Raw genomic sequence first — 56,730 nt, forward strand, 5'->3', positions numbered from 1 at the left:
ACGACGGTACACCGCGATGCTACTAAGCGGTAGCTTTCTTTCGTTACGGCTCCTCGGCCACCGCCGAGCGGCGGTTCCAGGCCAGCGGGGCGCGCCAGTGGTAGCGCATGGCGAGCAGCCGCAGCACGAAGGTGACCACGATGGCCAGGGCGGTGGTCAGGGCGTTGAGGGAGTCCAGCCCGATGGAGACGGCGACGATCGAGGCGCCGACCACGGCGGGGACGGCGTACATCTCGCGGTCGCGCAGCAGCGAGGGCACCTCGTTGACGAGCACGTCGCGCAGGACGCCGCCGCCGACGGCGGTGGCCAGGCCCAGGGCGGCGGACGCGGTGAGGCCGAGGCCGTACTCGTAGGCCTTGGTGGTGCCCGTCACGCAGAACAGCGCGAGGCCGGCCGCGTCGAAGACGTTGATGGCGCGGTTGATCCGCTGGACCTCGGGGTGCAGGAAGAAGACGAGGGCGGCGGCGATCAGCGGGGTGACGAAGAAGCTGAGCTCGCCGAATGCGGCCGGCGGGACGGCGCCGATGACCAGGTCGCGGAAGAGTCCGCCGCCCAGCGCGGTGACGAGGGCGAGCACGGCGATGCCGAAGACGTCGAAGTTCTTGCGGACGGCGAGCAGGGCGCCCGCGGTGGCGAAGACGAAGATGCCGGCGAGGTCCAGGGCATGCTGGATCCCGGGCGGGAAGAGATCGTGGAGCACCGGCCCATTGTCACCTGCGCCGCGCCCCCGGGCGCCGCCGACCGGCCCTGCCGGCCGGCCCCGCAGCGGGGCACCCGGCGGGACCGGGGGTCCGGTCCCGCCGGGGAGCTCAGTCCGTGACCACCGCCACCGCCTCCGCAGCGCCCGGCAGGGGCTGGTCGCCCGGGGCCTGGTCGGGGGCGTTCTCCGGGTGGTGGCAGGCCACCTGGTGCCCGGTCTTCAGCGCCAGCATCGGCGGTTCCTGCGTGGTGCAGATCTGCGTCGCCTTCCAGCACCGCGTGTGGAAGCGGCAGCCGCTCGGCGGGGAGATCGGCGACGGCACGTCGCCCTTGAGCAGGATGCGCCCGCTCTTCGCGCCCCGCCGCCGGGGGTCCGGCACCGGCACGGCCGACAGCAGGGCCCGGGTGTAGGGGTGCATCGGGCTCTCGTACAGCGACTTGCGGTCCGTCAGCTCCACGATCTTGCCGAGGTACATGACCGCGATGCGGTCGGAGACGTGCCGGATGACCGAGAGGTCGTGCGCAATGATCACGTAGGTCAGGCCCAGCTCGTCCTGGAGGTCGTCCAGCAGGTTGACCACCTGGGCCTGGATCGAGACGTCCAGCGCGGAGACGGGCTCGTCCGCCACCACGAGCTTCGGGTTCAGCGCCAGGGCCCGCGCGATGCCGATGCGCTGGCGCTGGCCGCCCGAGAACTCGTGCGGGTAGCGGTTGTAGTGCTCGGGGTTGAGGCCGACCAGCGACAGCAGCCGCTGCACCTCCGCCTTGAGGCCGCCCTCGGGCGAGACGTTCTGCAGTTTGAACGGCGCGCTGACGATGGTGCCCACCGTGTGGCGCGGGTTCAGCGAGCCGTACGGGTCCTGGAAGATCATCTGCACGTCGCGGCGCAGCGGGCGCATGCCCGCCACCCCCAGGTGCGTGATGTCCCTGCCCTCGAACTCGACCGTTCCGCCGGTCGGCTCCAGCAGCCGGGTGATGAGCCGGCCCATGGTGGACTTGCCGCAGCCGGACTCCCCCACCACGCCGAGCGTCTCACCGCGCCGGACGTCGAAGTCGATCCCGTCCACGGCCTTGACGGCGCCCACCTGCCGCCGCAGCAGCCCCTTGGTGATGGGGAAGTGCTTGGTCAGGCCGGAGACCCTGAGCAGCACCTCGGGCGAGCCCGTGGCCTGCTGCGGGACGGTGGCCGCAGCCGTCTTCTTCATGTCGGGCGTCTCGGTCACAGCTTCGGCGCAATCTCTTCGGTCCAGATCCGGGTCCGCTCGTCCTGCGACATGTGGCAGGCGGACCAGTGGCGGTTGTCGTCCTCCGTGAGCTCGGGCCGGACCGTGCGCGTCACGTTGCCCTTGGGCACGTCGGCGTACGGGCAGCGCGGGTTGAAGGCGCAGCCGCTCGGGATGTTGATGAGGCTGGGCGGCGAGCCCTTGACCGGGATGAGGCGCTCGGTCTGGTCGCGGTCGATGCGGGGCATCGAGCCCAGCAGGCCCCAGGTGTAGGGGTGGCGGGGCTCGTAGAACACCTTCTCCGCGGTGCCCCGCTCGATGCACCGGCCGCCGTACATCACGAGGATCTCGTCGGCCATCTCCGCGACCACGCCCAGGTCGTGCGTGATCATGATGACGGCCGACCCGAACTCCTTCTGCAGGTCGCGGATCAGGTCGAGAATCTGCGCCTGCACGGTGACGTCCAGGGCGGTGGTCGGCTCGTCCGCGATGAGCAGCTCGGGGTTGTTGACCAGCGCCATGGCGATCATCGCGCGCTGGCGCATGCCGCCCGAGAACTCGTGGGGGTAGCTGTCGACCCGCTTGTGCGGCTCGGGGATCCCGACGCGGTCCAGCAGCTCGACGGCCCGGCTCCGCGCGGTCTTCTTGTCGACCTTGTTGTGGACCCGGTAGGCCTCGGCTATCTGCTTGCCGACGGTGAAGTACGGGTGCATGGCGGAGAGCGGGTCCTGGAAGATCATCGCGATCTCGCGCCCGCGCAGCTTGCGCACCTCGTCCTCGTCGGCGGAGAGCAGTTCCTGGCCGTTCAGCCAGATCTCTCCGGAGATCCGGGCCCGCTGGCGGCCGTACTGGCCGACGCGGTGCAGGCCCATGATGCCGAGCGAGGTGACCGACTTGCCGGAGCCGGACTCGCCGACGATGCCGAGGGTCTTGCCCTTCTCCAGCGTGAAGGAGAGGCCGTCGACCGACTTGACCAGACCGTCCTCGGTCGGGAAGTGCACCTTGAGGTCGCGGACCTCCAGGAACGCCGTGGAGGGCGCCGTGGTCCCGTCGACGGGCTGGTTGAGTGCTGCAGCCCGGCTCAGATCGGTCATGACAGCCTCACTCGGGGGTCGATCACCGCGTACATGAGGTCAACGATGAGGTTCGCCGCGACGACGAAGAAGGCGGAGATCAAGGTGATGCCCAGGATGACCGGCAAGTCGTGCTCACTGATCGCGCGGACCGCGTTGTAGCCGAGGCCGTGCAGGGAGAACGTGTACTCGGTGAGCACCGCGCCGCCCATCAGGGCGCCGAGGTCGAGGCCCAGGACGGTCAGGATGGGCGTCATCGTCGAGCGCATCGCGTGCTTGCCGATGACGACGGGCTCCGTCAGGCCCTTGGCGCGGGCGGTGCGGATGTAGTCCTCGTTCAGGACTTCCAGCATGGTGGCGCGGGTGAGCCGTGCGTACATCGCCGCGTAGAGGAAGGCCAGCGAGATCCACGGCAGGATCATGCCGTTGAACCACTTGGCCGGATCGTCCGCGAAGGTCGCCTCGGGGCGGCCGAACCAGCCGAGCTGGTCGGAGAAGAGGGCGATGGCGAGCATGCCCGTGAAGTAGATCGGCAGGGAGACGCCGGCGAGGGCGATGCCCATGGCCGAACGGTCCAGGACCGTACCGCGCTTGAGGGCGGAGATGATGCCCGTGGCGACACCGCCGATGACCCAGAGCACGACGGCGCCGGCGGCGAGCGAGAGGGTGACCGGCAGCCAGTCGGTCAGCAGCGGCCAGACCTCCTGCTCGGTCTTGAAGGAGTAGCCGAAGCAGGGAGCGGCGCAGTGCGTGACGTCGGAGCCGTTGGCGTACGTGCGACCCGCCACCAGCCCGACGACGAACTTGCCGAACTGCACGAGGATCGGGTCGTCGAGACCCATCTTCTGCCGGATGCCCTCGATGGCGGCGGGGTCGGACTGCTTGCCGACGAAGTACAGCGCCGGATCCGTCCCGATCATCTTCGGGAAGAGGAAGAAGATTCCGAAGGTCACCAGCGTGATGACCAACAGCATGACGATGACGGCGAAGAACCGCCGGAGGAGATATGCAAGCACTGCGCTCGGCCTGGCTGCGGCCCGGGGGCGCCCTCTTCTGGAGAGCGCCCCCGAGCCGTAACCGCGGCCATCACCTGCCCTTCGTGCCTAGCGGGTGTGGCACTGGAACACTGGAACGGACGGACGGTTACTTCATGACACCGAGGGACGCGTAGTCGTAGCGGCCGTTGTAGGCGTCGGAGGTGTACGCGTTCGTCAGCCGGCTGCTGCGCCAGGTGATCGTCTTGTCGTAGACGAAGGGCAGGTAGACGGCGGCCTCGGAGACCTTCTGGTTCATCTGCTTGTAGAGGTCGCCGGCCTTGACCGGGTCGGTCTCCGCGATGGCGTCGTCGAACAGCTTGTTGATCGCCGGGTCGTTCAGCTCGGAGAAGTTGTTGTTGCCGCTCTGCAGGATGAAGCGGCCGTCGACCAGCGGCTGGGAGAAGCCCTGCCCGGTCGGGAAGTCGGCGCCCCAGCCCATAATGATGATGCCGTAGCCCTTCTCCTTGACGACCTTCGGCGAACCGATGATGCCGGAGGTCTGGGCGCCGTCGAACTGGTCGACGTCGGCCTCGATGCCGACCTGCTTGAGGGCGTTCTGCAGCGAGACGGCCGTGGCGACCTCGACGGGCTTGTTGTTGCGGACCGCGATGGTGGTCTTGAAGCCGTCGGGCTTGCCACAGGCCTGCAGGGCTGCCTTGGCCTTCTCGACGTTGGGCTTGCCGTCGTTCTTCAGGACCTCGTACGGGTCGTACTTGCCGTCGGAGCCCTTGATGCCCAGGGGCAGCATGTTGGGGGCGATGTCACCGCCGGCCTGCGGGCCGCCGCGGGCCGTCTGCAGGGACTTCTTGTCGGCCGCGTAGATGACGGCCTTGCGGCACTCGACGTTGTCGAACGGCGCGACGGTCTGCGGGAAGACGGCGTACCGGATGAAGCCGGTCTGGCCGTTGTCCAGGTTGTCCTTGTGGTCCTTCAGCGCGGTGGAACGGGCCGCCTGGCCGATGCCGGTCGCGTTGATGTCGACGTCGAACTCGCCGTTCATCAGGCGCTTGTCCATGTCGTCCGCGTTCGCCATGAACGTGACCGAGATGCTGTCCGGGAGCGCCTTGCGGATGGTGTCCGACTCGGGCTTCCAGTTCGTGTTGCGCGAGAGCTTCATGCTCTTGTTGGGCTCGTACGAGTCGATCTTGTACGGGCCGTTGGAGAAGGGCTTGAGGCCGTACTTGGCCGCGGTGTCCTTGTCCTGCTTGACCGGGCTCGCCGCCGGCATGGCCAGCATCTGCTCGAAGTCGCCGTTGGGCGCCGGGAGCCTGAAGATGATGGTCTTCGCGTCCGGGGTCTCGATCGCCTTGAGGCCGAGCTTGTCCGGGCTGGTGTCCTTGTACGGACCCGGGTACTCGGTCTTCGGGTCGAGGACCTGCATCAGGTAGACCGGGCCGCCGGAGATGACGTCCTGGGCCCAGGTGCGCTCGATGCCGTACTTCACGTCCTGGGCGGTGACGGGGGTGCCGTCCTCCCAGGTCACGTTGTCCTTGAGGGTGTACTTGTACGTCTTGCCGCCGTCGCTGATCTCGGCCTTGGCGGTGGCGAGGTCGGGCTCCAGCTCGGTGCTCTGCTCGCCGGGGGCCGCCTTGTAGCTGATCAGCTGGCGGGCGTAGTAGCGGGAGAAGTCCCACATGAAGCCGTAGTAGCCGCGCTGCGGGTCCCACGAGTCGGCTTCCTGGGTGCCGACGAACTTGAGTTCGCCGCCCTTCTTGTCCGACGCGTTGGCGATCTTGCCTATGCCCGCGTTGAAACCGGCGCCGCCGGACGCGGACTTGCCGTCCTTGTCGTCGCCTCCGCCACAGGCGGTCGCAGTCAGCATGACCGCGAGCACGGCGGCCGTGCCAGCGGCAAGCCTGCGCTTCGACGTGCGATGGGTAGTCACGATGCTCGCAACCCTCCGTTGTAGTTCGGTGTACGTACGGCCGGGGGCCGGTTCCTGGTGTGCCCTGCGGTGGCTAGCGGGAGCCCTTCGGGTCGAGGGCGTCGCGGACGCCGTCGCCGAAGAGGTTGAAGGCCAGCACGGTGATGAAGATCGCCACGCCGGGGAAGATCATGAAGAGCGGATCGTCCTCGTAGGTCCGTACGGCCGTGGAGAGGGTCTCTCCCCAGGACGGCGTGGGGGGCTTGACGCCGACTCCGAGGAAGCTGAGGGCGGCCTCGGTCAGCACGTTGGTGGGGATCATCAGCGTCGAGTAGACGGTGATGGGCGCCACCAGGTTCGGGAGCAGTTCGCGGAAGAGGATGTACATCTGCCCGGCACCGAGGCTGCGGGCGGCCTCCACGTACTCGCGTTCGCGCAGCGAGAGGGTCTGGCCGCGGACGATGCGGCCGATGTACGGCCATCCGAAGAAGCCGATGACCAGCACCAGTACGGCGATGCGCAGGCCCGACCCCTCGAAGCCCCACAGCTTGCTGGGGATGACCGAGATCAGCGCGATGATGAACAGCAGCTGCGGGAAGGCCAGCAGCAGGTCCATGACCCGGCTGACGGCCGCGTCGACCCAGCCGCCGAAGTAGCCGGCGACGATGCCGAAGAAGGTGCCCAGCCCGACCGCCACGAAGGCGGACAGGAAGGCCACCAGCAGCGAGATCCTGGCGCCGTAGACGATCCGGCTGAAGACGTCGCGGCCGTTGACGGGCTCGATGCCCAGCAGGAAGTCGCCGTTCATGCCGCCCCAGTCGCCGGCCGGCAGGCCGAGCAGCGGGTCCAGCAGGTCCTCGTGCAGCTCCTCCGGCGGATGGCCGAACGCCTTGACGATCAGCGGCGCGAAGAGTGCGACGAGGATCAACAGGAGCACGATGACACCGCCGGCCAGGGCGACCTTGTCCCGCTTGAGGCGCAGCCAGGCGATCCGCCACGGCGAGCGCCCCTCGATCGCCTTCGGAGGGAGGTCGGGGGCGGCCACAACCGCGGGCCCGGCCGCGCTGGTGTCGTGCAGTGGTGCCGTCATCGTGGTGGGGACCCCTCTCGGCCGACGGTGGCCGGCCCATGCCCGCCGCTGTGGCGGCTTGGTTCTATCGGCGTCACTGGTGGTGCGATCGGCACGAAATGCGCCTGAAGTGCACGTGAAGAGCAGGTGCTTGCTGGATTGACCGGCCTTCGGTGGGGGGAGTCTTCAACGGCGTCTGATCCGGCCGCCAGACCTGCCGGGGATGTGATGCGCAACCGTGATCTGTACCGACACCTTCCGTTATCCGAACCGCCAGGCCTGGTGAGCGGTGAAACTCCGCCCGTTCGGCCCGGAACGGACATCCGGCCCAACTGCCATATCGTGCATGCTTCTTGGGCGCAGTCCCGGATATGCCGAAGGCCGCACCGATGAGGTCCGGTGCGGCCTTCGAGACGGATGTCCCGGTATACGGTCGCGGCGTAGAGCGGCCGCGTGCTCCGTCAGTACGGCGGGGCCTGGCCTTCGCGGTCGTAGAAGGGGCGGGTCTGCGCGCGCAGCCACATCGCGACGGGGTCGTGCTCGTCGGCCAGCGCCACCGTGCACACCGGGACGCCCTCGGGGACCACGCCGACGGACTGGCGCATCATCTCGCGCACGGACTCCAGCGCGGGCGCGGAGGCGTCGTACAGGTCGAGTCCGACCGCGAGGTACGCGGACCCGAGCGCGGGCTGCACCCAGGCCCGGCGCAGCGACCGGACGGCCGGGGTGCGGTGCGCGTGCTGGGTCAGCAGCCCGTAGAACTGGGGGAGTTCGATGGCGGGCTCGGACAGCCGCAGCGGCCCGGCCGGCATCCGGTCCAGGCCCGTCGCGATCCGGCGCAGGTCGGCCCAGGGGATGCCGAGGCCGCCGCCCTGGGCGTGCGGGTTCAGCCACAGTCCCCAGCGGTCCGGGTACAGGGCGCGGGCGATGTCGCGGCCGGTGACCACCTCGTACCCGCGGTTCCAGCCGCTGGCGGCCAGCTCCTGCGGCGAGGTGACGCAGGGCGCGTATCCGAGGCCCTCGACCTCCATGCCGCCGTACTGGGCCTCCGGGGATCCCGGCCGCCCCTGCCAGAGCAGCATCCACAGCCGGCCCTCGCCGAGGGCGTGCAGCAGCGACTCGTAGCTCTCGTAGCGCCCGGGAGTCACCTGGCGCAGCATGTGCTCGACCTGCCCGGCCGCGGCCGTGCCTGACGCACTCACCCGGTACCCCTCTTCGTCTCTTCTTCCGCCCGTCGTCAACGCGTGAACAGCTTAAGCGGCCCTACGGAACGTAGAAGGGGCGTACGCGCTCACGAATCCAGTCCGTGACCGGGTCCTGGACGGCGTCCAGGAGGATCAACTGCACGGGCCAGGGAGCCGGGACGCGGGCCAGGGCCCGCCCGAGGGCCTCCATCGGGCCGTTCTGCTCCGCGGTGTCCCATCCCACCAGGCGGACACCGATGAACAGCTGCGGCTCCCCGCCCTCGACGCTGGCGAGGCAGCGGTGGGCGGCGGCCACGGAGCCGAGGGCGCGGAACTCCTCGGCGGCGGCCGCCAGGAAGTCCACCGGGTCCTCCTGCCAGTCCGGCTCGTACAGCCGGACCCGGCCGCCGGTGGCCGGGCCGTCGAGCGGGGTGCGCCCGCAGCGGCAGAGCTCGGCCACGGCGGGCGGGGGCAGCGGCACGCCGACGGCGCCCTCCGGGTTGAGGGCGATGCCGAGCTGCGGGGGCAGGCCGCGGGCGAACTCGACGGCGGGGGCCACGGCGAAGTCCATGCCGGGGCCGACGCAGACCCGGAACTGGCTCTCGGAGCTGTAGACGGGGACGTACGCGGCCCCGCCGATGTCCATGGTGGGCAGGGTCAGGCCGGGGGCGTCGGGCCCGCCGCCGGCGGGCAGCGGCACCCACACACGGCTGCGCCCGAGCACCTCGAGGATCCGCCCGCCGGCGTCCGGCTGCCCCAGCGCCGCCCCGAGCACCTGCTCCAGCTCATTCTCCGGCCAGCCGCTGCCCTGCATGTGCCCCTGCCTCTGCGCGTGTGTCCCGCCCGATGTCGAGCCGAGGCTATCGCTCCCCCGGGCCCGGCCCCGCCGCCGGGGCGCGGCCCGGCGGCGCCGTCTCAGCCGTGGAAGGCGATCCGGGTCACCGCGGCGGCGGAGCGGCGGTCCAGCAGGGTCGCGGAGGCGCAGCCGGGCGGGGGGTGGCCGGCTTCCGCGGAGCGCAGCAGGCGGCCCACGGCACCGCGGTGGCGGCCGAAGGCGTACGCCGACACGCGCCGGCCCCGGGCGGCCTGTCCGGCCAGGGCCTCCTCGGCGCTGCTGTCCAGCAGGAGCAGGTGCAGGGAGCGGCCCCGGCGGCGCGCCGCCGCCGCGAGCAGGCCCCGTACCCAGCTCTGGGTGCCGCAGTCGTGGACGACGACGGAGGCGCCGGAGCGCAGGGCCCGCCACAGCCCCCAGTAGTGGGCGGCGCGGACCACCGGCCGGTACACGGCATAGGGGAGGGCGGCGGGCATCCGGTGCTCCCAGCGCTCGCGGGTGTCCTGGGAGTCGATGGAGCGGTTCTCACCGGCCGCCCGCTTGATCAGCGTGCTCTTGCCGCCGCCCGGCAGGCCGGAGACCACGACGATGTCCCCGTCCGCGAAGGCGAGCCGCCGGGGGCCGCCGGCCGCCGGGCCGCGCAGGTCCCGGACCCGGCCGGGGCCGTCCTCGGCCGGTGCGGTGCGGTGGCGGCGCGGGCCGCGCTGCGCCGGGACCCCGTCCACGGTCCCGGTCGCCGTCTGCAGTCCGAATCTCCGCACAGTGATCGCCTCCCCCGAATCGGGCCGCCGGGCCCTTGCCCACTGAGTGTAAAGAGACGGTCATCCGGGGGTCCCGGTTCCGGCCGCCGCGCCCGGGGGGCGGACGGACTTGCCCACCCGCACGCCCGATCACGACCGTGGCGTGCAATGATGTGCGCCATCTGGACCAACTGCATACCGGCCGCTTGAATCCGCGCGGGAGAGTCCCGGCACGCCGCAAGGCCGTGCGCGGGCGCCGAAGGAGCAAGAACCTCCCTTGAATCTCTCAGGCCCCGTACCGCGTGGATGAGGCAGATCTGAAAAGCGAGCTGCCCGGCAGCTCCACCCAAGGTGCAAGTCGAAACGTCCCGGCGTTCGGGGACTCTCGGCGAACCTCTCAGGTTCCGATGACAGATGGGGAGGAACGTCCTCGTCATGTCATGTCGATGCCCTGGGACCCGGGAGCCACACCCATGAGCACTGCCCCCCGCCTGACCGCCCTCGATGCGCTGCACCGTTCCCTCGGTGCGACCATGACCGACTTCGCGGGCTGGGACATGCCGCTGCGGTACGCCAGCGAGCGCGACGAGCACAACGCCGTGCGCACCAAGGCCGGCCTCTTCGACCTCTCGCACATGGGAGAGATCACGCTGACCGGTCCGGAGGCCGTCAAGGCCCTGGACTACGCGCTGGTCGGCAACATCTCGACCGTGGGCGTCGGCCGGGCCCGCTACACGCACATCTGCCAGGAGGACGGCGGGATCCTCGACGACCTGATCGTCTACCGCCTGGGCGAGACCGAGTACATGGTCGTCGCGAACGCCTCCAACGCCCAGGTGGTCCTGGACGCCCTCACCGAGCGCGCCGCCGGCTTCGACACCGAGGTCCGGGACGACCGCGACGCCTACGCGCTGATCGCGGTGCAGGGCCCGGAGTCCCCCGGCATCCTCGCCTCGCTGACCGACGCCGACCTGGACGGCCTCAAGTACTACGCCGGCCTGCCGGGCACGGTGGCCGGGGTGCCCGCGCTGATCGCGCGTACGGGCTACACGGGCGAGGACGGCTTCGAGCTGTTCGTCTCGCCGCAGCATGCGGTGGAGCTGTGGCAGGCGCTGACCAAGGCGGGCGAGGGCGTCGGCCTGGTGCCGGCCGGCCTGTCCTGCCGCGACACCCTGCGCCTGGAGGCGGGCATGCCGCTGTACGGGCACGAGCTGGCCACCTCCCTCACCCCCTTCGACGCAGGTCTGGGCCGGGTCGTGAAGTTCGAGAAGGAGGGCGACTTCGTGGGCCGCGCCGCCCTGGAGGCGGCCGCGGAGCGCGCCGCCGCGAACGCCCCGCGCAAGCTCGTCGGCCTGGTCGCCGAGGGCCGCCGGGTCCCGCGCGCCGGGTTCCCGGTCGTGGCCGGCGGAGAGGTCGTCGGCGAGGTCACCTCCGGCGCTCCGTCCCCGACGCTGGGCAAGCCGATCGCGATGGCGTACATCGACGCGGCGCACGCCGCGCCCGGCACCTCCGGCGTCGGCGTCGACATCCGCGGTACGCATGAGCCGTACGAGGTCGTGGCCCTGCCGTTCTACAAGCGGCAGAAGTAGTTCCGCGACGATCTCCGCCGCCCGGGCCGCTCCGGCGCGCCCGTGGGGCCGCGTCTCGCTTCCCGAGACCACCGTTCGTATCCACTCCCCCGCATCCAGGAGAATCAGGTCATGAGCAACCCCGAGAAGCTGCGTTACACCAAGGAGCACGAGTGGCTGTCGGACGCCGTGGACGGCGTCGCGACGGTCGGCATCACGGAGTTCGCGGCCAACGCGCTCGGTGACGTCGTCTACGCCCAGCTCCCCGAGGTCGGCGACACCGTCACCGAGGGCGAGACCTGCGGCGAGCTGGAGTCGACCAAGTCGGTCAGCGACCTGTACTCCCCCGTCTCCGGTGAGATCGTCGAGTCCAACCAGGACGTGGTGGACGACCCCTCGCTGGTGAACTCCGCTCCCTTCGAGGGTGGCTGGCTCTTCAAGGTGCGCCTCTCGGAGGAGCCGAAGGACGCGCTCTCCGCCGAGGAGTACGCCGCACTCACCGCCGGTAACTGACCCCAGGGGACCCTGATGTCTGTACTGAACACCCCTCTCCACGAGCTCGACCCGGACGTCGCCGCCGCCGTCGACGCGGAGCTCGTGCGCCAGCAGTCCACCCTGGAAATGATCGCGTCGGAGAACTTCGCTCCGGTCGCCGTCATGGAGGCCCAGGGCTCGGTGCTGACCAACAAGTACGCCGAGGGCTACCCCGGCCGCCGCTACTACGGCGGCTGCGAGCACGTCGACGTGGTCGAGCAGATCGCGATCGACCGCATCAAGGCGCTGTTCGGCGCCGAGGCCGCGAACGTCCAGCCGCACTCGGGTGCGCAGGCGAACGCCGCCGCGATGTTCGCGCTGCTCAAGCCGGGCGACACGATCATGGGTCTGAACCTGGCCCACGGCGGTCACCTGACCCACGGCATGAAGATCAACTTCTCCGGCAAGCTCTACAACGTGGTCCCGTACCACGTCGACGAGACCGGCCAGGTCGACATGGCCGAGGTCGAGCGCCTCGCCAAGGAGTCCAAGCCCCAGCTGATCGTCGCGGGCTGGTCCGCCTACCCGCGCCAGCTGGACTTCGCCGCCTTCCGCCGTATCGCGGACGAGGTCGGCGCGTACCTGATGGTCGACATGGCGCACTTCGCCGGCCTGGTCGCCGCGGGCCTGCACCCGAACCCGGTGCCGCACGCCCACGTCGTCACCACCACCACGCACAAGACCCTCGGCGGTCCGCGCGGCGGCGTGATCCTGTCGACGCAGGAGCTGGCCAAGAAGATCAACTCCGCGGTCTTCCCCGGTCAGCAAGGGGGCCCGCTGGAGCACGTGATCGCGGCCAAGGCCGTCTCCTTCAAGGTCGCGGCCTCGGAGGACTTCAAGGAGCGCCAGGTGCGCACCCTGGAGGGCGCGAAGATCATCGCCGAGCGCCTGGTGCAGCCCGACGTCACCGAGGTGGGCGTCTCCGTCCTGTCCGGCGGCACGGACGTCCACCTGGTCCTGGTCGACCTGCGCAACTCCGAGCTCGACGGCCAGCAGGCCGAGGACCGGCTCCACGAGATCGGCATCACGGTCAACCGCAACGCCATCCCGAACGACCCGCGGCCGCCGATGGTCACCTCGGGCCTGCGGATCGGCACCCCGGCGCTCGCCACCCGCGGTTTCGGTGCCGAGGACTTCACCGAGGTCGCGGAGATCATCGCGGCTGCGCTGAAGCCCGCGTACGACGCCGAGGACCTCAAGGCGCGCGTCTCCGCGCTCGCCGCGAAGTTCCCGCTGTACCCGACGCTCTAGCCGGCGCGGTGGGGCCCGGCCTTGCTTGTGCACAGGCCGGGCCCTTCGCATGACCGCAGCCCCGGGCGGGTGCGCCCCGTGGCCACGAGCCGGGCAGAGAACGGCACAGGGGCTCCGGACGGAGAAGCCGTCACCCGCCCCCGCAATCCCCTGGCCCTGCCGGCCGCGCGGGCTCCCCGCCCCTGCTTCCGGGCCGTGCGGGCAGGGCGGGCGGGGCGGGCCGGCGGAGCGGGCCCGGCCCCGCCGGCGGGGACCGCTCGGTGCCCCGGCACCGGTCCGACCCGTCCGGTACGCCGCGGCGCCGCCGTCCGGCCGGGGAGCCGTTCACCTCACCGCGTTAAGCTCGTCTGTCGGACAAAATCCGAACAATCCACCGCTCCTGCCCCCTCCCACCCCACGAGCAGACAAGGGAGTCCGCCACCGTGGCCATCTCGGTCTTCGATCTCTTCTCCATCGGCATCGGTCCCTCCTCCTCCCACACGGTCGGTCCGATGCGGGCGGCCCGCATGTTCGTGACCCGGCTCAAGAAGGACGGCCTCCTCGCCCAGACCGAGTCCGTCCGCGCGGAGCTGTACGGCTCGCTCGGCGCCACCGGCCACGGCCACGGCACTCCCAAGGCGGTGCTGCTCGGCCTGGAGGGCCACTCCCCGCGGACCGTGGACGTGGAGGGCGCCGACGACGAGGTCGAGCGGATTCGCACGAGCGGCCGGCTGCGCCTGCTGGGCACGGAGATAGGCGATGGCCACGAGATCGCCTTCGACGAACCGAACCAGCTGATCCTGCACCGCCGGCGGTCGCTGCCCTACCACGCGAACGGCATGACCCTCTTCGCCTACGACGCCGCCGGCGCCCCGCTGCTGGAGAAGACCTACTACTCGGTCGGCGGCGGTTTCGTCGTCGACGAGGACGCGGTCGGCGAAGACCGGATCAAGCTCGACGACACGGTGCTGAAGTACCCCTTCCGCAGCGGTGACGAGATGCTGCGCCTCGCGAAGGAGACCGGCCTGTCGATCTCCTCGCTGATGCTGGAGAACGAGAAGGCCTGGCGCACCGAGGACGAGATCCGCCAGGGCCTCCTGGAGATCTGGCGCGTGATGCAGGCCTGCGTCGCGCGCGGCATGTCCCGCGAGGGCATCCTCCCCGGCGGCCTGCGCGTACGCCGCCGGGCCGCGTCCACGGCGCGCCAGCTGCGCACCGAGGGCGATCCGATGATGCACCGCAGCGAGTGGACGACCATCTACGCGATGGCGGTCAACGAGGAGAACGCGGCGGGCGGGCGCGTGGTGACCGCCCCGACGAACGGCGCGGCGGGCGTCCTGCCGGCGGTCCTGCACTACTACACGAACTTCGTGCCGGGTGCGGACGAGGACGGCGTGGTGCGCTTCCTCCTCGCGGCCGGGGCGATCGGCATGCTCTTCAAGGAGAACGCCTCCATCTCCGGCGCCGAGGTCGGCTGCCAGGGCGAGGTGGGCTCGGCCTGCTCCATGGCGGCGGGCGCCCTCGCCGAGGTCCTCGGCGGCACCCCCGAGCAGGTGGAGAACGCGGCCGAGATCGGCATGGAGCACAACCTGGGCCTCACCTGCGACCCGGTCGGCGGCCTGGTGCAGATCCCGTGCATCGAGCGCAACGGCATGGCGGCGGTCAAGGCCGTCACCGCGGCGAAGATGGCGATGCGCGGCGACGGCACCCACAAGGTCTCCCTGGACAAGGTCATCAAGACCATGAAGGAGACCGGCGCGGACATGAAGGTGAAGTACAAGGAGACGGCCCGCGGCGGCCTCGCGGTCAACGTCATCGAGTGCTGACCCGCACCCCGTGAGGAAGGGGCCCGGCGCATCCGCGCCGGGCCCCGCCGCTTCCCCGGGGCCGGCCGCGCGCGGCTACCTGCGCAGGGCCTTCAGGACCCCGCGGGCGAAGTCGTCCACCGAGGTGTCGAGGGCCGCCAGGCTCTCGGGGGTCGGGGTCGTGCGGGCCTCGGCCGTCACGGTGATGCCGAGCATCAGGTTGCTGTCCCGCACGTGCAGGTCCCGGACCTGGCGCCGTTCGGTCGGGCCGTTGTAGAGGACCCGGTAGGCCTCCTTGCCGACGCCCTCCACCTCGGTGAAGCCCCCGTCCGGCCGGTCGCTGCCGGGCTTGTCGCGCGCCGTGGCGAAGACCTCGGCGGCGAAGTCCACGCTCTCCGCGTAGGCGAGGTCCAGCTCGACCTTCACGTTCCCGTACGCCGCCGGGCCGGATTCCACGAGGGGCTGGACGCACCCGACGCCCGGCGCTCCCCCGCCCGACCTCTTGGTCCGGTCCGCGGCCTCCTCCCGGGCCCCCAGCGGGTCGGCGAGCTCCCCGTACGGCAGGGCGTTGCAGATCTCGTCGGTGGCCTTCCAGGCGTAGCCGCCCTTGCCCTCCTGCGAGACCTCGCCGCCGCCGTCGCCTCCGCAGGCGGTGGCCGCCAGGACGAGGGCTGCGGCGACCAGTGCACGGCAGGGGAATCGGTGTGATCGCATCCGGTTCTCTCCAGTCCCACGGGGCCGTTGTCGGGCATCGGGCAACCAGCCTGCCAGGAACGCCGGTTGCGCACCCGGCGGTTCGCCGGTTCCGCCGTGCAACCAACGGCGGCCGTCCGGTGTCTTCCACAGGGACAGCACCGCCCCGTCTCTGGAGAATCGGGGGACGCCATGAACCGCCTGCGTTCTCGTCTGCACCGTCGACAGCTCACGGCACTGGCCGCGGGCACCCTGCTCACCGCCGGGGTCGCGTTCGCGGCCCCGGCCTCGGCCGCCGCCGCGACGGCCACCGCCACCCGGGCCACCCAGACCCCGCTCGTCGTGAACGCCCGCTGGGGCGGGCACTGCACGTACGACCGGCTCGTCATCGACCTGCAGGGGTACGTCCCCCAGGTCACCGTCACGCCCGTTTCCCAGCTGGTCTACGACGGGTCCGGCAAACCCGTCCCGCTCGCCGGGAAGTTCTTCCTGGAGGTGGGCCTCAGCCCCGCCGCCGGACACGACGACGCGGGACGGAACGTCTACCAGGGCCCGCGCCTGCAGAAGATCTACCTGAGCAAGCTCAAGGGCATCGCCCTGACCGGCGACTACGAGGGGCACGTGACCTTCGGCGCCGCCTTCGACACCCCGCCCGTCCACTCCACCACCGTCCTGCACGCGCCCGAGCGCCTGGTGCTGGACATCGCGCACCCCAACGTGTGCTGAGGCGGGTGCCCGGGGCGGTCTCCGCCCCGGGCGCCCCCGCCCGTCCGTGCCGCGGGAGAGCCGTCGGCGGCGCTCGGGGCAGGGGCGCCGACGCTGCGCGTTCCGCGGGAAAGGAGCCGGCGCAGAGCCGCTCGGCGAGCACGGCACGGGGGGTCCGGTACGGGGCGGGGTTGGTGCGGGTCGGGATGGCCGACTAAGGTCAGCGGGCCTTGGTGTTCGGGAAACCGGTGGAAAACCGGTGCGGCCCTCGCCACTGTGATCGGGAAGTCCGGCTCCACTCCTACGGGAAGCCACTGGGCCCGTGCGGGAGACCGCCCGGCCCCGGGAAGGCGGAGACCCGGGCATCAGCACCCGTGAGCCAGGAGACCGGCCGGGGCGCGTTGTCCATCCACGAGGTGCTGGAGAGGTCTCCCCACTCATGCATATAGCCGAGGGGTTTTTGCCCCCGTTGCACGCGGTCGCCTGGGGCGCCGCGTCCGCTCCCTTCGTCGCGCACGGTGTGCGCGCCCTCACCCGCGAGGTGAAGGCCAACCCGGAGAGCACCCTGCTCCTGGGTGCGGCCGGAGCATTCACCTTCGTCCTGTCCGCCCTGAAGATCCCCTCCGTCACGGGCAGTTGTTCGCACCCCACCGGCACCGGGCTCGGGGCCATCCTGTTCCGGCCGCCGATCATGGCGGTGCTCGGCACGATCACCCTGCTGTTCCAGGCGCTGCTGCTGGCGCACGGCGGCCTCACCACCCTCGGGGCCAACGTCTTCTCGATGGCGGTCGCCGGTCCCTGGGCGGGGTACGGCGTCTACCGGCTGATGCGGAGGTTGGGCCTGCCGCTGATGGCGAGCGTCTTCCTCGGCGCCTTCTTCGCCGACCTGGTCACCTACTGCGTGACCTCCGTCCAGCTGGCGCTGGCCTTCCCGGACGCGGGCAGCGGCTTCATCGGCTCGCTGGAGAAGTTCGCCGGCATCTTCGCGGTGACGCAGATCCCGCTCGCGGTCAGCGAGGGCCTGCTGACGGTCCTCGTGATGCGGCTGCTGATGCAGTCCAGCAAGTCGGACCTGGTGCGGCTCGGCGTCGCGAAGCTCACCGGACCGAAGGCCTCCGGCGACCCGAAGGACGCGCAGCAGGAGGCGGTGGCCCGATGACCAGGAACGCGAAGATCAACACCCTGCTGCTGCTCCTGGTGGCGGCGCTGGCCGTCCTGCCCCTCGCGCTGGGACTCGGCGAGGGCAAGGAGGAGCCGTTCACGGGCGCCGACGCGCAGGCGGAGGCAGCCATCACCGAACTGCGGCCGGACTACGAGCCGTGGTTCTCCCCGCTGTACGAACCCCCGTCCGGCGAGGTCGAGTCGGCGCTGTTCGCCCTCCAGGCGGCGCTCGGCGCGGGCGTGCTCGCGTACTACTTCGGCGTCCGCAGGGGGCGCCGCCAGGGAGCGGCCGCCGCGTCCGCCACCGCGGAGTCGTAGGCGGTGCTGCCGATCGACGTGGCGGCGCACAGCAGCCGCTGGCGGTACCGCCACCCCTTGGAGAAGGCCCTGCTGGGAGTGGGGCTGACGGTCACGGCGGTGGGACTGCCGCCGTGGCCGGGCGGGCCGCTGGTCGCCGCCGCGACCCTGGCGGTCCTGCTCGGACCCGCGGGGGTGTCGCGGCGGCAGCTGTGGCGGGCCTTCCGGGTCCCGCTGGGCTTCTGCGTCACCGGGGCGCTGCCGCTGCTGGTCTCGGTGGGGGGGCCGGACGGGTTCCTGGCGCCGGCCCCCGACGGCCCCCGGCACGCCGGGGAACTGCTGCTGCGCACCTCGGCGGCCTCCCTCGGGGTGCTGCTGTTCGCCTTCACCACCCCGGTCTCGGACGTGCTCCCGCGGCTGGTGCGCGCCGGGGTGCCGGCTCCCGTGGTGGACGTGGCCCTGGTGATGTACCGGATCGGCTTCCTGCTGCTGGACTCGATGGCGCAGGTCCGCCGTGCGCAGGCGGCCCGCCTCGGGCAGCGGAGCCGCGCGGCGGTGTGGCGCTCCCTGGCGGGGCTGGCCGCGACCTCCTTCGTGCGGGCATTCGACCGTGCGGGGCGGCTCCAGGAGGGGCTCGCGGGGCGCGGCTACGACGGCGCCCTGCGGGTCCTGGTCCCGGAGGCCACCGTGTCCTGGCGGTTCCTGACGGCCACCGCCGCCCTGCTGACCGTCCTGGTCGGCACGACCCTCGCCGTGAAGGAGCTGTATCTGTGACCCGCCTGGTGGAACTCGTCGGGGCGGGCTACGCCTACGAGGACGGGCCGGCCGTGCTGACCGGTGTGGACTTCGCCGTCACACAGGGCCGCGCGCTGGTCCTGCTGGGCCGCAACGGCAGCGGCAAGACCACCCTGATGCGGCTGCTCAGCGGGGGCCTGCGGCCGGGCCGGGGCGAGCTGCGGCTCGACGGCGCGGCCGTCACCCACGACCGCGCGGGGCTGACCCGGCTGCGGACCGGGGTGCAGCTGGTGGTGCAGGACCCGGACGACCAGCTGTTCGCGGCCTCGGTCGAGCAGGACGTGTCCTTCGGCCCGATGAATCTGGGGCTGCCCGCCGCGGAGGTCCGCGCGCGGGTCGACGCCGCGCTGGCCGCGCTGGACATCACCGCGCTGCGGGACCGCCCGACGCACCTGCTCTCGTACGGCCAGCGCAAGCGCGCGGCGATCGCGGGGGCCGTGGCGATGGCCCCGCGGGTGCTGATCCTGGACGAGCCGACGGCCGGGCTGGACCCGGACGGGCAGGAACGGCTGCTGGACGTCCTGGCGCGGCTGCGGGCCGAGGGCACCACGGTGGTGATGGCCACCCACGACGTGGACCTGGCGGTGCGCTGGGCCGACGACGCCGCCGTCCTGACCCCCTCGGGCATCCGCGTCGGGCCGGCCCTGGAGCTCCTGTCGGACCCGGAGCTGCTGCTCTCCGCGGGCCTGCGCCAGGCCTGGTCGCCGGCGGTCACCGCGCTGCTGCGCGCCCACGGCCTCCTCGGCCCGGACGCCCCCGGCCCGCGCGCCCCGGAGGCCCTGGCCGGCTGGGCGCGGGGACGGGACGGAAGGAGCCTGCCGGACACTCCCTAGGATGGCCGCATGTCGCTCCCGCACGCCATCCTCACCGCCCTCCTGGAGAAGCCCTCGTCGGGGCTGGAGCTGACCCGGCGGTTCGACAAGTCGATCGGGTACTTCTGGTCCTCCACGCACCAGCAGATCTACCGCGAGCTGGGGAGGCTGGAGGAGGCCGGGCTGATCCGGGCGCTGCCCAGCGAGGTGCCCGTACGGGGGCAGAAGAAGGAGTACGAGGTGCTGCCGGACGGCAGCGCGGAGCTGGCCCGGTGGGTCGATGAGAGCCAGGACCCCAAACCGCTGCGCGATGCGCTGCTGCTGCGGATCCGCGCGGCGGCGGTGGTCGGGCCGCAGCGGCTCGCTCCCGAGCTGCGGCGCCATCTGGGGCTGCACCGGGAGCAGCTGGCGAAGTACGAGGCCATCGAGGCCAAGGACTTCCCGCCGGAGCGCGACGCCGGGCAGGACCGGCTGCGCCGGCTCGTCCTGCACGGCGGGATCGCCCTGGAGACGTTCTGGCTGAGCTGGCTGGAGGAGGCCCTCGCGGAGGTCGAGGACCTGACGCCCCCGGACGGCCCCCGGGCAGCCTGACGCGCCCCCGCCCCGGGCAGGGGGACGGAGGCGCGTACGGGGCCGGAGCGGCCCTACTTGTTCAGGGAGGCCCAGAACTCGTCGAAGCTCAACAGGCCGTCGCTGTTCGTGTCCTTGGCGGCGACCACGGCGTCCGCGACCGAACCGGTGACGTACGCGTCGCCCATCGCCTTCATGGCCGCGCTGTACTCGTCGGCCGTGATGAAGCCGTCACCGTTCACGTCGAACTTGCTGAACGTCGCCCGCGCGCTCTCGATGTCCGCCACTGGGTCCACCCCTTCTTGGTGCTTGTTGACCGGCTCAGGGTAGCGGCCCGCGCGGGGCACCCCCTGCGCGGGTCCCGTTCGAGCGGCAGATAGAAATTCACTTACCCTTCCGTAACGCGGAAGCGATAATTCCAGCCAACAAATCCGGCCCGGACTTGTCACGCTCCGGGATCACGGCATAACGTAACGGCATTGCCGCCACACCAGGAGCGCAGGGCTCCCAGGGACAAGCGGCAATGAGGGCGATCACACAGGTGACGATCACAGCCGACGCATCATTCGAAGTTCTGCCCTTCACCCGCACCTGCCGCCATATCTGGGAAGACGGCGACCATGTGCTCATCGGAGTGAGTCCCGGGAACAGCTACTTCAGCTCCGAGCGCATCACCGGTCTCGCCCGGTGGGCCACGACCCGCTTCGCGCAGGTCGACTTCGTGTACGCAGACCTCCACGTGGACCGGATGTTCGCCGCCTTCGGCTACACCCGGGAGCACGCGGAGAAGCGTGCCGCGAAAGAGATCAAGGCGGTCCGGCGAAGGATTCTCAAGGGTGTGGAGGAATCAGGGGCCCCACACGCCGAGATTCGCGTCAGGGCACTGTCCGAATTCCAGGGCAATCCCGTGTACCAACTGCTGCACCGGCGGGTGCTGCATTTCCTGGAGACCGACGCGGAATTCCGTAAGGGCTGCGAGAAAATGGCCCTCCACTTTGTCGGGTCGAAGTTGCCGGAAGGTGAATCGATCACGGCTGCGCAGTTGCAGGTGTGTTTCGACTACATGGCAGCCGAGCTCCCGTTCTTCGTCGATACCCCGAGCATTCTCGACGTGCCGTCCTCGGTGGCGGCCTACCACGTCAGGATGCCGCTGACCGACGTCCTCTTCGCCCGCGGCGGAGGCCTGCGCGCGACCAGGAACCAGGCGTACGCCGTCGTACGCCCCGAGGCCGCCGCCCCCGTGCGCGAGATGCCCGACCATGCGGCGCCCGAGGGGCCGAGCCGCCCCGGCGACGTGGACCACGTACCGACCGAAAGGATCACCGATGAGCGTCGAGCAGCTTGAGGGCCGGGAGACCGCGGAGCAGCCGCTCCTCGACTTCCCGCTCTCGCGGCGCGGTGACGTGCTCCCGCAGGAGTGCACCCGGCTGCGCGAACAGGCCCCGGTCGCCAGGGTCCGCACCCTCACCGGGGACCCGGCCTGGCTGGTGAGCAGCTACGCGCTGGCCCGACAGGTGCTGGAGGACGACCGGTTCAGCCTCAAGGACACGGCGAACGCCGGGGTCCCCCGGCAGTACGCGCTGACGATCCCGCCCGAGGTCGTCAACAACATGGGCAACATCAACAGCGCCGGCCTGCGCACCGCGGTGATGAAGGCCCTCAACCCGCGCCAGAAGGGGCTGCAGGACTGGTTGCGCGCCACGGCCGGCGAGCTCGTCGACCAGATCCTCGCCGAGGGCGCTCCGGCGGACCTGCGGGCGGGGTTCGCCGACCCGTTCTCGGCGGCGCTGCACTGCCGGATCCTCGGGGTCCCCTACGAGGACCGGCGCCGGCTGATGTCGGGGCTGGACGTGGCCTTCATGACGGCGCGCGAGCCGTTCGCCGACTCGGCGCTCAACTGGTACAAGGACGTCGGCTACTTCGCCGACCGGCTGCGCGACCAGCTCGCGCTGCCCGCCGAGGAGCGTACGGGGCTCCTCGGCAGATTCGCCGACCTCAAGGAGGCGGACCCGGAGTCGGCGCACCTGACCGACGAGATGTTCGCGACCGTGGCCGTCTCCCTCTTCGGGGCGGGTGCGGTCTCCACCTCCGCCTTCCTCGTCCTCGCGGTCCTCGCGCTGCTCCAGCGGCCGGAGCTGGTCGGGTACCTGCGCAGGCACCCGGAGCGCACGGGCCGGGCGGTGGAGGAGCTGCTGCGCTGGAACCTGTCCGTCGGCGACGGCCTGCCGCGCATCGCCCTGGCGGACGTCCGGGTCGGTGACGTCCTGGTGAAGGAGGGCGAGCTGGTCCTGGTCCTGCTGGAGGGGGCCAACTTCGACCCGGCGGCCTTCGCGGACCCCGACGTACTGGACCTGGAGCGCGACAGCCCCAACGCGCATCTGGCCTTCGGCGCCGGCCGGCACTTCTGCCCGGCCTCCGCGCTGGGCCGCACCCACGCCGAGATCGCGCTGGAGGTGCTGGTCGATCGGCTGCCCGGACTGCGTCTCGCGGTGCCCGCGGAGAACCTGGTCTGGCGCACGGGCTTCATCAAGCGGCTTCCGGAGCGGCTCCCCGTCGCCTGGTAGCGCGGCGCCGCGGGAGCGCGGAGCGGTGTCCCGGGAGCTGTGCGAGCTCCCGGGGCACCGCCGGTTCCGCGCGGACCGGCCGGCCCCGGCGGACGGTCACCGCACTAGCGGAAGATGCCGGTGTGGCCCAGGGAGTAGCGGCCGGGCTGCGGATAGACGGCGAGGCCGTGCGGGCCGCCGCCGACCGGGACCCGGGCGAGCTGCTTGCCCGTCACCGTGTCGATCGCGTACACCTCGTCGTTGTAGCGGCCCGACAGCCACAGCACCTTGCCGTCGGCGGAGACGCCGCCCATGTCGGGGCTGCCGCCGTCCGGCAGTTCCCACTTCTTGGTCAGCTTGTTCTGCGGGAAGTTGAAGACGGAGACCGTGCCCTCGCCGCGGTTGGAGACGTACATCTCCTTGGAGTCCCGGCTCACGTACAGGCCGTGGCAGCCCTTCCCGGTGGGCAGCAGCTTGGGCGTCTCGAAGGTGTCCCCGCTGAGCACCCACATGCCGTGCGCCATCATGTCCGCGACGTAGAAGGTCTTCCCGTCGGGCGAGACCTTGACGTCCTGCGGCATCGCGCCCTCGAACGGCAGCTTCTGCTGTCCGACGACCTCCATCCGCTCGGTGTCGACCTTGAGCAGCTCGCCGGAGAACTCGCAGCTCACGATGAAGTACCGGCCGTCGGCGGAGAAGTCGGCGTGGTTGACGCCGAAGCAGCTCACCGGGACCGTCTTGACCCGGTCCATGGTGTGCGGGTCGCGGAAGACCAGCTCCTTGTCCAGCGAGGCCATGACGACGGCGTACTTGCCGTTCGGCGTGAAGTACAGGTTGTACGGGTCGTGCACCTCGACCGGCTGTCCGGCCTCGCCGGTGGCCGGGTTGATGGGGGTGAGCGTGTGGCCGCGGTTGTTGTTGACCCACAGGGTCTTCATGTCCCAGGACGGCACCACGTGCTGGGGCTGGACGCCGACCGGGATGGTGTCGATGACCTGGTACGTCGCCGGGTCGATGACGGACACCGTGTTGGAGTTGGTGTTCGGCACGTAGATCCGGGACGGGAAGTCCTTGACCACCGGGGAGAGCTTGTTCGGCCGGTCCGCCGCGTAGACGTCGTGGGGGTCGAGGAGCGGGGGCATGCCGGGCAGGCCCGGCGGGGCCGCCGGAACCTTGGCGGGCTGGGCCGCACCCTTGGTGCCGAGCGCCTCGGCGGGCCCTTTGTCGGCTGATCCGCAGCCGGCCAGGGCGGCGAGGACCAGACCGGCAAGCAGCACGGTGGCCTTCCGGGGAAGGCGGATGGTCGTCATGGGGTCAGCAGCTCCGTGGTGGTCACCGCGCGCAGTTGGCGGCGCGCGAGTTCTTCGAGGAGGGGTGGCATCGCGTCGACCGTGTCCGCGTAGCCGAAGTGCAGGCTCACCACCGATCCGTTGAGGATCGTCCCGGTGACGTTGCGGATGACGGCCGCGGCGCCGGGCGAGGTGAAGTCGAGGGAGTCCACGTCGTAGGACAGGACGTGCGGATAGCCCGCCCGCTGCGCCAGTTTCCGGACGAGCGGGGTCGCGTACCGGGTCTGCGAGGGCCGGAACCAGGTGCCGATGGAGCCGGTGAGCCGTTTGAGCCGCTGGGCGCATCCGGTGATCTCGGCGTAGGCCTCCGCCTCGGACATGTCGTTGATCGCCAGGTGGCGCTGGGTGTGGTTGCCGAGTTCGTGGCCGCCGTCGAGAATCCGGCGGGCCAGCTCCGGGTGGGCGTCGAGCCAGCTGCCGATGGCCAGTACGGTGACCCGCGCACCCGCCTTCTCCGCCTCGGCCAGGACCGCCCGGGCGGTGGCGGGGTCCCCGTTGCCGTGGAAGGTCAGCGCGACCGCGGGCCGGTTGCGGGGACCGTGGCCGATCTCCACGGGCTGCCCGGGGAAGCGGCGGGGCGCCGCCGCCGCGGCGGGCCGGTCCGGGGCCGCCCGGGCGGGGGTGGAGCGGGCGGGGGTGGGCGCGGCGCCGCGGCCGCCCGTGCCGCAGGCGGCGGTGAGGGCACCGGCGGCGACCGCCGCTGCGGCGCGCAGGGCCGTACGGCGGTCTGGGTAACAGAGCACCTGCCCATTTAAGGGGTGGATGACGGTAAAGGTAATGATTGACCCAATTCGGGACGTCGGTCCGGGGCCGTCGTCCCGAGGGTCGTCCGCTATGCGATCAACGAATCACACAGAGCGGTCGATACTTATGCAGTGATTGTGAGGTGAGTGGCCCACCTCACCTAAGATTTAGGTGGAAACTCTTAGGATATGCACACTTCTGTCCAAGTTGGGACTTTTGGCGTTCGGGGTTCCCGTCTGCCATAGTCGGAAGCACGGCTTCCCATTGACCCGAGCGAAGTCGACCACGCCGAGGATCACACACCCCACCGATCCTCGGCGCACCCATGGAACCCCCGCAGCGCCCACCACGGCGACAGGGGGTTCCTGGCTTTCCGGGGGCAGTCCGGCAGGCATCGGCCGGCAGGGTTGCGCAGGCCCACGGCCGGTGGCAGCCGGTGGGAACTAGCGGTCGGCGACCCGCATCTCGAACCAGGTGATCTTCCCGCGCGGCAGCAGGTCCGCCCCCCACCGGTCGGAGAGCTTGTCGACGAGGAAGAGCCCCCGGCCGGTGGTGTCCAGCTCGTGGACCGGCATCAGGCAGGGCAGCCCGCGCGAGGGGTCACGGACCTCGACGCGGATCCAGCCGCGCCGCCGCAGCATCCGCAGGCCGAAGGAGCGGGCCCCGGTGTGTCGGACCGCGTTGCCGACGAGTTCCGAGACCAGCAGGACGGCGTGCTCGGCGATCTGCGGCGAGAGCCCCCACATCCGCACCACCACGCACTGCGTGAGGCGGCGCGCGGTACCGGCCGACTCGGGCTCGGACGGCAGCGTCACTTCCGCCTCAGCCGGGTTCCCGTACAACTCCAGCGCCTTGAGGCCCTGTTCGTCCTCAAGTGCCGCCGTGAGCCGTACGGCCGACGCGCTGCTGCGCTGCCGCGGCTGCTCCACACCCTCCAGGCCCGCCATGCACCCATCATGGACGGCCGGGCTGCCCGTCCGGGCCGTTCCGCGGGAAAACCCCCCTCGGATCCAGGGGTTCCGAGGGGGCGTCATGTCATATGCACGAGGCAAGCGGAGGCCCGAAAAACGCGGGATGACCTGCGGTGACCCACCGCATCCCGACGATCACCGCGAGTGGATCACCCCGCCGCCTTAAGGCCCCCTTAAGGCCTGGCTAATCCACCCACAGGGAGGACCGTCAGACGAACGTGGCCTTGCCCGGGCCCTCTTCGACGAAGCTGCGCATGCCGCGCTCGCGGTCCTCGGTGGCGAACAGGCCCGCGAACCAGGTGCGTTCGATGGTCAGGCCGGTGTCGATGTCGGTCTCCAGACCGGCGTCCACGCACTCCTTGGCGGCGCGCAGCGCGAGGGCCGGGCCCTGGGCCAGCTTCGCGGCCCAGGCGTGCGCCTGCCCGTACACGTCCGCGGCCGGCACCACCCGGTCCACCAGGCCCAGGGACAGCGCCTCGTCGGCCTTCACGATGCGGCCGGTGAAGATGAGGTCCTTCGCCTTGGACGGGCCGACCAGCCGGGACAGCCGCTGGGTACCGCCGGCCCCCGGGATCAGGCCCAGCAGGATCTCGGGCTGGCCGAGCTTCGCGTTGTCCGCGGCGATCCGGAAGTCGGCGCACAGCGCCAGTTCGCAACCGCCGCCCAGCGCATAGCCGGTGACGGCCGCGACGACGGGCTTGGGGATCCGGGCCACCGCGGTGAAGGCGTCCTGCAAACCGCGGGACCGGGCGACCATGGCCGCGTGGTCCATGGTCTGCATCTCCTTGATGTCCGCCCCGGCCGCGAACAGCTTCTGGCCGCCGTAGAGGACGACCGCGCGGACGTCGGACCGGTCGGCGGCCTCCACCGCGAGCTCGCGCAGCCGGTCCTGGGTGGCGATGTCCAGGGCGTTCATGGGCGGCCGGTCCAGACGGAGGGTGCCGACGCCTTCGGAGACTTCGAGAGAGAGGGTCATACGGGCCAGGTTAGCGGCGGTTAACGCAGAGCGGCCCGGTGCTGTGTGTCACAGCACCGGGCCGGCTTCACCGCGGGGCGCGGGGGACTACTTGATCCACTCCGCCCAGGCCATGTTCCAGCCGTTGAGGCCGTTGTCCGGGGCGATCTGCTTGTCCTTGGAGTTCTTCACGACGACCACGTCGCCGATCAGCGACTCGTTGAAGAACCAGGCGGCGGGCTGGTCGGCGTCGCCGGCGCCGCGGACGTCCTTCAGCCCGACGCAGCCGTGGCTGACGTTCTCGGAGCCGAACGTGCTCGCGGCCGCCCAGTAGTTGCCGTGCACGAAGGTGCCCGAGTTCGACAGGCGCATGGCGTGCGGGACGTCGGAGATGTCGTACTCGCCGCCGAAGCCCACGGTCGCGCCGTTCATCCGGGTCACCTTGTACTTCTCGGTGATGACCATCTGCCCGTTGTACGTGGTGGTGGACGGGGCGCCCGCGGTGATGGGGAGGTTCTTGAGGACCTGGCCGTCGCGGACGACCTCCATGGTGTGCGCGCTCGCGTCCACGGTGGAGACCTGCGAGCGGCCGACGGTGAAGGTGACCGTACGGGTCTGCTTGCCGTAGACGCCCGGGCGGCCCTCGACCCCGTCCAGGGCGATCTTCACGGTGACCTTGGTGCCCGCGGCCCAGTAGTTCTCCGGGCGGAAGTCGAGGCGGTCGTTGCCGAACCAGTGGCCCTCGACGGGGACGGACGGCTCGGCGGTGACCGTGATGGCCTTCTCGACGGCCTCCGGGTTGGTGATCCCCCGGGTGAAGTTGATCGACACCGGCATGCCCACGCCCACGGTCGCCCCGTCCTCGGGCGTGTAGTGGCCGACGAAGGTGTTCGTCGGGGTCAGGGTGGTGAAGGTGGTGTCCTTGGCGGACTCCCGGCCGGCCTCGTCCTTGGCGACCGCGTGCACCTTGTACTCGGTGGCGGAGGCCAGGTGGCGGGCGGGCTCCCAGCTCGCGCCGTCCTCGGCGACCTTGCCCTCGACCTGGTTGCCCTTGGTGTCGGCGACCGTCACGGTGGTGAGCTTGCCGCCCGTGCTGGTGATCTTCAGGACGCCGCTGGTCGCGACCTCCTTCGCGCCGTCGTCCGGCTTGACGGCGACCACGGCCTTGGACGCCTCGTTGCCGGTGTTCGCGCTGCCGCCCCCGGCGTCGTCACCGCTTGCGCTTCCCCCGGTGCCGCCGCCGCCGCAGGCGGTGGTGAACAGCAGGGCCGCCCCCAGAAGGAGGGCCGGCAGGCCGGTGCGGACGCGGCCGCGTATCGGCTGCAGGTTCACTCGTGTTCTCCCCATGTCCCCCGCGCGCGGACAGTCGCACGCTTCCGGACAGGTAATCACATGGTGAGAGCACGAAAAGGCACGGTCTTGTCACCGTTCCGTCCCAAGTGCCGGGCCCCTCGGGGAAGGTCCGCAAGGGGCCCGCCGGTCAGTCCTCGGTACCGGGTTTGGCGCCCCAGACGTAGACCGCGTCGCCCTCCTCCAACAGGTCCCACAGCCGTGCGGCGTCCGGGACGGAGAGGTTGACGCACCCGGCCGAGCCGCCGTGCGCGTACAGGTCGCCGGGCCGGCCGTGCAGGGCCTGGCCGCCGTCGAAGAACTGGGCGTACGGCATGGGGGCGTCGTCGTAGAGCGTCGACGTGTGGTCGATGCTGCGCCAGTACACCTCGTGCCAACCGGTGCGGGTCTCCTGCTCGTCGCGGCCGGTGCGGACGGGCACGGGCGCGAAGACCACCCTGCTGCCGCTCTGCACCCACAGCAGCTGGCGCTCCAGATCCACGCAGGTCACCCGGTCGGGGCGGACCGGGCAGCCGCCCGCCGCGTTGGGGTCGGTGCGCGCCTGGACGGCCACCATCCTGCGGTAGGAGGCCAGCCCCGGGTACCCGTCGGCGGGCTCGATGCCGTGGGCCTGCTGGAACCGCCGGACCGCGGCGCAGTCGGCGGGGCTCTGCACCCCGTCCACCGGGCGGCCCAGATGGGCCTCCAACTCGCGCTGGTAGGGGCCCGTGCCGGCGGTGCAGGGCTCCTCGGCGGCGCGGGCGCCGGACGCGGGGGTGCAGAGCCCGAGGCCGAGGAGCACGGTCAGGGCGAGGAGTACGGGCCTGCGGCACGGTCCGGCCGCCGGACCGCCCCTGGTGCCCCGTTCGTCACGTGCCGCCATGCGCGCCTCCTCCTGCCCGCGGGCCGGGCCGTCACGGCCAGCCCACCACGCGCCGGCCCGGGGCGGCCCGCGCGGGTGCGCCGGTGGAGTGAGGACCTCACTCCACCGGCGCACCCCGCCGGGTCCGGTGCGGCCCGGTCAGGCCCGGGAGCCCGTGCCGCCCTTGCCGCCGCCCTTGCCGTGGTCGTCGCGCGCGTTCTCCACCGTCACCACGAGCCGGTGCTCCGGGGTGTCCGCGTCCAGCCGCAGCGGCCCGGTCACCCGCTCGGCCGGCAGGACGTACCCCTCGGGGACGGCCGTCTCCAGGAGGTAGTACGCACCCTGCTCCAGGCCGGTGAACTCGCAGGCCCCGGACCGGTCGGTGGCGCAGCCCGGGCCGGCGGACCGGTCGGCGTTGATGCCGCGGGTCTGCAGGCCGGCGGTGCCGTTGGTCTCCTTCCACACCTCGAAGACGGCGCCGCGCAGCGGACGGCCGGTCTTGGCGTCCTTCTTCAGGACGCGGATCGAGCCCTCGGCGTCCTCGCCCTCGGGCTCGTTGGCGACGTCCACCACCAGGGCGCCGGCCGCGTCCGCCTCGTCGACGTCGAACGGCGTGACCGGGTCGGCCGGGAGGGCGTAACCGTCCGGGGCGGACGTCTCGCGCCAGTAGTACGAGCCTCCCGCGGGCAGTTCCACCGTGCAGGTGCCCGCGTCACCGGTCAGGCAGCTCCCTTCGAGCCGGGTGTCGGGGCGGCCGCCGTCCGTCTGCAGGCCCGGGCGGCCGTTGCTCTCACGCCAGAGCTCGAACCGCGCCCCCGGCAGCGGCGCGCCGGCCCGGCCGGTCTTGCGCAGGGTCACCTCGACGGTGGCCGGGTCCGGGCGCCGGGAGTTGACCGCTTCGGCGCGGGCGCCGGCCGGGGCGTTCTGCTCGGTCAGCCGCACCGGGAAGACCGGGTCGGCCGGCAGCTCGTATCCGGCCGGGGCGGCGGTCTCGCGCCAGTAGTAGAGGCCCGGTGCGAGCCCGTCCTGCGTGCAGAGGCCGTCGTCGCCGGTGGTGCACTCGGCGAGGCGGGTGTCCTGGTCCGGTCCGGTGAACTGCGCACCGGCGCGGCCGTTGCTCTCACGCCACAGTTCGAACCGGGCGCCGGAGAGCACGCCCCCCGCCTCGTCGTGCTTGAGGACGGAGACCGCCCCGGTCACCGGCTGCGGGCCGGGGCCGCAGTCGGGGAGGTCGCCGTTGAAGGGGTAGGCGTGGAATTCCTGGCCGCCGCCCCCGCGCGGGTCACTGGTGTGGGTGAGCGAGCCGGTGGTGAAGAAGCGTCCGTTGATGCCGGGCAGCCGGACGGCGGTCTGCGAGTCCTGCCGGCCCATCAGGAAGCTGCCCTGGAACTGGCCGGTGCCGTTCAGGTCGATCCGCGTGGCGTCGGGGAAGTTCCACAGCAGCCGCTCGCGGTGGGCGTTGAGGGGATCGGTGTCCTGGATGCCGCCGCTGTAGGTGCTGACGGTGCGTGCGTCGCCCAGGACGTTGACCAGGATGGTGGCGCCCGCCGGGATCCGCTCGAAGACGATGCCCTGCTGGGCGCCGCGGGGGCCGGCGAGGTCCGCGTCCACGGTGAAGACCTGGAGGCGGGAGGCGCCGTCGCCCCGCAGGACGGTCCGGTGGCCCTCGTTGACGGCCGTGCCGGTGGCGGGGCGGGGCTGTCCGCCGACCCGGGCGTAGCACTGGCTGGCCTCGCTGAGCCGGTCGCGCAGTCCTGCGTACGGGGCGACGGCGGCGGGGTCGGGCCGCAGGGTGCCGGTCACCGTGCCGGTGAGGGTGCCCGCGTACCGGACCGCGCCGGTGTCGGCCAGCAGCCGCTGGCCCGGGGCGACGGTGATGTCGCCGCCGGTGGTGAGGAAGTCCGCTCCGGGGGGCGGGGGCACCAGCGATCCCGCGCCGACGATCCCGACGTTGTAGCGCCGGTCGGGCCCGGACTTGTCCTGGTCGAAGTCGCCGAGGACGACGATCCGGCCCTCGGCTTCGGAGACGCGCTCCCGGACCCGGAAGTCCCCGCCGACGAAGATGTTGACGCCGTTGTCCCGGCCCTTGGGGACTGCGTCGGTGCCGATGGGCGGGTACGGGTCGGGGCACGGGTAGGGGGGCGCGGGGGCGCAGGGACCCAGCCCGCCGGGCAGCGGGGCCCGGAGGGACGCCGCCGCCGGCCGCTCGGCGCCGGGGGGCGCTGCGAGGGCGGAGGGCGCTGCGAGGGCCGTGGGCGCGGCGGCCGCCAGTACGGCTCCCACCGCGAGCCCGAGGGTCCAGTTCCTTGCTGACATGGTGCTCCGTCCGTCGCCTGCGCTGCGTGCCCTGACAGGCTGGGGTCGGGCACCGGTGCGGCGGCGTCAGGACACCGGCCGCTACGGCGTTCTGATCACACGATTCACCCGGACGGGAGAGCCGGACCGGTCAGGCGAGGGCGGAGCCGGCCACCCAGTCCGTCCAGGACATGTTCCAGCCGCCCAGGCCGTTGTTCGCGGCGACCGTCTTGTCCTGCGAGTTGACGACCTCCACCACGTCCCCGACCAGCGTGCGGTCGAAGAACCAGCCGGCCGGGGTGTCCGAGCCGCCGCCCTTGTCGTCGCGCAGGCCCACGCAGCCGTGGCTGACGTTGGTGGAGCCGAAGGTCTCGGGGCTGGCCCAGTAGTTCCCGTGCAGGAAGGTGCCGGAACTGGTGAGCCGGACGGCGTGCGGGACGTCCGGGATGTCGTACTCCCCGCCGAAGCCGACGGTCTGCCCGTTCATCCGGGTCACGTCGAACAGCTCCATGACGACCATCTTGCCGTTGTACGTGGTGGTCTTGGGGGCGCCGGCGGTGATCGGCACGGTCGACAGCAGCTCCCCCTCCCGGCGGACCTCCATGGTGTGCGCCTCGGCGTCCACCCGGGAGATCTGGGACCGGCCGACCGTGAAGCTGACGGTCTTGTCCTGGATCCCGTACGAGCCGGCCGCGCCCTCGACGTCGCGCAGCTTCAGCCGCACGGTCACGACCGTGCCGGGCTTCCAGTAATGCTTCGGCCGGAAGTCGAGCCGCTCGTTGCCGAACCAGTGGCCGGCCACCTCGACCGGCGGGCTGGCGGTGACGGTGATGGCGCGCTCCACCTCGGCGCGGCGCTCGATGGGGCGGCTGAAGTTGAAGGAGACGATCATGCCGACGCCGACGGTGGAGCGGTGCTCGGGCTTGAAGTAGCCGATGAACCGCTCCTCGGGCACGTAGGTGGTGAAGGTGGTGTGCCGGGCCTGGCGGCGGTTGTGTCCGTCGCGGGCGACGGCGTCCACGGTGTACTTGGCCGCGAGGGCGAGGCGGCCGGCCGACGGGTCGGGGCTCCAGCTGAGCCCGTCCGCGGCGATGGCGCCCGGCACCCGGGCCTCCTGGGCGTCCTCCACCTTGGTGACCACCACCCGTTCCAGCCGGCCCTCGGGGACGCTGACCGCCAGCCGCCCGTCGGCCGGCACCCCCTTGGCGTTGTCGGCGGGGCTGATCCGGATGGCCTGCTCCGGTGACCGGGTCTCCCCGGGCAGCGCGATCTCGACCGGGGAGCGGCCCTCCCCGGTGCATCCGGCCAGGCCGCCCAGGAGGGCCGCCCATGCCGCCACGGCGGCCAAGCCCGCCCCTGCCCGCCTCGTCAGAAGTGTCACGACCCGTCCAACGACTGCGCCCCTCCGGGGGAAACGTGAGGACGGCGTACGTTCCGGGCAGAACAGTTCGGGCAGAACAGTGGGAAGGACCACACGGGGGCGGGCCCGGGCCGGGACGCCCGGGCCGCACTCCCCTCCCCTGCCGGTACCCAGAGCCGTGGAGGCGGGCAGTGTCGAGCGCAGCCGAGCAAGAGGCGGTGGAAGCCGCCCTGAACACCGGGGACGCCCTGGCAGCGGGGCGGAGCGGCCTTGCCGTGCCCGTACCGCAGACCGAGGGGCGCCGGTCCGACGTCCGGTCGGGCGCCCCCGCCGGGAGCCAGGCCGGCAGCCATCCCGACGGCAGGACGAACGGCCGGGCCGGGGGGCAGGTGCCCCGGCTGGTCGCGCGCCCGGGTCCGCCGGTGTGGCCGGGCTCGGCCCATCCCCTGGGGGCCCGCTTCCACAGCGGTCCGGACGGGACGGCGGGCACCAACTTCGCCCTGTGGGCGCAGGGCGCGGAGGCGGTGGAGGTCTGCCTGTTCGACGGGGACGGGGCCGAGACCCGCTGCGCCCTGACCGAGCTGACGCACGAGATCTGGCACGGCTTCGTGCCGGGCGTGCACCCCGGGCAGCGGTACGGGTTCCGCGTGCACGGCCGGTGGGACCCCTGGACGGGCGCCCGGTTCAATCCGGCGAAGCTGCTCCTGGACCCGTACGCGCGGGCGGTGGACGGCGAGTTCACCCTGCCCCCCGAGGTGTACGGGCACGTCCGGGACTGGCCCCAGCAGTACATCGCGGACACCGTGCGCGACGACCGGGACTCGGCCGGGCACGTCCCCAAGGGGGTCGTGGTCCACGACGACGACGACTGGGCGGACGACATCCGGCCCAAGACGCCCTGGGCCGATTCGGTGATCTACGAGCTGCACGTGCGCGGGTTCACCATGCGCCACCCCGGCATCCCGCCGGAGCTGCGCGGCACCTACGCGGGGCTCGCCCATCCCGCGGCGGTCGAGCACCTGGTGAAACTGGGGGTGACGGCGGTGGAGCTGCTGCCGGTGCACCAGTTCGCGCACGAGGACCACCTGCTGCGCCGGGGCCTGCGCAACTACTGGGGCTACAACTCGGTGGGCTACTTCGCCCCGCACGCCGCGTACTCCGCCTCCGGCACGACCGGGCAGCAGGTCGGCGAGTTCAAGCGGATGGTCCGGGCGCTGCACGCGGCCGGGATCGAGGTCATCCTGGACGTGGTCTACAACCACACGGCGGAGTCCGGTGAGCTGGGCCCGACGCTCTCGCTGCGCGGGATCGACAACCGGGGCTACTACCGGCTCCAGGGCGACCAGCGCCGCTACTCCGACTACACGGGCTGCGGGAACACCCTGCACGCCGGGCGGCCGCACGTGCTGCGCCTGATCACGGACTCGCTGCGCTACTGGGTGACGGAGATGGGGGTGGACGGCTTCCGGTTCGACCTGGCGGCCGCGCTGGCCCGCTCGATGCACGACGTGGACATGTTGTCCCCCTTTCTGGCCGTCATCGCCCAGGACCCGGTGCTGCGCCGGGTCAAGCTCATCGCGGAGCCGTGGGACGTGGGCTCGGGCGGCTACCAGGTCGGGGCGTTCCCGCCGCTGTGGACGGAGTGGAACGACCGCTACCGGGATGCCGTACGGGACTTCTGGCGGGGTGCGCTGCCCGATGTGCGGGACCTCGGGTACCGGTTGTCGGGGTCGAGCGACCTCTACGCGTGGGGCGGGCGGCGTCCGTACGCCTCGGTGAACTTCGTGACCGCGCACGACGGGTTCACCCTGCGCGACCTGGTGTCCTACGAGCGCAAGCACAACGAGGCGAACGGCGAGGCCGGCCGGGACGGGACCGACGACAACCGGTCGTGGAACTGCGGGGTGGAGGGCGAGCCGCCGCAGGGCGCGGAGCCTGCGGTCGCGGCGCTGCGGCGGCGCCAGCTGCGCAACCTGCTGACCACGCTCCTGCTGTCCACGGGGGTGCCGATGCTGGTGGCGGGTGACGAGTTCGGCCGCACCCAGGGCGGCAACAACAACGCGTACTGCCAGGACAACGAGACGGGGTGGGTGGACTGGTCGCTGCTGGAGGACCCGGCCTGGGCCGAGCTGTTCGCATTGACGGCCCGCCTGGTCAGGCTGCGCCACGAGCATCCGGTGCTGCGCCGGCGGGCGTTCTTCTCGGGCCGCCCGCAGGCCGCGGACGGGCTGCGGGACCTGGCGTGGTTCACTCCGGACGGGGCGGAGATGACGGAGCGGGACTGGTATGCGCCGGCCGCAGCACTGGGCCTGTACCTGTCGGGGCGGGACATCCCGGGCCGTGACGAGCGGGGCCGGCAGGTGACGGACGACAGCTTCCTGGCCCTGCTGCACGCCGGGGACCGCCCGGTGGCGTGGTCGCTGCCGGGCGCGCCGTGGGCGGCCTCGTACGAGCTCGTCCTGGACACCTCACGGGAGGACCAGGCCGCGGCGCCGGGCACGGTGCACCGGGGCGGCGAGGTCCTGACGGTGCCGGCCCGGTCGGTGCTGCTGCTGCGGGTGGCGGGCTGAGGCGGACGGGCGGGCCGGGGCGGGGCGCCGTCGTCCGGCTGATTCCGGACGGACGGGACCATCCGGCGCGGAGTCGGAGCCCCGCCCTGCGATGATGTGCGCGTCGTACGCGCGTCCATCGGAACACGCGTTCCATCGAGGGGGTCAGGGGTACGCATGGCGAGTGTCGGGACCGCGCTGCGGGAGCTGCGCGGGGCGCAGAAGTCGGCGAAGGGGGTGTCGCTCTACTCGCGGTTCGTCAACCGGCCGGCCGGGCGGTACCTGGCCGCCGGGTCGTACGCCCTCGGGCTCACCCCGAACCAGGTGACGCTGGTCAGCGGCGCCTTCAGCTTCGCCGCCGTGGCGGCGGTCGCGCTGGCCGCGCCCTCGTGGGGACTGGGGCTCGCCGTGTGGGCCGCCCTGGCCGTCGGCTTCGCCTTCGACTCGGCCGACGGCCAGCTGGCCCGGCTGCGCGGGGGCGGCAGTGCAGCGGGCGAATGGCTCGACCACGTCGTGGACTGCGCCAAGCTCACCGCCCTGCACAGCTGCGTGCTGATTGCCTTCCACCGATTCCCCGACGCGTACGGAACGGGCTCCGCGGGCTGGCTGCTGGTGCCGCTGGGCTTCCAGTTCGCCTCCGTCGTCACCTTCTTCGGGGGGCTGCTGACCGAGAAGCTGAAGCCGAAGCCGGCTCCGGGGAGCCCGGCCGCCGCGCCGTCGACGGTGCGCGCGGTGGCCCTGCTGCCCGTGGACTACGGGGTGTTCTGCCTGGTGTTCCTGCTGCTCGGCGGCGGGGAGCTGTTCCGTTGGGCCTACGCCGGGCTCGGCGTGGTCGCCGTGCTGTTCCTGGCGGCCTTCCTCGCCAAGTGGTTCCGGGAGCTCAGCGCCGTTCCGCGATGAGCTGCTCCGGACCCGCCAGGGGTGCCGCGAGCGCGTCCAGGGCCCGGCGCAGCTGGGTGCTGGACGTGTGGACGGTGTAGGGGAAGTAGACGACGTCGACGCCGACCGCGGCGAAGTCCTCCTCCAGCCGGTCGCCCTTGGGGGTGCCGCGCCAGTCGTCGCCCTTGAAGATGACGTCGAAGCGGACCTGCTTCCAGGTCTCCACCTTGTCCGGGACGGTCTCCACGAAGGCCGCGTCGACGTACTTGACGCTGCGGACGATCTCCAGCCGCTCGACGAGCGGGATCATCGGACGCCGCCCCTTGGCCCGCTCGGCCATCTCGTCGGAGACCACCCCGGCCACCAGGTAGTCGCACTGGCTCCGGGCGTGCCGAAGGATGTTGAGATGTCCGATGTGAAACAGATCGTACGCACCGGGGGCGTAGCCGACCCGGTACGGTCTGCGCGGCGGCGCGCCAAGGTCGGACATGTCCTGCTCCGTCATCTGTTACCCCCCACAGGCCACACCCCCCGGTGTGGCGGATTAGCAGACAATAGCGTGCACGTTCCGCACCGTACCGGTGAACGCATAGGGTGACGTGCGCATCATCCAGGGGAGAAGGGGACGTTCAGTGTCGAGATCCGGTCACCGGCGCCTGCTGCTGGTTTCCACCAATTACGCTCCCGAGCACGCGGGGATTGGGCCGTACGCCACCCAGATCGCGGAGCACTGGGCGGATCTCGGCCACGAGACCCACGTCCTGGCGGGCATGCCGCACTACCCGTCGTGGTCCCTGGAGCCGGAGTACAAGGGGGCGCTCAGGCGCACGGAAGAGCGCGCGGGGGTCACGGTGCACCGGCGTGCGCACACCGTCCCGGCGCGGCAGACCGCCGTGAAGCGGGCCCTTTTTGAAGGATCGATTCTGCTGCACGGGTCGGTGGCCCCGCCGCGCATGCCGAAGCCGGACGCCGTCATGGCGCAGATGCCCAGCCTGGCCGGCGGGGTGCTGGCCGCCCGGCTCGCCGCGCGCTGGAAGGTCCCGTACGTCCCGGTCGTCCAGGACCTGATGGGCGCCGCCGCCGCGCAGAGCGGGATCAGCGGCGGCGACAAGGCGGCCGCGGTCGCCGGCCGCGCCGAGGCCTACGCCCTGAAGCGGGCCACCCTGGTCGGGGTGATCCACGAGACCTTCGTGGACCGGGTCGTCGGCATGGGCGTGGACCCGGACCGCATCCGGCTCGTCCCGAACTGGTCGCACGTCGCCCTGCCCACCAGGCCCCGCGGCGAAACCCGGCGCCACCTGGGCTGGGCCCCCGGCCAGACGGTCGTGCTGCACTCCGGCAACATGGGCCTCAAGCAGGGCCTCGAGGTCCTGGTGGGCGCCGCCCGGCTGGACCCCGATGTCCGCTTCGTCCTCATGGGCGACGGCAGTCAGCGGGCCGCCCTCGCCGACCTCGCGGCCGACGTGCCGAATCTGGACATCATCCCCCCTGCCGCCGACGGCGAGTTCCCGGATATCCTCGCGGCGGCGGACGTGCTCGCGGTGACCCAGCACGCGGCGGTGATGGACATGAGCGTGCCGTCGAAGCTCACCTCCTACTTCCAGGCCGGCCGGCCCGTCGTCGCCTCCGTGGCGGCGCAGGGCGGCACCGCCCAGGAAGTGGAACGCTCGGGCGCCGGGGTGCTCGTACCGCCGGAGGACCCGGAGGCGCTGCTGAAGGCCATACGGGCGCTCGCCGAGGACCCGGCGGGCGCGGACGCGCTGGGCGCGGCCGGGCCGCGCCACGTGGCGGCGCACCTGAGCCGCGAGCCAGGCCTGGCACGCATCGACGCACTGATGGACGAAGCACTTGGGGGGCCCCGGCCGTGATCGAGACGAATCGCCCGGCAGCGGCACCGGCGGAGGACGAACCCGACCTCCTCCGGGACCAGTTCCGGCAGCTCCTGCGCTACCGGCGGCTCATCGGCGCGGGCATCGGAATAGGCCTGCTGGGCGGCGTCTACCTCGGGGTCTCCACGGCCGACACCTACGTCGCGACCGCGGACATCGTGCTGCGGGCCCCCACCGACGACCCGTTCAACCCGAGCCTCGCCCCCGACAAGGCGATCAACATCGGCTCCGAGCGCCAGGTCGCGCTCAGCTCCTCCATCGCCAACGAGGCCGCGAAGAAGCTCGGCGTCTCCGCAGCCGGATTCGCGGCCCTGCGCAGCGGGCTCCAGGTGACCAACCCGCCGCAGACCATGGTGCTCCGCTTCACCTACACCGCCGCCTCCCCCAAGGAGGCCGCCAAGCGCGCCAACGCGATGACCGAGGCCTACCTCCTCAAGCGCCAGGAGGCCCTCGACCTGACCCGCGACCAGATGGTCAAGGGCTACACCGACCAGCGCGACCCGGTGGCCAAGCAGCTCGACGACTTCGTCAAGCAGATCAGCACGATGCCCGCGGGCACCGCCCGCGACGCGGCGTACGTCACCAAGACCGACCTGCAGAGCAAGGTCAACACTCTCAACAACAACATCGCCAAGCTCCAGGCCCTGGACATGACCCCGGGCCGGGTCACCAGCGCGGCGACCGCCCCCCACGCGCCCGACGGCCCCGGCATCCCGATGTCGCTCGCGCTCGGTGCGGCCGTGGGCCTGGCCCTCGGCCTGCTGGCCGCCTGGGTCCGCCTCGTGTTCGACCCCGCCCCGCGCTCCGAGGGCGACGTCGCCCGGGCCCTGCGCGCGCCCGTCCTCGGCTACCTGCCGCGGGACAAGACCGGCGGCGGCCCGCTGCTCGCCGCGGGCGAGGAGGACCCCCGGCTGGCCGAGGAGTACCGCTCGGTGGCCTTCCGGCTGGCCTACGACTCCCGCTTCGCCGACCGGCGGCGGCTCCTGGTGGTCGCCCCGCGCGGCAGCAGCGAGACCGCGGCCGCGGTGGCCGTGAACCTGGCGGCCTCCTTCGCGGAGACCGGCAAGGACGTGCTCCTCATCGAGGCCGACCTGCGCACCCCGGTGCTGGCCAGCCAGCTGCCCACCGACGCCGGCGGCCGCCCGCGGTGGAGCCAGATGCCCGGCGGTCCGGCGGCGGCCGGACCCAAGCACGGGGACACCGACTGGCCCGACGGGCGCCAGCTCGTCGTGGACGCCGGCGAGTCCGGCGCCTTCGACCTGATCCCGGGCGAGCGGGTCCGCAACGTCGCCCGCGCCCTGACCTCCGCGCGGGCCACCCGGCTGGTCTCGGAGGCCGACTCCCCCAACTCCACCGTGGTCGTGCTCGCGCCGCCCGTGCTCTCGTACGCCGACGCCCTCGCCCTCGTCGACCGCGTCGACGGCGTCCTGGTCGTCTGCGACCCGCGGGCCGTGCACCGCACCGACCTGTCCCGCATCCGCGAACTCATCAGCGGCGCCGGCGGCACCGTGCTCGGCGCGGTGCTGCACGCCCCGCTGCCCGGCGAGAAGCGCGCCCGCGGCAAGGGCCGGGACTCGGCCGCGGCCGAGGACAAGCCCGCCGACGGGACCGGCCCCGGCCGGCCCGCGCCGCAGCCGATCCCGTACGAGGTGGCCGAACCGGAGCAGCACATCCCCGGGGACGGCACCGACACGGTCGCCCTGCGCACCGTGCGCACCGGCCGCCGATGAGCCGACGCGGCCTCGCCGCCGTCGCCTCGGTCCTGGACCAGGCCGCCTCCAGCGCCACGAACATCCTGGTGCTGGTGCTGGCCGCCCGGCTGTCCTCGACGTCCGGCTTCGCCGACTTCTCGATGGTGTACGTGGCGTTCAGCGTGCTCCTCGGGCTGAACATGGCGTACGTGGGCCAGACCGTGGTCCTGGAGAAGGACGAGCGGCCGGCCGCGGCCTGCCGCTCCGCGGCCGCCTTCACCGCCGCCGCCTCGGCCTGCGCGGGGGCCGTGCTGGTGCTCGCCGGCCTGCTGCTGCCCGGGTCCCCCGGGCGGGCCTTCCTCGCGCTGGGCGCGGTCCTGCCGCTGGTGCTGCTCCAGGACGTGCTGCGGTACTGCTTCTCCGCGCTGCGCGCCCCCGAACGGGCCCTGGCCGCCGACTCCCTGCGGCTGGTGTGCGTGGTCGCGGCGCTGGCCGTGCAGCCCGCCGGGGCCTCGGCGGGCCGGCTGGTCCTGGTGTGGGGCTTGTCCGCGCTGCCCGCCCTGGCGCTGGGCCTGTGGCTGCTGCGGCCCCACGTGCGCGGGGCCCGGGCCTCCCTGCGGCCGTACCTGCAGCGCGGGCACCTGGGCCGGCGGTTCGTCGTCGAGTTCGCCGTCGGCAACGGCTCCAGCCAGCTCGCGGTGCTCGGCCTGGGCGCCTTCGCCACACCGCTGGCGGTCGGCGCGCTGCGCGGTGCGACCACCCTCTTCGGGCCGCTGAACGTGCTGTTCACCTCGGCCGGCGCCTTCGGGCCGCCGGTGCTCTCCCGGCTCGGCGGCAAGCGGGCCACGGTCCGGGCGACGGCCCTGCTCGGGCTGGTGCTGGCCGGGCTCGGCGCGGGCTGGGCCGCGGCCCTGTACCTGCTGCCGGACCGGCTCGGGCGCCAACTCCTCGGCGACACCTGGGGGTCGGCCTCCGCGCTGCTGCCCGCCACGGGCGTCCAGTACGCCGTGATGGGCCTGGGCACCTGCGCCCTGCTGACCCTGCGGGTGCTCAACCCGCGGGCCACGCTGTCCCTGCAAATCGTCTTCTCGCTGCTCTCGGTGGCGCTGCTGCTCGGCGGCTACGCCCTGGCGGGGGTGCCGGGCGCCGCCTGGGGGCTGGCCGCCGGCTCGGCGCTCAAGGCGGCGGCCGCCTGGTGGCGGGTCGCCCGGCTGCGCGTGCCCGCGCCGTGCCAGGACTCCGCCTCCCCCGCGGCGGCCGCCACGGCCTGACCGCCGGCCGGACGGGCCCGCCGGTCAGCGCAGGGTGGTGCCCTTGTCGTGGCGGTACGTGGCCACCAGCGCCAGGCACATCGCGGCGATCGCGACCCGCCCCGAAGCCTGGAGCAGGGGGCCGCGCAGCAGGATGAAGGAGTAGCCCGCGACCAGCGGCACCACCACCGAGATCAGGCTGCCCGGCGGGGAGCGGCGGGTGGCCCGTTTCGCGTAGCGCCGGTCGACGCGGGCCGCGGCGTACCCCAGGGCCAGCAGTCCGGCACCCATGCCCAGCGGTCCGAAGTCGAGCCACAGCTCCGCCCAGATCGGGGAGGAGAGGTTGGTGTTGACGGTGCCCATCCACTGGCCGACCATCACGCCGGTGTCGCGGGGTTTGCCCGGCCACACCGAGCGGGGCACCGCGAAGAGCACCGACCCGGCGAGCTGGCGGCCGTAGAAGTGGCCGGGGCCCGAGTCCGAGTAGGTGATGGTGTTGGCGAACATGCCGATCTGGTCGTAGTCCTTGAGGGCCATCGGCTCCAGGAAGGACGTGGTCTCGACCGGCTTGTAGTTCTTCTCGTCGTAGCGGAAGCGGTCCGCGAAGGGGAAGACGAGCAGGGCCACGACCACGGCCATGGACAGGGCCACCCGGTACATGGCGGCGCTCACCGGGAAGACCGTGAAGAGCAGCGCGAACATGACGGTGAGGAACCAGTAGCGCGGGTTCGAGATCGGGTTGTTGACCACCAGGTTCAGCGCGGCCAGCGCCGACCACGTGACGATGACCGACACCTTGCGGCGGGCGAACTTCGAGGTGATCAGCCACCGGGTGTACAGCAGCAGGGCCAGGAGGGCCGGCACCGTGCCGAAGCCGCGCAGCAGGGCCTGGCCCGCCTGGCCGTCGCCGTTGGAGACGCCCGCCTCCTCGATGCCCGCGATGATCTCCTGGCGGCTGGAGAAGAACACGGCGGGGCCGCCGAGCTTCATCACGAAGGCCGCGCTGCACCCGAACGCCAGCACGGTGAGCAGTTGCAGCCGCCGCCGGTGCGCCATGACGGGGCGCGCCTCCTTGCGGGAGCCGCCGGCCCGCCCGGCGGGCCGGTGGCGGGCGAGCAGCACGCCCACGTCGAAGGCGGTGCAGCCGAGGAGGACCAGGCCGATGGCGAGGGTCAGGTCGGAGCGGGGGCCGACCACCGGCGTCGGGACCTGGCCGAGGACGGCCTGGGCCAGCGGGGCCACCCCCATCGCCATGTAGACGAAGAGCCAGAAGGAGCCCTGGAGCAGCTTGCGGCGGCTGGTGAGGACCATCGCCGAGAGCCGGGCGCCCGCATACATGGTGAGCAGGAGCTGGAGCCAGAAGGCCGCGTCGTGGCGGCCCGCACCGGACTGGGCGGCGACGAACAGCGGGAGGAAGACGGTGAATCCGAGGATCAGCGGGACGGACAGGGCCCGCGAGAGCAGGGTCCGCGGGAGGGTGGCCCTGCCCCACTGCACCTCGTCGGGGGCGGGTCCCACCGGAGGGGCGACGGGGGGCCTGCGCATGTCCGTTGCCACTGCCGCCCCCACCCCCTGTGCCTGGTCCGGGCGCAGTCTAGTCTGAGCGGGCGGCGCCCGGGGAGGCGCCCGGGGGTGGACGAAGGGGCTTGTGTTGCGTGATCTTCCTGCCTTCACGCTGGCCGGTTACGACAAGGGGCGCGGGCTGCTGACCCAGGCGCTCTGGTTCGCCGTGATGAACACGCTGTTCATGGCCTGGTTCTGTCCCGCACGGCTGCGGGTCGCGCTGCTGCGGGCCTTCGGGGCGCAGATCGGCGAGGGCGTGCTGATCCGCCACCGGGTGCGGGTGCTGTGGCCGTGGAAGCTCACCGTCGGGGACCACACCTGGATCGGGGAGGGCGCCTGGCTGCTCAACCTGGAGCCGGTGACCATCGGTGCGCAGGTGTGCGTCTCCCAGGAGGCGCTGCTGTGCACCGGCTCGCACGACCACCGGGCGGCCGACTTCCGCTACCGCAACGCCCCCATCGTGGTCGAGGACGGGGCGTGGGTGGCGGTACGGGCCACCGTGCTGCCCGGGGTGACCGTGGGCCGCTGCGCCGTCGCGGGCGCCGGCTCGGTCGTGCACAAGGACCTGCCGGAGCTGACCCTGCAGGCCCAGGACGGGCGGCGCCGCCCGGTGGAGGAGCCCAAGTGAGAGTCCTGCACGCCGTCACCCTGCACTCCCCCTCGCACGCCTTCGGCGGCCCGGTCCGGGTCGCGCTGAACCTGGCCAAGGGGTTGCGGGCCCGCGGGCACGAGGCGCGGCTGCTCGCGCTGGGCGAGGGCTTCCCCGCGCCGTGGCCGACGGAGGTCGAAGGGGTACCGGCGAAGCTCTTCCCGGCCCGCCGGCTGCTGCCGCTGGGCTTCAGCGGGATCACCTCGCCGGCCCTGCTGGCCTCGGCCGGGCGGCTGGTGCGGGACGCGGACGTGGTCCACGTGCACCTGGCCCGGGACCTGGTGACCCTGCCCGTGGCCCTGGCGGCGCTGCGGGCCGGCAGGCCGCTGGTGCTCCAGACCCACGGGATGGTGGACCCGAGCGGGAAGCTGCTGGCGAAGGTCCTGGACGCGGTGGCCGTACGCCGGCTGCTGCGCGGCGCCGATGCCGTGCTGTACCTGACCCCGCACGAGCGGGAGGGCTTGGACGCGGTGGCCGGCTCCCCGCTGGCGAACGCCGTCCGCCTGGTCAACGGCACCCCGGCGCAGGAGGAGCGGCCCGCGCCGCAGGGGCCGCCGCGGATTCTCTACTCGGCGCGCCTGCAGGCCCGCAAGCGGCCCGTGGACTTCGTGGACGCCGCTCCGGCGGTCCTCGCCGCGCACCCCGCGGCGCACTTCACGGTGGCGGGCCCGGACGAGGGCGAACTGGCGGCGGTACGCGCCCGGATCGGGGCGCTGGGCCTGACGGACCGGTTCACGGTGCCGGGGGCCCTGTCGAGCGCACAGGTGCTGGCCGAGCTGCGCCGGGCCCACGTGTACGTGCTGCCGTCGGTGGACGAACCGTTCCCGATGTCGGTCCTGGAGGCCCTCGCGGTGGGCGTCCCCGCGGTGGTCACCCACTCCAACGGGCTGGCCCGGGACATCGCCGCGGCCGGCGCGGGCCGGGCGGTAGAGCCGGGGCCGTCGGGCGTGGCGGCGGCGGTCCTGTCGCTGCTGGACCCGGTCGCGAACGGGGAGGCCTCGGCGGCGGCCCGCAAGCTGGCCGCCGGCTCCTTCTCGATGGACTCGGTCCTGGACACCCTGCTCCCGGTGTACGGGTCGGCGGCCCGGGCCTGAGCCCGGGGGCGCCGCGGCCCGGCTGGGGCGGCGCCGCGGCTCAGATGTCGCGGCGCTGCTCCACCACCGGGAGGGCGCCCACGGCCCGGCGGCGCTTGAGGACGCTGCTGTAGACGGCCAGGCCGATGAGGCCCACCGCCATCATGATCAGCCCGACCAGGTCGAGGTTGACGCTCTCCATCTCCCAGTCGGTGGCGAAGGTGAGGATCGCCCCCACCACTATCAGACCGATGCAGCCACCCAGGCCGGTCATAGGATTCGCCTCCGCAAGGTCGGTGTCGTCGTGCTCCGGTCCCGCGGTTACCCCGGCCCGGCAGGTGAAAACGCCCCCGCGGGCCGGGAGTTCGGCTGCGGGGGCGTTCTCGTACGTGTGGGGTGGGACCGCTGGTCACCGCACTAGGCGGGGATCCAGGCGTAGCAGCCGGTGGAGTTGAACTCCGCGGTGCCGGCCGGGACGGCCGCCGTGATCTTGTCGCCGGCCTTCGGCGGGGTCTCGGGACCGGAGGCCAGGACCGCTCCGTCCTTGCCCTTCGCCTCCCAGGTGCAGGTGGTGGACTGGGTCAGCGCGCGGTAGGTGCCCGCGGCCGGCGATGTGCGCGGGCCCTCGGGGAAGCCCTTCTCGGCAGCCGCCAGGATCGGCTTCTGCTCCGGGCACAGCAGGGTGATCGCGTCCTTCGCCCCGGTGATCTCCCCGGTGACGACGGCGCCGGTCGCCGCGTCCTTGTCGCGCTTCGCGGTGCGCTCCACCCGCTGGCAGGCCTCCTGGCCGGTCTGCAGGACGGCCGCCGGGTCCATCTTCTCGGGGACCCGCCCGCTCAGGTACTTCTTCTCCTGCGCCGTGAAGCTGCCCGTCTTCGGGGTGAGCTTCGCGTCGGGGAGCACCGGGCCGGAGGGCTTGGCCTCGGGCGAGGCCGGCGGTGCGGTGGCCGGGGTGTCCGCGGGGTCGGGCGCCGAGGACGAGGCCAGGGGCTTCGCCTTCGCCTCCGCGCCGGAGTCGGCCTTGTCCCCGCCGGAACTGCAGGCGGTCAGCGTGAGGGCGGCGGCCAGCAGGACAGCAGCCGCTGCGGAGCGTGGGTACATCGGATGGCTCCCGTACTTACTGGGTGGGGTGGGGGCGCCCGGGCCGATCGGCCCGGCGGACCCTACGGGTGCGGGGCCCGGCCCCTGAGGGCCGGGCCCCGCACGCCGTCAGGCGGTTGCCTCGGTCACTGCGGTGGCTGCGGCTACTTCGCGCCGAAGGTGAGGACCAGCTGCGGCGTGCCCTCCGCGGCGGTCGCCTCCGAGGACCAGATCCACAGCGGGTCGGTGCCCGTGCTCGTCAGGCCCATGCTGTAGCTGCCGCCCAGCACCGCGGAGACCGCGGCGGTGTCCAGTTCGACGTTGTGGACGGCCGAGCCGTCCGGCACGCCCGCGATGGTGCCCAGTGCGGTGGTGCCGAGCGTGGGCTTGGTGTTGAAGGTGGTGCCCGCGCCGCTCCAGGTGCCGGTGACCGGGACCACGGAGACGGTGTCGGCCGTGCCGGCGCCCGCCTGGGTGGTGGTCTTGATCTGGAGCGAGGCGGCCTTCAGGACCTGGCCGGCCGGCGCGGCCGGCAGGTTGAACCGCAGGTACGTCTCGTACGCCGAGGTGCCGCGCACCGCGAGCGAGGTGGACGTGCCGTAGGCCGTGCCCGGGGCGCCCTGGTTGATGTAGGTGTCCTCGGTCGCGTTGACCTCGGAGACCGTGTCGGTGGGGGCCTTGGCCAGGTCGAAGTGGCTCTTGACCTGGGCCTGGGTCAGCGCCGTCGGGTAGACGGCCGACTCGTCGAGCTGTCCGGCGAAGAAGTTGCTGGTCGGGCGGCTCGGCCAGCCGGCGAGGCTGTCGCCGCCGGCGTGCCAGTAGCCCTCGTAGGTGCTGGTGCTCTTCGCGCCCGACGAGCCCTTGTTCTGGCCGTCGACGTACAGGGTGATCCCGTTGGGGCCCTGGGTGCCGACGACGTGGTGCCACTTGTTGTCGTTGTACGTGTCGAACAGGCCGGTCGAGACCGTCCGGTTGGAGCCGTCGTAGACGCCGAAGAAGAGGCGGCCGGTGTTGGACATGTACAGGTGGCGGTCGTACTGGCCGCTGGTGCGGCTGGTGTTGTCGCCGAAGCCGAGCAGCTTGCCGCCGCGGTTGGTGTTCGTCTTGAACCAGGTCTCGACGGTGAAGGACGCGCCGACGCTCTGGCGGCGGTCGCCGTGCAGCTGCTGGCTGGTGCCGTTGAAGCCCATCGCCGTGCTGGAGCCGGCGACGGCTCCGGGGCTCTGGCGCAGCGCCGGGGTGTTGACCTGGATGCCGCTGTAGTTGCCGGCCGAGGAGTCGGCGACGTACGGGCTGACGGAGTCGTCGTAGCGCCAGTACACCTGGGCGCCGTCCGTACGGACCTGGTTCGGGTAGGCCTGGACCGAGGTCGGGACCGACACGGAGGCCGTGGCCGACAGGGCGCTGGTGTTGCCCGCCGCGTCGGTCGCGGTCACGCGGTAGGTGTACGACTGGCCGGCCTTGACGGTGGTGTCGGTCCAGGAGGCCTGCGGGCGCTCCCACTCCAGCGACTCGGCGGACACGGTGGCGGCCGGGGTGGCGGAGCCGTTGCGGTAGACGCGGTAGGTCAGCTTGCTGTCGTCCGCGTCGTAGCTGGTGCGCCAGCGGACCTGGGCCTCGCCCGGCTTGACGCTGGCGGCGCTGACGACGGGGGTGGTCGGGGCGCCGACGTCGCCGGTGGAGGCGAAGCGGGTCAGCCCCTGCTGCGGGACGCCGTTGATGAGGGTGAACTCACCGCCCACCCACATGTACTTGGTGTCGTTCTTCTCCGCGATGGCCATGACGCGCGGGCCGATGCCCTCGCCGAGGCCGTCGTTCGCGGTGGGGTGCCAGCCGAGCTTGCGCGGGCTGCGCACGAAGCCGCCCACGGGCGCGGGGGCGGCGCCCTCGTGGTCGGTCAGCTGCGCGAGCAGGAAGTTGCGCTTGCCGTCGGGGAACTGGCCCTCCAGCGAGCAGTCGTGCGCGTGCGAGGAGCTGTAGAGCACGCCCTGGTACGGCAGCACGAACTGGGTGGCGCCGAGGCAGCGGTCGCGCCACTTCTCGGTGAAGTCGTTCAGGCGCAGGCCGATGCGGCCGTCGAAGACGCCGCCGCCGGAGCCCTCGTTGCCCGTGTAGAAGCCGGTCTCGTCGGTGGCGATGTCCTTGACGACCGAATTCGACGGGATGTTGGTGTACGTCTTGGTGATCGCGCCGGTGGTGGAGTTCACCACGGCCAGCGCGTGCGTGTTGGCGCCGTTGATGCTGAAGAAGTCGCCGCCCAGCAGCACGTTCTTGCCGTCGGGGGTGACCTCGATGGCGCGGCCCGGCTCGTCGGCGTTGGCGGTGAAGGGCTTCACCGCGCCGGAGGAGGCGTCGACCGCGGCGAACCGTTCCCGGGTCTGGCCCTCGACCTGGTAGAAGTCCCCGGCTGCGTACAGGGTGTCGTCGGTGACCGCGAGCGCGCGCACGGTGGCGGGGAAGCCCGGGTGGAACGAGGCCTTGGGGGTGCAGGTCGCGATGTCGATCGCGGCGACGCTGGAGACCGGGGTCCCGTTGACGGCGCCGAAGTAGCCGCCCGCGTACAGGGTCTTGTTGTCCTTCGAGACGACCAGGGTGCGCACGGTCGCCGTGCCCTCGCCGATGGTGAAGGCGAGCTTGCAGGCGGTGGGGCTGCCCGTCGCGGCGTCGAGCGCCACGAAGTTCACTGCCTCCTGCTCGGTACCGCTGCCGGAGCCCTCGGGCGGGCGGACCGCCGAGAAGGTGCCGCCGGCGAAGACGGTGCCGCCTGCCTGGGCCATGGCCCAGACGATGCCGTCGGGCTGCCAGGTCGGCAGCTGGTCGGCCGTGAATGCCACCGGCTGGGTGATGGCCGACGCCTCGGGCATCAGCACCAGGCCTATGCCGGTGCCGGCACCGGCCAGTGACAGGACGAGGGCAGCAGTCAGCCCTCTGGATCTACGCATGAGCCCCCCAGGGCAATCGCCCGGTTTGATGGCTGAAACTATCCGAACAGCCATATGTACTGGCGCAGACTAGGGCTCACGTGAGGGCCCGGTCACCTCACTTGACCCCTTGCATACCAAATTGGAATCAACAGGGTTCAGCATGGAGGGTGCACGACGGACATACGGCAGCTTTGCCCCGGTCACGCCCGCCCGACACGGGAGGACATGACCGGAACGCGGCAAAGCGTAGGGGAAATATAAGGCCTAGCGGTCGATGCGGACGGTCACGCCGGCGAGCTGGTCCTCGACCTGTCGGATGTCGGCGTCCACCATGATTTTGGCCAGGTCGGCGACCAGGACCGTCGGCTTCCAGCCGAGCAGTTCATTGGCCTTGGAGGCGTCGCCGATGAGGGCGTCGACCTCGCTGGGGCGCTCGTACTTCGGGTCGTAGCGCACGTGCTCGTTCCAGTCGAGGCCGGCGTGCGTGAAGGAGGCCTCGACGAACTCGCGGACCGTGGCGGCCACACCGGTGGCGACCACGTAGTCGGTGGCCTCGTCCTGCTGGAGCATCCGCCACATGGCGTCCACGTACTCGGGGGCGTATCCCCAGTCGCGGACCGCGTCGAGGTTGCCCAGGTAGAGCTTCTCCTGGAGGCCGGCCTTGATCCGGGCGACCGCGCGGGTGATCTTGCGGGTCACGAAGGTCTCGCCGCGGCGGGGGGACTCGTGGTTGAAGAGGATCCCGTTGACCGCGTACATGCCGTAGGCCTCGCGGTAGTTCACCGTGGTCCAGTACGCGAACACCTTCGCGGCGCCGTAGGGGCTGCGCGGGTGGAACGGGGTCGCCTCGTTCTGCGGGGGCGGGGTGGCGCCGAACATCTCCGAGGAGGAGGCCTGGTAGATGCGGGTGTCGACGCCGCTGGCCCGGATCGCCTCCAGCAGCCGCAGCGCACCGAGGCCGGTGACGTCGCCGGTGTAGAGCGGCGCGTCGAAGGAGACGCGGACGTGGGACTGGGCGCCGAGGTTGTAGACCTCGTCGGGGCGTATCTCGCGCAGCAGGTTCACCAGGGCGACGCCGTCGGACAGGTCGGCGTGGTGCAGGACGAAGGACCGGTTGGCGGTCTGCGGGTCCTGGTAGATGTGGTCGATCCGCTCCGTGTTGAAGCTGGAGGACCGCCGCACGAGCCCGTGCACCGTGTAGCCCTTGGAGAGCAGGAGCTCGGCGAGGTACGAGCCGTCCTGCCCGGTGACGCCGGTGATCAGTGCGGTCTTGCCCATGTGGGGTCCCCCTGGGATTCGTTGCGGTTCGTGGTGGTTCGTGAGAGTGCTGCCGGGATGGGGTGCGCTGCGCGCGGGCCCGGCCGCGGGCCCGCCCGGCAGGGGGGCGCACCGGGGCCGGCGAGCCGTCCGGTCCGGGGACCCCGCCGTTGGATGCGTACCGTACACGCCCGGTCCGGCCTCGTTTGCGGCGGATTCGGCCACCGGACGGGCGCCGCACGCAACCGGCGGCCGCGGGATGCGGACCACTGCCTCCGGCGCGGGAACGGACTGGCATCATCGGCGGTATGACAAGTTCGCTGCCGTTGCTGCCCCCGAACGCCCGTGTCTTCGTCGCGGGCCACCGCGGCCTCGTGGGGTCCGCGGTGGCCCGCCGCCTCACCGCGGACGGGCACGAGGTGCTCACCCGGGGCCGTGCCGACCTCGACCTGCGCGACGCCGCCGCGACCGCGGCGTACCTCCGGGACGTCCGGCCCGACGCCGTGGTGCTGGCCGCCGCCAAGGTGGGCGGGATCATGGCCAACAGCACGTACCCGGTGCAGTTCCTCGAGGACAATCTGAAGATCCAGCTCAGCGTGATCGCCGGGGCGCACGAGGCCGGAGTGGGCCGGCTGCTGTTCCTCGGCTCCTCGTGCATCTACCCGAAGCTGGCCCCGCAGCCGATCAGCGAGGACGCCCTGCTGACCGGCCCGCTGGAGCCGACCAACGAGGCGTACGCCCTCGCGAAGATCGCGGGCATCGTCCAGGTCCAGTCGTACCGCAAGCAGTACGGGGCCTCGTACATCTCGGCCATGCCCACGAACCTCTACGGTCCCGGCGACAACTTCGACCTGGAGTCCTCGCACGTCCTGCCCGCCCTGATCCGGCGCTTCCACGAGGCTGCGGCCGAGGGCCGGGACGAGGTCGTGCTGTGGGGCTCGGGCACTCCGCGCCGGGAGTTCCTGCACGTGGACGACCTCGCCGCCGCCTGCGCCGTACTGCTGGACAGCTACGACGGCGACGAGCCCGTCAACATCGGCTGCGGCGAGGACCTGACCATCCGGGAGCTGGCCGAGACCGTCGCCGACGTCACCGGCTTCCAGGGCCGGCTCGCCTGGGACACGTCCAAGCCGGACGGGACCCCGCGCAAGCTGCTGGACGTCGGCCGCCTCACCTCGCTGGGCTGGAAGCCCGGCATCCCGCTGCGGGAGGGCATCTCCGCCACCTACCGGTGGTGGCGCGAGCAGGGCTGATCTCAAGGCCGCGGCCCCTCAGTACGCTCCGCGACCGTCGACGACGGCGCGGAGGGTACGGCCCATGACGTCGACGTCGCTGGTGAAGGACCAGTTGTCGACGTACTGGAGATCGAGCTGAATCGTTTCATCCCAGGACAGGTCCGACCGTCCGCTGATCTGCCACAGCCCTGTCATCCCGGGCCGCACGTTCAGCCGGCGCAGCTCGACCTCGTCGTACTCCGCTACCTCCTCCGGCAGCGGCGGACGCGGCCCGACCAGCGACATGCGTCCGGTCAGCACGTTGACCAGCTGGGGCAGTTCGTCCATGGAGGTGCGGCGCAGCAGTCGGCCGACCCGGGTGACCCGGGGGTCGCGGCGCATCTTGAACATCAGGCCGTCGTTCTCGTTGGCCCCGGCGAGCTCGGCCTTGCGGGCGTCCGCGTCGACGACCATGGTGCGGAACTTCCACATGGTGAAGGGGATGCCGTCGCGGCCGATGCGCTGCTGCCGGTAGAAGGCGGGGCCGCGGCTGCCGAAACGTATCGCCAGCACGATCCCGAGGAAGAGGGGCGAGAGCAGCAGCAGTCCGAGCCCGGCCCCCGCCCGGTCCAGGACCGCCTTGAACAGGGTCTGCCAGCCCCGGCCGACCGGCGGCGCCACCCGCAGCACGGCGAGGCCGCCCGCGGACAGGGTCTCCAGCCGCTTGACGGATACCTCCACCAGGCCGGGGAAGACGGCGAGTTCCAGCCCGGCGTCGTGCAGGGCCCAGGCGACCCGGCGCAGCCGGTCCCCGGCGAACCGCGCGCCCGGGGCCACCAGCACCAGGTCGGCGTGGTGGCTGCCGACGGCGCCGAGCACCAGCTCGGCGTCCCCGTTCAGCGCCTGGGGCATGCCCGCGTCGAGCCGGGCCGCGATCGGCACCCCGCTGCCCAGGGTCCCCTCGCCGACCGGGACCACGCCGACCACGACGTACGGGTGGTCGGTGCGGGCGGCCAGGTGGGCGATGACGTCCTCGGCGGCGTCCGGCTCCCCGACGACCAGTACCCGGCTCACGGCCTGGGCCTCGCGCCGGGCCGCGGAGAGGTGGCGGTAGGTCAGCTTGTGGCAGGCGACGGTGATCAGCAGGGCCGGCACCAGGGCCCCGAGCGCGGACAGCCGGGGGGTGTCCTCCTCGGTCACCACGCGGGCCACGGCCAGTACGCCGATGAGAATCAGCCAGTCGTGCAGCACGGGCAGGACACCGCGCGACTCCCCGAGCTGCCGGGCCGCGTACCGGCGGCGCAGCGCCTGCACGCCGGTCCACGCGAGGGCGGCGCCGAGGGCGCAGTACACCGGCCGGACCTGTTGGGCGGCCTCGAAGACCAGCCCGACGGGCACGGCGGCGCCCAGGAAGTCCGTGACGAGTGCGGCCGGCAGGTACCACCGGGCCTTGTCACCGAGCCGCCGGGCGGGTGCGGTCGACCCCTGAGGCGCTCGGGCCACTCTTTGCGCAGGAAAATGGACATGCCTCATGGGCCCCCCTGGCACGTGGTCTATGACGTTGGCGACTGTCCACGGCTTCCCCAGGCAACGGACATCTGTCGCACCGGGAAACAGTACGACAAACGCCCGTACGGTAAATGCCGTTCGGGTGAACACGGCCTCTTGTTGCGCAAGTGTTAGCAACCGGTATCAGTCGTTCCTTTTGCTGGGGCCCCCTCTCCCACACAAAGGTGAATGGTCCGGATACCGGATACGTCTCTTCGGACAACGAACTGTTTCCAGCCAACCTTTTGACGCGGCCCTGACATCGCGGCCCGCAAGTGGCAATCTTCGACCGTTCATCGCACCAGCCCTGTTCTGCCCGGAGGCCCACCCAGCCGTCCGGAACCCCCCTTGCAGAAGGAGTCTGCGTTGAGGTCCACCCCCCAGCGACGCGCCACTGCGGCCGGCGCGCTCGTAGCCGCGGCAGCCCTGCTCGCCGTCGGCATACAGACCGGTACCGCCACCGCCGACGCAACCGCGTCCCAGGCCGGCGCATCCGTCCAGTCCAACCCGGGCGCGGCCAACCGCGTACTCAGCGCTTCGGAGCGTGCGACGCTCCTGGCCGAGGCCAACTCCACCACCGCGCAGGCGGCCAAGGCCCTCGGCCTCGGCAGCGGCGAGAAGCTGGTCGTCCGCGATGTGGTCAAGGACGCGGACGGCACCACGCACACCACGTACGAGCGCACCTACGACGGCCTCCCGGTCCTCGGCGGTGACCTCACCGTCCACGCCAAGGACGGCGTGACCAAGAGCGTCACCAAGGCGACGCAGCACGAGATCAAGGTCGCGGACACCAACGCCACGGTCACCCCGGCGGCAGCCGAGGGCCAGGCCGTCTCCGCCGCGAACGCCGAGGGCTCCAAGGAGGCCAAGGCCTCCAAGGGCGCCCGCAAGGTGATCTGGGCGGCCGAGGGCGCTCCGGTCCTTGCGTTCGAGACCGTCGTCGGCGGCCTCCAGCACGACGGCACGCCCAATGAGCTGCACGTGGTGACCAACGCCAAGACCGGCGCCAAGATCACCGAGTGGCAGGCCATCGAGACCGGCACCGGCAACACCATGTACAGCGGCCAGGTGACCCTCGGTACCTCGCAGTCGGGCAGCACCTACACGCTGACCGACGCCGGGCGCGGCAACCACAAGACGTACAACCTCAACCGGGGCTCCTCCGGCACCGGCACGCTCTTCTCCGGCCCGGACGACGTCTGGGGCAACGGCGCCGCCTCCAACCTGGAGACCGCCGCCGCGGACGCCCACTACGGCGCGGCCGTCACGTGGGACTACTACAAGAACGTGCACGGCCGCAACGGTCTGCGCAACGACGGCGTGGCGCCCTACACCCGGGTCCACTACGGCAACAGCTACGTGAACGCGTTCTGGGACGACTCCTGCTTCTGCATGACGTACGGCGACGGCAGCGGCAACAGCAAGCCGCTGACCTCCACCGACGTGGCGGCGCACGAGATGACCCACGGCCTCACCTCGGTCACCGGCAACATGACCTACAGCGGTGAGCCCGGCGGTCTGAACGAGGCCACCTCCGACATCTTCGCGGCGGCGGTCGAGTTCTACGCCAACAACCCGCAGGACGTCGGCGACTACCTGGTCGGCGAGAAGATCGACATCAACGGCAACGGCACGCCGCTGCGCTACATGGACAAGCCCAGCAAGGACGGCTCGTCCAAGGACGCGTGGTACTCGGGCCTCGGCGGCATCGACGTCCACTACTCCTCGGGCCCGGCCAACCACTGGTACTACCTGGCCTCCGAGGGTTCGGGCACCAAGGTCATCAACGGGGTCAGCTACGACTCGCCGACCTCGGACGGCCTGCCGGTCACCGCGATCGGCCGGGACGCCGCCTCGAAGATCTGGTTCCGCGCGCTGACCACCGGTCTGTTCAAGTCGAACACCAACTACGCGGCCGCCCGTACGGCGACCCTGCAGGCGGCGGCCGACCTCTACGGCGCCGGCTCGGCCACCTACAACAACGCGGCGAACGCCTGGGCGGCCATCAACGTCGGCCCGCGCATCGTGAGCGGTGTCTCGGTCACCCCGATCGCCAACCAGACCACCCAGGTCAACACCGCTGTCAGCCTGCAGGTCCAGGCGACCAGCACCAACCCGGGTGCGCTGAGCTACGCGGCGACCGGCCTGCCGGCCGGCCTGTCGATCAACTCCTCCACCGGCCTGATCTCGGGCACGGCCACCACCGCGGGCACGTCCAACGTGACCGTCACGGTGACCGACTCCGCGGCCAAGACGGGTACGGCGTCCTTCACCTGGACCGTCGGCACCGGCCAGCAGAACGTGTTCGAGAACACGAACGACTACCAGATCGCGGACAACGCGACGGTCGAGTCCCCGATCGCGGTGACCCGCACCGGCAACGCCCCGAGCACGCTGAAGGTGGACGTCAACATCGTCCACACCTACGTCGGTGACCTGGTGGTCGACCTGGTCGCCCCCGACGGCAGCGTCTACAACCTGCGCAACCGCACCGGCGGCAGCGCGGACAACATCGTCCAGACCTTCACCGTGAACGCCTCCTCCGAGGTCGCCAACGGCACCTGGAAGCTCCGCGTCAAGGACGCTGCCAGCCTGGACACCGGCTACATCAACAGCTGGAAGCTCACCTTCTGACCCCACCGGGTCCGGTGAAGGACAGCTGAACCGCCAGACACGGGGCCGCCCGGGAGGAAGACCTCCCCGGGCGGCCCTGTCCCATGTCCTGCCCCGTTGGTCCGTGTCCGGGCGGGACCAGCTGCCCGGCAGCCGGGGACCTTCGGCGCCCCCGCACGGGCCCGGGCACGGGGAGACTGAACCCGAGCGAACCTACGCAAGCGTAGGTTCGGGTGACCCAGCGAGTGACGGACGTGCCCCATGCCGCAGCCCTCTTCGACCGCCCGGCCCGCTGCGGCCGTTCAGCCCCTCCGCCTCGTGCGGCCCGCCGCGGCCGCGTCGCGGCGCCCCTGGCTGATCCAGGGCGGCATGGGTGTCGGCGTCTCCGGCTGGCGGCTCGCCCGGGCGGTGTCCCGCGAGGGGCAGCTGGGCGTGGTCTCGGGCACCGCCCTGGACGTCGTGCTCGCCCGCGTCCTGCAGACCGGCGACCCCGGCGGCCACGCGCGTCGCGCGCTCGCCGCCTTCCCGCTCCCCGAACTCGCGCAGACCGCCCTCGACTGCTACTTCCGGGAGGGCGGGCCCGGCGAGGGCGTCCCGCTGCGCACCACCCCGCGGCTGCGCGCGACCGGCGGGGCCCAGGCGGACGTCCTCACCGTCCTCGGCAACTTCGTCGAGGTCTGGCTGGCGAAGGAGGGACATGACGGCGTCGTCGGCATCAACTACCTGGAGAAGATCCAGCTGGCCACCGCCCCCGCGATGTTCGGCGCGATCCTGGCAGGCGTCGACCACGTGCTCGTGGGCGCGGGGGTCCCCGGTCAGATCCCTGCCCTCGCCGCGCGGCTGGCGCGCTGTGAACCCTGCGTGACCCGGATCGCCGTCGAGGGGCAGGAGGAGCCGCTCGACCACCTCTTCGACCCGCAGGCGCTGCTGGCCGGGCACCTGCCGGGGCCGCTGCGGCGCCCGGAGGTGCTCGCCATCGTGTCGCTCCCGGTGCTGGCGGCCTACCTGGCCCGGGACGAGGCGACCCGCCCCGACGGCTTCGTGATCGAGACCAGCGGGGCGGGCGGCCACAGCGCCCCGCCGCGCGGGCCGATGACCCTCGATGCGGCGGGCGAGCCGGTGTACGGCCCGCGCGACCATCCGGACCTCGCCAAGATGGCGGCGCTCGGGCTGCCGTTCTGGCTGGCCGGGGGCCAGGCCAGCCCGGAGGCGGTGGCCGCGGCCCTGGCCGAGGGCGCGGCCGGGGTGCAGATCGGCAGCGCGTTCGCCCTCTGCGAGGAGTCGGGGATGGCCCCGCGGCTGCGTACGGAACTGCGCGGCCGGGCCCTGGCAGGCACCCTCACCGTCCGCAACGACCCCGCGGCCTCCCCGACCGCGTTCCCCTTCAAGGTGGCGGAGCTGGCGGGTACGGTCTCCGATCCGGAGGTGGCGGCGGCCCGGCGCCGGGTGTGCGACCTCGGCTTCCTTCGCACGGTGGTACGGGGCCCCCGCGGGCTGGTCTACCGCTGCGCGGCCGAGCCGGTGGGGAGTTACGTCCGCAAGGGCGGGGACGCGGCCGACACCGAGGGCCGGCAGTGCCTGTGCAACGGGCTGCTCGCCACCATCGGCCTGGCCCAGCGGCGGCCGGGCGGCCGGGTGGAGCCCCCGCTGGTGACGATCGGCAAGGACCTGTCGTTCCTGCCGGCCCTCTCCCCGGACGCCGGGCCCTACACGGCGGCCGAAGTGGTCCGCTGGCTGGCGACCGGAGCCGCCGCGCCGGCCCGGGCCTGACCCCCGGTCACCCGGACCGGCCACCGGCCCCCTCGCGGCGGCCCCCGGCGCCCGCGACCGGGCTCCGGATGGCCGCCGGGCCGGGCCGGGTACCCGGCGGCGGAGCGGACCGGCGGGACGCGCGGTCGGTCAGCGGGTCAGGCCGGCGAGACGGGCGAAGCGGTCGAACGGGTCCCCGGCCTGCCCGGCCTCCTCGTCCGCGACGGGAGCGGCGCCGCCAGACGCAGCGTCCTCACGGGCGGAGTCCGGCCGCCCGGAGTCCTGGCGGCCGCCCTCCCCCCGGCCCTGGTCGTCCCGGCCCTGGTCGCCGCGGCCTTCTTCATCCCCGCGGCCCTGGTCGTCCCGGCCCTGGTCGCCGCGGCCTTCTTCATCCCCGCGGCCCTGGTCGTCCCGGCCCTGGTCGCCGCGGCCTTCTTCATCGCCGCGGCCCTGGTCGTCCCGGCCGTCGGCCGGCTGGAAGTAGACCGCCACCGCCTCAAGGT

General features: G+C 72.2%; 49 protein-coding genes and 2 riboswitches (1 of these 51 cut by a window edge). Of the genes, 22 read left to right on the forward strand and 27 right to left on the reverse strand.

All coding sequences use genetic code 11. The features are described 5' to 3' along the window. Positions 1–43: 43 nt before the first annotated feature. From ACLJTM_RS03205 to ACLJTM_RS03245, 9 genes are all read right to left on the reverse strand, one after another. A complete protein-coding gene (locus tag ACLJTM_RS03205; protein WP_411101769.1) occupies positions 44–700 on the reverse strand; it encodes a trimeric intracellular cation channel family protein in 657 nt (218 codons plus the stop codon). 109 nt (positions 701–809) lie between these two features. Beyond that, positions 810–1,904 carry an ABC transporter ATP-binding protein gene (locus ACLJTM_RS03210; protein ID WP_411102264.1) on the reverse strand — a complete coding sequence of 365 codons (1,095 nt, stop codon included), beginning with the start codon at positions 1,902–1,904 and terminating at the stop codon, positions 810–812. Between the two features lie 14 nt (positions 1,905–1,918). Beyond that, complete coding sequence (locus ACLJTM_RS03215) at positions 1,919–3,016, reverse strand: ABC transporter ATP-binding protein (protein ID WP_411101770.1); 1,098 nt, start codon at positions 3,014–3,016, stop codon at positions 1,919–1,921. Continuing rightward, a complete protein-coding gene (locus ACLJTM_RS03220; protein WP_411101771.1) occupies positions 3,013–4,011 on the reverse strand; it encodes an ABC transporter permease in 999 nt (332 codons plus the stop codon). Before ACLJTM_RS03220 ends, ACLJTM_RS03215 begins: the two co-directional genes overlap by 4 nt. 127 nt (positions 4,012–4,138) lie before the next feature. Further along, positions 4,139–5,917 (reverse strand): ABC transporter substrate-binding protein, encoded by a 1,779-nt coding sequence (locus ACLJTM_RS03225; RefSeq protein WP_411101772.1) that lies wholly within the window; start codon positions 5,915–5,917, stop codon positions 4,139–4,141. 73 nt (positions 5,918–5,990) lie between these two features. After that, positions 5,991–6,986 (reverse strand): ABC transporter permease, encoded by a 996-nt coding sequence (locus ACLJTM_RS03230; RefSeq protein ID WP_411101773.1) that lies wholly within the window; start codon positions 6,984–6,986, stop codon positions 5,991–5,993. A 440-nt stretch (positions 6,987–7,426) separates the two neighbouring features. After that, positions 7,427–8,167: an enhanced serine sensitivity protein SseB C-terminal domain-containing protein gene (locus ACLJTM_RS03235; protein WP_411101774.1), complete on the reverse strand. Its 741-nt coding sequence runs from the start codon at positions 8,165–8,167 to the stop codon at positions 7,427–7,429. 61 nt (positions 8,168–8,228) lie between these two features. Beyond that, entirely contained in the window at positions 8,229–8,963 is a 735-nt protein-coding gene (locus tag ACLJTM_RS03240) for an enhanced serine sensitivity protein SseB (RefSeq protein ID WP_411101775.1), read from the reverse strand. Positions 8,964–9,064: 101 nt separating this feature from the next. Continuing rightward, a complete protein-coding gene (locus ACLJTM_RS03245) occupies positions 9,065–9,748 on the reverse strand; it encodes an AAA family ATPase (protein ID WP_411102265.1) in 684 nt (227 codons plus the stop codon). A 180-nt stretch (positions 9,749–9,928) separates the two neighbouring features. Then, positions 9,929–10,032: riboswitch (glycine riboswitch) on the forward strand. Between the two features lie 162 nt (positions 10,033–10,194). Here ACLJTM_RS03245 and gcvT point away from each other — a divergent pair. The 4 genes from gcvT (at position 10,195) to ACLJTM_RS03265 (ending at position 14,879) form a co-directional block, all read left to right on the forward strand. Further along, positions 10,195–11,310 (forward strand): glycine cleavage system aminomethyltransferase GcvT, encoded by a 1,116-nt coding sequence (gcvT, locus tag ACLJTM_RS03250; RefSeq protein WP_411101776.1) that lies wholly within the window; start codon positions 10,195–10,197, stop codon positions 11,308–11,310. Between the two features lie 111 nt (positions 11,311–11,421). Beyond that, complete coding sequence (gcvH, locus tag ACLJTM_RS03255) at positions 11,422–11,802, forward strand: glycine cleavage system protein GcvH (RefSeq protein WP_411101777.1); 381 nt, start codon at positions 11,422–11,424, stop codon at positions 11,800–11,802. A 15-nt stretch (positions 11,803–11,817) separates the two neighbouring features. Then, the gene (gene glyA / locus ACLJTM_RS03260; protein WP_411101778.1) at positions 11,818–13,074 is read left to right on the forward strand and encodes a serine hydroxymethyltransferase; all 1,257 of its coding nucleotides are present in this window, start codon (positions 11,818–11,820) and stop codon (positions 13,072–13,074) included. A gap of 422 nt (positions 13,075–13,496) precedes the next feature. After that, positions 13,497–14,879: an L-serine ammonia-lyase gene (locus ACLJTM_RS03265; RefSeq protein WP_411101779.1), complete on the forward strand. Its 1,383-nt coding sequence runs from the start codon at positions 13,497–13,499 to the stop codon at positions 14,877–14,879. A gap of 75 nt (positions 14,880–14,954) precedes the next feature. Here the strand turns inward: ACLJTM_RS03265 and ACLJTM_RS03270 are convergent, their stop codons facing one another. Then, positions 14,955–15,572, reverse strand: coding sequence for a hypothetical protein (locus tag ACLJTM_RS03270; RefSeq protein WP_411101780.1), 618 nt, complete (start codon positions 15,570–15,572; stop codon positions 14,955–14,957). A gap of 171 nt (positions 15,573–15,743) precedes the next feature. On the opposite strand from ACLJTM_RS03270, the gene ACLJTM_RS03275 reads away from it, so the two are divergent. The 6 genes from ACLJTM_RS03275 to ACLJTM_RS03300 all read left to right on the forward strand — a co-directional run bounded on the left by ACLJTM_RS03275 (position 15,744) and on the right by ACLJTM_RS03300 (position 19,912). Next, positions 15,744–16,277, forward strand: a complete 534-nt coding sequence (locus ACLJTM_RS03275; RefSeq protein ID WP_411101781.1) for a hypothetical protein — start codon at positions 15,744–15,746, stop codon at positions 16,275–16,277. A 193-nt stretch (positions 16,278–16,470) separates the two neighbouring features. After that, positions 16,471–16,667: riboswitch (cobalamin riboswitch) on the forward strand. A 28-nt stretch (positions 16,668–16,695) separates the two neighbouring features. Further along, a complete protein-coding gene (locus ACLJTM_RS03280) occupies positions 16,696–17,415 on the forward strand; it encodes an energy-coupling factor ABC transporter permease (protein ID WP_411101782.1) in 720 nt (239 codons plus the stop codon). Then, positions 17,412–17,735, forward strand: coding sequence for an energy-coupling factor ABC transporter substrate-binding protein (locus ACLJTM_RS03285; protein ID WP_411101783.1), 324 nt, complete (start codon positions 17,412–17,414; stop codon positions 17,733–17,735). The genes ACLJTM_RS03280 and ACLJTM_RS03285 overlap by 4 nt, the downstream gene beginning before the upstream one ends. A 3-nt stretch (positions 17,736–17,738) precedes the next feature. Beyond that, positions 17,739–18,488 (forward strand): cobalt ECF transporter T component CbiQ, encoded by a 750-nt coding sequence (gene cbiQ, locus ACLJTM_RS03290; protein ID WP_411101784.1) that lies wholly within the window; start codon positions 17,739–17,741, stop codon positions 18,486–18,488. After that, entirely contained in the window at positions 18,485–19,342 is an 858-nt protein-coding gene (locus tag ACLJTM_RS03295) for an energy-coupling factor ABC transporter ATP-binding protein (protein ID WP_411101785.1), read from the forward strand. The genes cbiQ and ACLJTM_RS03295 overlap by 4 nt, the downstream gene beginning before the upstream one ends. Positions 19,343–19,351: 9 nt before the next feature. After that, positions 19,352–19,912, forward strand: coding sequence for a PadR family transcriptional regulator (locus ACLJTM_RS03300; RefSeq protein WP_411101786.1), 561 nt, complete (start codon positions 19,352–19,354; stop codon positions 19,910–19,912). A gap of 53 nt (positions 19,913–19,965) precedes the next feature. Here ACLJTM_RS03300 and ACLJTM_RS03305 read toward each other — a convergent pair whose 3' ends face one another. After that, positions 19,966–20,178 carry an EF-hand domain-containing protein gene (locus tag ACLJTM_RS03305; RefSeq protein ID WP_411101787.1) on the reverse strand — a complete coding sequence of 71 codons (213 nt, stop codon included), beginning with the start codon at positions 20,176–20,178 and terminating at the stop codon, positions 19,966–19,968. A gap of 254 nt (positions 20,179–20,432) precedes the next feature. Between ACLJTM_RS03305 and ACLJTM_RS03310 the strand changes: the two genes are divergently transcribed. Then, entirely contained in the window at positions 20,433–21,236 is an 804-nt protein-coding gene (locus ACLJTM_RS03310; protein ID WP_411101788.1) for a tRNA-dependent cyclodipeptide synthase, read from the forward strand. After that, on the forward strand, positions 21,217–22,455 hold the full coding sequence (locus tag ACLJTM_RS03315) for a cytochrome P450 (RefSeq protein ID WP_411101789.1): 1,239 nt from the start codon (positions 21,217–21,219) through the stop codon (positions 22,453–22,455). The genes ACLJTM_RS03310 and ACLJTM_RS03315 overlap by 20 nt, the downstream gene beginning before the upstream one ends. 104 nt (positions 22,456–22,559) lie before the next feature. On the opposite strand, the gene ACLJTM_RS03320 is transcribed toward ACLJTM_RS03315, so the two are convergent. From ACLJTM_RS03320 to ACLJTM_RS03355, 8 genes are all read right to left on the reverse strand, one after another. Continuing rightward, a complete protein-coding gene (locus tag ACLJTM_RS03320; RefSeq protein WP_411101790.1) occupies positions 22,560–23,744 on the reverse strand; it encodes a YncE family protein in 1,185 nt (394 codons plus the stop codon). Beyond that, the gene (locus ACLJTM_RS03325; protein WP_411101791.1) at positions 23,741–24,526 is read right to left on the reverse strand and encodes a polysaccharide deacetylase family protein; all 786 of its coding nucleotides are present in this window, start codon (positions 24,524–24,526) and stop codon (positions 23,741–23,743) included. The genes ACLJTM_RS03320 and ACLJTM_RS03325 overlap by 4 nt, the downstream gene beginning before the upstream one ends. A gap of 444 nt (positions 24,527–24,970) precedes the next feature. Beyond that, positions 24,971–25,474 (reverse strand): ATP-binding protein, encoded by a 504-nt coding sequence (locus ACLJTM_RS03330; RefSeq protein WP_411101792.1) that lies wholly within the window; start codon positions 25,472–25,474, stop codon positions 24,971–24,973. Positions 25,475–25,706: 232 nt separating this feature from the next. Beyond that, positions 25,707–26,474 carry an enoyl-CoA hydratase/isomerase family protein gene (locus ACLJTM_RS03335; protein ID WP_411101793.1) on the reverse strand — a complete coding sequence of 256 codons (768 nt, stop codon included), beginning with the start codon at positions 26,472–26,474 and terminating at the stop codon, positions 25,707–25,709. A gap of 87 nt (positions 26,475–26,561) precedes the next feature. Continuing rightward, positions 26,562–27,800 carry a L,D-transpeptidase gene (locus ACLJTM_RS03340; RefSeq protein ID WP_411101794.1) on the reverse strand — a complete coding sequence of 413 codons (1,239 nt, stop codon included), beginning with the start codon at positions 27,798–27,800 and terminating at the stop codon, positions 26,562–26,564. Positions 27,801–27,933: 133 nt separating this feature from the next. Then, on the reverse strand, positions 27,934–28,665 hold the full coding sequence (locus ACLJTM_RS03345; RefSeq protein ID WP_411101795.1) for a L,D-transpeptidase family protein: 732 nt from the start codon (positions 28,663–28,665) through the stop codon (positions 27,934–27,936). A 138-nt stretch (positions 28,666–28,803) separates the two neighbouring features. Continuing rightward, positions 28,804–30,960: a choice-of-anchor A family protein gene (locus ACLJTM_RS03350; RefSeq protein ID WP_411101796.1), complete on the reverse strand. Its 2,157-nt coding sequence runs from the start codon at positions 30,958–30,960 to the stop codon at positions 28,804–28,806. 130 nt (positions 30,961–31,090) lie between these two features. Then, positions 31,091–32,287, reverse strand: a complete 1,197-nt coding sequence (locus ACLJTM_RS03355; protein ID WP_411101797.1) for a L,D-transpeptidase — start codon at positions 32,285–32,287, stop codon at positions 31,091–31,093. A gap of 203 nt (positions 32,288–32,490) precedes the next feature. Here ACLJTM_RS03355 and glgX point away from each other — a divergent pair, with 203 nt between their 5' ends. Then, the gene (glgX, locus tag ACLJTM_RS03360; RefSeq protein WP_411101798.1) at positions 32,491–34,869 is read left to right on the forward strand and encodes a glycogen debranching protein GlgX; all 2,379 of its coding nucleotides are present in this window, start codon (positions 32,491–32,493) and stop codon (positions 34,867–34,869) included. A 156-nt stretch (positions 34,870–35,025) separates the two neighbouring features. Continuing rightward, positions 35,026–35,748: a CDP-alcohol phosphatidyltransferase family protein gene (locus ACLJTM_RS03365; RefSeq protein WP_411101799.1), complete on the forward strand. Its 723-nt coding sequence runs from the start codon at positions 35,026–35,028 to the stop codon at positions 35,746–35,748. Here the strand turns inward: ACLJTM_RS03365 and ACLJTM_RS03370 are convergent. Beyond that, positions 35,729–36,217 carry an adenylyltransferase/cytidyltransferase family protein gene (locus ACLJTM_RS03370; RefSeq protein WP_411101800.1) on the reverse strand — a complete coding sequence of 163 codons (489 nt, stop codon included), beginning with the start codon at positions 36,215–36,217 and terminating at the stop codon, positions 35,729–35,731. The genes ACLJTM_RS03365 and ACLJTM_RS03370 overlap by 20 nt on opposite strands. A 172-nt stretch (positions 36,218–36,389) precedes the next feature. Between ACLJTM_RS03370 and ACLJTM_RS03375 the strand changes: the two genes are divergently transcribed. From ACLJTM_RS03375 to ACLJTM_RS03385, 3 genes are read left to right on the forward strand one after another with little or no spacing between them, the layout of a single operon-like run. Beyond that, complete coding sequence (locus ACLJTM_RS03375) at positions 36,390–37,595, forward strand: glycosyltransferase family 4 protein (RefSeq protein WP_411102266.1); 1,206 nt, start codon at positions 36,390–36,392, stop codon at positions 37,593–37,595. After that, positions 37,592–39,346: a lipopolysaccharide biosynthesis protein gene (locus ACLJTM_RS03380; RefSeq protein WP_411101801.1), complete on the forward strand. Its 1,755-nt coding sequence runs from the start codon at positions 37,592–37,594 to the stop codon at positions 39,344–39,346. The genes ACLJTM_RS03375 and ACLJTM_RS03380 overlap by 4 nt, the downstream gene beginning before the upstream one ends. Beyond that, the gene (locus ACLJTM_RS03385; RefSeq protein ID WP_411101802.1) at positions 39,343–40,578 is read left to right on the forward strand and encodes a hypothetical protein; all 1,236 of its coding nucleotides are present in this window, start codon (positions 39,343–39,345) and stop codon (positions 40,576–40,578) included. Before ACLJTM_RS03380 ends, ACLJTM_RS03385 begins: the two co-directional genes overlap by 4 nt. Before the next feature lie 24 nt (positions 40,579–40,602). Here ACLJTM_RS03385 and ACLJTM_RS03390 read toward each other — a convergent pair whose 3' ends face one another. Next, the gene (locus ACLJTM_RS03390) at positions 40,603–42,102 is read right to left on the reverse strand and encodes a hypothetical protein (RefSeq protein ID WP_411101803.1); all 1,500 of its coding nucleotides are present in this window, start codon (positions 42,100–42,102) and stop codon (positions 40,603–40,605) included. 106 nt (positions 42,103–42,208) lie between these two features. On the opposite strand from ACLJTM_RS03390, the gene ACLJTM_RS03395 reads away from it, so the two are divergent. Next, a complete protein-coding gene (locus ACLJTM_RS03395; protein ID WP_411101804.1) occupies positions 42,209–42,748 on the forward strand; it encodes a WcaF family extracellular polysaccharide biosynthesis acetyltransferase in 540 nt (179 codons plus the stop codon). After that, positions 42,745–43,863 carry a glycosyltransferase gene (locus ACLJTM_RS03400; protein WP_411101805.1) on the forward strand — a complete coding sequence of 373 codons (1,119 nt, stop codon included), beginning with the start codon at positions 42,745–42,747 and terminating at the stop codon, positions 43,861–43,863. Before ACLJTM_RS03395 ends, ACLJTM_RS03400 begins: the two co-directional genes overlap by 4 nt. Positions 43,864–43,903: 40 nt before the next feature. On the opposite strand, the gene ACLJTM_RS03405 is transcribed toward ACLJTM_RS03400, so the two are convergent. From ACLJTM_RS03405 to gmd, 4 genes are all read right to left on the reverse strand, one after another. Next, positions 43,904–44,116, reverse strand: a complete 213-nt coding sequence (locus tag ACLJTM_RS03405) for a hypothetical protein (RefSeq protein WP_411101806.1) — start codon at positions 44,114–44,116, stop codon at positions 43,904–43,906. 143 nt (positions 44,117–44,259) lie between these two features. After that, positions 44,260–44,943, reverse strand: a complete 684-nt coding sequence (locus ACLJTM_RS03410) for a hypothetical protein (protein ID WP_411101807.1) — start codon at positions 44,941–44,943, stop codon at positions 44,260–44,262. Between the two features lie 143 nt (positions 44,944–45,086). Continuing rightward, complete coding sequence (locus tag ACLJTM_RS03415; RefSeq protein WP_411101808.1) at positions 45,087–47,864, reverse strand: LamG-like jellyroll fold domain-containing protein; 2,778 nt, start codon at positions 47,862–47,864, stop codon at positions 45,087–45,089. A 246-nt stretch (positions 47,865–48,110) separates the two neighbouring features. Continuing rightward, the gene (gene gmd / locus ACLJTM_RS03420; protein WP_411101809.1) at positions 48,111–49,124 is read right to left on the reverse strand and encodes a GDP-mannose 4,6-dehydratase; all 1,014 of its coding nucleotides are present in this window, start codon (positions 49,122–49,124) and stop codon (positions 48,111–48,113) included. A 287-nt stretch (positions 49,125–49,411) separates the two neighbouring features. Between gmd and ACLJTM_RS03425 the strand changes: the two genes are divergently transcribed. Then, on the forward strand, positions 49,412–50,356 hold the full coding sequence (locus ACLJTM_RS03425; protein WP_411101810.1) for a GDP-L-fucose synthase family protein: 945 nt from the start codon (positions 49,412–49,414) through the stop codon (positions 50,354–50,356). A gap of 18 nt (positions 50,357–50,374) precedes the next feature. Here the strand turns inward: ACLJTM_RS03425 and ACLJTM_RS03430 are convergent, their stop codons facing one another. After that, the gene (locus ACLJTM_RS03430; RefSeq protein WP_411101811.1) at positions 50,375–51,850 is read right to left on the reverse strand and encodes a sugar transferase; all 1,476 of its coding nucleotides are present in this window, start codon (positions 51,848–51,850) and stop codon (positions 50,375–50,377) included. Positions 51,851–52,231: 381 nt separating this feature from the next. Here ACLJTM_RS03430 and ACLJTM_RS03435 point away from each other — a divergent pair, with 381 nt between their 5' ends. Together ACLJTM_RS03435 and ACLJTM_RS03440 are read left to right on the forward strand one after the other, a co-directional pair. After that, on the forward strand, positions 52,232–54,499 hold the full coding sequence (locus ACLJTM_RS03435) for a M4 family metallopeptidase (RefSeq protein ID WP_411101812.1): 2,268 nt from the start codon (positions 52,232–52,234) through the stop codon (positions 54,497–54,499). Positions 54,500–54,739: 240 nt separating this feature from the next. After that, positions 54,740–56,248 carry a nitronate monooxygenase gene (locus ACLJTM_RS03440; protein WP_411101813.1) on the forward strand — a complete coding sequence of 503 codons (1,509 nt, stop codon included), beginning with the start codon at positions 54,740–54,742 and terminating at the stop codon, positions 56,246–56,248. A gap of 129 nt (positions 56,249–56,377) precedes the next feature. Here ACLJTM_RS03440 and ACLJTM_RS03445 read toward each other — a convergent pair whose 3' ends face one another. Further along, positions 56,378–56,730, reverse strand: the 3' portion of a protein-coding gene (locus tag ACLJTM_RS03445; RefSeq protein WP_411101814.1) for a hypothetical protein. Its footprint extends 322 nt past the window's final position; the window shows 353 of its 675 coding nt (coding positions 323–675); its start codon lies off the right edge, out of view; the stop codon is at positions 56,378–56,380.

The organism is Streptomyces sp. cmx-4-9, assembly GCF_046548835.1.
GTDB lineage: Bacteria > Actinomycetota > Actinomycetes > Streptomycetales > Streptomycetaceae > Streptomyces.

Bases quoted from the DNA above. Each gene is read 5' to 3' on its own strand.
- ACLJTM_RS03390 (WP_411101803.1), bottom strand. From the start codon at position 42,102: ATGCGCAGGCCCCCCGTCGCCCCTCCGGTGGGACCCGCCCCCGACGAG.
- ACLJTM_RS03210 (WP_411102264.1), bottom strand. From the start codon at position 1,904: ATGAAGAAGACGGCTGCGGCCACCGTCCCGCAGCAGGCCACGGGCTCG.
- ACLJTM_RS03425 (WP_411101810.1), top strand. From the start codon at position 49,412: ATGACAAGTTCGCTGCCGTTGCTGCCCCCGAACGCCCGTGTCTTCGTC.
- glyA (WP_411101778.1), top strand. From the start codon at position 11,818: ATGTCTGTACTGAACACCCCTCTCCACGAGCTCGACCCGGACGTCGCC.
- ACLJTM_RS03335 (WP_411101793.1), bottom strand. From the start codon at position 26,474: ATGACCCTCTCTCTCGAAGTCTCCGAAGGCGTCGGCACCCTCCGTCTG.
- ACLJTM_RS03365 (WP_411101799.1), top strand. From the start codon at position 35,026: ATGGCGAGTGTCGGGACCGCGCTGCGGGAGCTGCGCGGGGCGCAGAAG.
- ACLJTM_RS03330 (WP_411101792.1), bottom strand. From the start codon at position 25,474: ATGGCGGGCCTGGAGGGTGTGGAGCAGCCGCGGCAGCGCAGCAGCGCG.
- ACLJTM_RS03345 (WP_411101795.1), bottom strand. From the start codon at position 28,665: ATGGCGGCACGTGACGAACGGGGCACCAGGGGCGGTCCGGCGGCCGGA.
- ACLJTM_RS03315 (WP_411101789.1), top strand. From the start codon at position 21,217: ATGAGCGTCGAGCAGCTTGAGGGCCGGGAGACCGCGGAGCAGCCGCTC.
- ACLJTM_RS03430 (WP_411101811.1), bottom strand. From the start codon at position 51,850: ATGAGGCATGTCCATTTTCCTGCGCAAAGAGTGGCCCGAGCGCCTCAG.
- ACLJTM_RS03415 (WP_411101808.1), bottom strand. From the start codon at position 47,864: ATGCGTAGATCCAGAGGGCTGACTGCTGCCCTCGTCCTGTCACTGGCC.
- ACLJTM_RS03385 (WP_411101802.1), top strand. From the start codon at position 39,343: ATGAGCCGACGCGGCCTCGCCGCCGTCGCCTCGGTCCTGGACCAGGCC.
- ACLJTM_RS03320 (WP_411101790.1), bottom strand. From the start codon at position 23,744: ATGACGACCATCCGCCTTCCCCGGAAGGCCACCGTGCTGCTTGCCGGT.
- ACLJTM_RS03340 (WP_411101794.1), bottom strand. From the start codon at position 27,800: ATGGGGAGAACACGAGTGAACCTGCAGCCGATACGCGGCCGCGTCCGC.
- ACLJTM_RS03410 (WP_411101807.1), bottom strand. From the start codon at position 44,943: ATGTACCCACGCTCCGCAGCGGCTGCTGTCCTGCTGGCCGCCGCCCTC.
- ACLJTM_RS03350 (WP_411101796.1), bottom strand. From the start codon at position 30,960: ATGTCAGCAAGGAACTGGACCCTCGGGCTCGCGGTGGGAGCCGTACTG.
- gcvH (WP_411101777.1), top strand. From the start codon at position 11,422: ATGAGCAACCCCGAGAAGCTGCGTTACACCAAGGAGCACGAGTGGCTG.
- ACLJTM_RS03215 (WP_411101770.1), bottom strand. From the start codon at position 3,016: ATGACCGATCTGAGCCGGGCTGCAGCACTCAACCAGCCCGTCGACGGG.
- ACLJTM_RS03280 (WP_411101782.1), top strand. From the start codon at position 16,696: ATGCATATAGCCGAGGGGTTTTTGCCCCCGTTGCACGCGGTCGCCTGG.
- ACLJTM_RS03230 (WP_411101773.1), bottom strand. From the start codon at position 6,986: ATGACGGCACCACTGCACGACACCAGCGCGGCCGGGCCCGCGGTTGTG.
- ACLJTM_RS03405 (WP_411101806.1), bottom strand. From the start codon at position 44,116: ATGACCGGCCTGGGTGGCTGCATCGGTCTGATAGTGGTGGGGGCGATC.
- ACLJTM_RS03270 (WP_411101780.1), bottom strand. From the start codon at position 15,572: ATGCGATCACACCGATTCCCCTGCCGTGCACTGGTCGCCGCAGCCCTC.
- ACLJTM_RS03285 (WP_411101783.1), top strand. From the start codon at position 17,412: ATGACCAGGAACGCGAAGATCAACACCCTGCTGCTGCTCCTGGTGGCG.
- gmd (WP_411101809.1), bottom strand. From the start codon at position 49,124: ATGGGCAAGACCGCACTGATCACCGGCGTCACCGGGCAGGACGGCTCG.
- gcvT (WP_411101776.1), top strand. From the start codon at position 10,195: ATGAGCACTGCCCCCCGCCTGACCGCCCTCGATGCGCTGCACCGTTCC.
- ACLJTM_RS03370 (WP_411101800.1), bottom strand. From the start codon at position 36,217: ATGTCCGACCTTGGCGCGCCGCCGCGCAGACCGTACCGGGTCGGCTAC.
- ACLJTM_RS03240 (WP_411101775.1), bottom strand. From the start codon at position 8,963: ATGCAGGGCAGCGGCTGGCCGGAGAATGAGCTGGAGCAGGTGCTCGGG.
- ACLJTM_RS03300 (WP_411101786.1), top strand. From the start codon at position 19,352: ATGTCGCTCCCGCACGCCATCCTCACCGCCCTCCTGGAGAAGCCCTCG.
- ACLJTM_RS03440 (WP_411101813.1), top strand. From the start codon at position 54,740: ATGCCGCAGCCCTCTTCGACCGCCCGGCCCGCTGCGGCCGTTCAGCCC.
- ACLJTM_RS03275 (WP_411101781.1), top strand. From the start codon at position 15,744: ATGAACCGCCTGCGTTCTCGTCTGCACCGTCGACAGCTCACGGCACTG.